We start from the raw sequence: 54,404 nt of genomic DNA, 5'->3' as shown, positions 1-54,404 counted from the left end.
ATGGTGTTGCGCAACCGCCTGGTCGGGCTGTTCGGGTTGAAGAACCTGGGCCGGCTGACCGCCATCGACCCGGCCCGCGCACCGGGCAGTTACCAGCCTGGAGAGCGGGTGGGCATCTTCACTTTGGTCAGCAACAGCGAGCATGAGGTGCTGCTGGCCGATTGCGATCACCACCTGGACGTGCATATTGCCCTGATGCGTCGCCCGACCGCCCCCGGGCGGTGCGAGGTGCTGGTCAGCACCGTGGTGCGAACGCACAACTGGCTGGGCCGCCTGTACATGCTGCCGGTGGCTCCGTTCCATCGGCTGATCGCGCCCATCGCCCTGCGCCGGCTGGCGCGCTGACGATCAGGACGGCGGTGCGAAGCGTTGACGGAACCAATCGCCGAGCATGGCCTTTTCCGCATACAGCCGGTCGTTGCTGCCAAGGCGGCCGGGGCGGCTGAGGTACATCTTGTCGCTCAGGTGTTCCTGGGCCTTGAGCGCGGGTTGCCCGGGCTGCTGGAGGGTGTAGTCGAGGTCGATGCTGGGCCAGGTGACCTCGCGCATGAAGCGCACATCGTAGGCCTGGCTGTGCCAGGGCTCGAAACGTCCGGCCAGGTCGATGTCGCGGATGTCGATGACCAGTTGCTGGCCGGGCCGCAGGTAGCGCTGGCCGAGCTTCTGCAGGTGCTGGGTGAGGGCTTTCATCACCTGCGGGTCGGCGCCTTGGGGGTAGCCGCGGTTGTCGAGGCTGGCATCGCGGAATTTTTCCGGGTGGTCGAAACGCACCTCGACCTGCGCGGTCGGAGCGCCCTGTGCCATGCTGTCGAATGCCAGCACCAGCAACAGGGCGCTGGCCAGGGTGGTACGCATGATGCACCTCCGGGGTTGGGCGGCTTGCCTGCCTATTTTACGCCGGTATGGGGCATAAGCAGAGGACTGATGCAATGAGCGCTTTTCGGCGGATGACCGCCAATACCCACGGGCGTGACCTGGCCGTGGGTGATATTCATGGGCACTTCGAGCGCTTGCGCCAGTGCCTTGAGGCCGTGGCTTTCGACCCGGCGGTCGACCGGTTGTTCAGCGTCGGCGACCTGGTCGACCGTGGGCCTGCAAGCCCGCAAGCACTGGAGTGGCTGGCCAAGCCCTGGTTCCATGCGGTGCAAGGCAACCACGAGTCACTGGCGGTCAATCACCTGCGCGGCGGGCGGGTCGACCTGGAGATGTACCGGGCGGCCGGCGGCGGCTGGTTTCTCGACCTTCCGAAAACAGAGCAGGCGCGTTTCGTCGAGGTGTTCGAGCGGTTGTCGATCGCGCTGCAGGTCGACACACCCGACGGTCCGGTCGGGCTGCTGCACGCCGACAGCCCGTTCGACGATTGGGAGCGGTTGTGCGCGAACCTGCAGGCCGGGGGCGATCTGCAGGTGCGCGAGGTGTGCCAGTGGTCGCGACGGCGCCTGAAGGAGGGCGACAGTCGACCGGTGAAGGGCTTGCGGGCCTTGCTGGTCGGGCACACACCGGTGCTGGAGATGAAGGTGCTGGGCAATGTCTGGCATCTGGACACCGGCGGCTGGAGCCGTGGCCACTTCAGCCTGCTCGAGCTGCGGTGGCTGACGCTGCTCAGCCCAAGGCCAGGTGCGTGAGCACGCCGCTGGCGAGCAGGATCAGCATCGCCCCCGAGGCTCGTTCCAGCCAGGGCAGGGCGCGAGCGAAGCGGCGCAGCACCCGCTGATTGCCGATGGCCACGGCCACCAGCAGGTCCCAGGCCAGGACGATGGCGAACATCCAGGTGCCGTAGGCCAGCTTGGCCAAGGTGCTGCTGCTGGCGATCATGCTGGCCAGGCTGGCGTAGAACAGCGCGTTCTTCGGGTTGAGGATGCCCGAGGCGAAGCCCATGCCCAGGCTATTCAGCCAGCTACTGGCGCGCGATGAAGCGTTGGCGCAAGCCCCCGTCAGGCCGCTCTTTCCAGCATGGCGCAGGAACAGTTGCCCGATGTACAGCAGGTAGCCGCAGCCGGCCAGTTGCAGGGCGACGAACAGCGGGCTGCCGTCGCGCAGGAACGACACTCCAGCAAACGCCGCGCCGATGAACACGCCATTGGCCAGGGCAATGCCTGCGCAGGCGCCACTGGCCACCCGCCAACCGGCACTGGCCGAGGTCCTGGCCACCAGGAAGAAGTCCGGGCCAGGGGAGAGCAGGGCGAGAAAGTGGCCGGTTGCGATGAACAGGAACAGTTGCATGGTTGGGCTTCCAGAAGGAGGAAGCCGTAGTCTGTGACCGGGCAATAGGGCGGGTATTGAAGATTATTGCATGGCTGCGCGATAGGTCCCCGGCGTTACCCCTGCATGCGCCTTGAACACCCGCTGGAAGTGACTTTGGTCGGCAAAGCCCAGGCGGTAAGCGACTTCCGCCAGCGGCCGGCCCTGGCGCAACAGTTGCCGGGCCCTGTTTATTCGGGCGTTGAGCAGGTAGGCATGGGGCGTCATGCCAGTGGCGATGTTGACGGCACGGATCAATTGATAGCGCCCCATGCCCGCCAGCCGTGCCAGTCCGTCGAGGCTCAGTTCAGCCAGCGTCTGCTCCTCGGCATGGGCCAACAAGTCGCGGAGTGTCGACGGCGGCAAGGGCGGCGCGGGTGGCAGGTCCGGATAGATGGAGAAGTCGTTGTCGCCAAGAAAAGCCACTAATGCCGCTTCTTTCTCGAACGCTGTCGCCTTGGAAAACAGCAGGGTGTTCAGCTCGCAGAACTGCCGGTACAGCGCCGCCGAGCGGCTGACCCGGGCCGCTGCGCCGGGCTGGTCGGCGGCACTGCCCGACTCCAGGCGCAGGCAGCGCAGCCAGTCGGCGTCCAGGTGCAGCATCTGGTAGCTCCAGGCCTGCCCGGCCTCAGGGTTGCAGGCATGCACCCGCTGGGCTGGCACGAACACCAAGGTGCCTGGGGTCAGGCGCACCTGTCCGTCACCTGCCCCGGTGAAGCGGCTATGACCGGCATCCACCGCGCCGATGGAAACGCTCGGGTGGCTGTGGGCCTTGTAGCAGGCGCGGCTGTGGCAAGCGCGTCGGCTCTCGACGTAGGGCAGGGCCGGATCGTGCCAGATTTCACTGCTCGAAGGGGTCATGGAGAGGGGGCCTGGAGGTGGGCGCAGGGCGCCAGTCTAGCGTCTACCTACTGTTCCGGCCATTTGCCGCGTCACTGTGCTTGACGCGCCTGCCCGCCGGACGCGACGCTGCGACGGTCCCGCTGGAGAAGAATAATGGACCTGTCGAGCCTGCTGCTGTTCATCCCCGCCTGTTTCGCCCTGAACATGGCGCCGGGGCCCAACAACCTGCTGTCCCTGCACAACGCCAGCCGCTATGGCCTGCGCACCGCCTGCGTGGCCGGCGGCGGGCGCCTGCTCGCCTTCAGCGGCATGATCGCCCTGGCCGCCATGGGCCTGGCCGTGGTGCTGCATACCAGCGAGTACCTGTTCCTGGCGATCAAGTTGCTGGGCGCGGGCTATCTGTTCTATATCGCCTGGCAGCTGTGGCGGGCGCCTGTCGGCGAGGCGGCGGTGGCTGGCGAGCAGCCGCGCGGCACCTGGAAACTGGCGCGACAGGAGTTTTGGGTGGCGGCGGGCAACCCCAAGGCCATTCTGATTTTCACCGCTTTTCTGCCGCAGTTCGTCTCGGTGGGCAGCGCAACGCCGGTGAGCGAGCAGTTCCTGCAACTGGGCGTGCTGTTCCTGCTGCTGGAGTGGGCAGCCATCGCCATCTATGCCGGGCTCGGCGCCTACTTGCAGCGTTGGTTCGAGCGGCCCGGGCCACGGCGGCTGTTCAACCGGATCAGCGCGTCGCTGCTGGGTTGCGCCGGCATCGGCCTGCTGGCCGCCCGGCGCTGAGGACGTCAATCGCGGTAGAAGGTCTGCACCAGGTGGTAACCGAACTTGCTCTTGATCGGCCCATGCACCACGCGCAGGGGCTTCTTGAAGATCACCTGGTCGATGGCACCGACCAGCTGGCCCGGGCGCACTTCGCCCAGGTCACCGCCACGCTTGCCGGACGGGCAGGTGGAGAACTTCTTGGCCAGCACGTCGAAGGCCTCGCCGTTGGCGATGCGCTGCTTGAGCTTTTCGGCTTCGTCAGCGGTCTTGACCAGGATATGGCGGGCTTGGGCTTTCATGGGGGTACCTGTGTTTCTGGGCAAAAGGGCGACATTATGCCTGATGTCGTCATCAGCGTAACTCCGGGCGGCCGCGGAACTGCTCCAGCGCCTCGGGGTTGGCCAGGGCGTCGGTGTTCTTCACCGGCAGGCCATGCACCACGTTGCGGATCGCCAGTTCCACCAGCTTGCCGCTGAGGGTGCGCGGGATGTCGTCGACCTGGGCGATCACCGCCGGCACATGGCGCGGCGTGGTGTACTGACGGATCACCTGGCGGATGCGCTGGCGCAGGGCATCATCCAGTTGCAGATCGTCGCGCAGGCGCACGAACAGCACCACGCGGACGTCGCCGTGCCAGTCCTGGCCGATGGCCACGCTCTCCAGCACCTCCTCGACCTTCTCCACCTGGCGATAGATCTCCGCGGTACCGATGCGCACGCCGCCGGGGTTGAGCACCGCATCGGAACGGCCGTGGATCACCAGGCCCCCCCCCGGGATCTGCTCGGCATAGTCGCCCTGGCACCAGACCCCCTCGAACTGGCTGAAATACGCATCATGGTAGCGCCTGCCGTCGTCGTCGCCCCAGAAGCCCAGTGGCATCGAAGGGAAGGGCTGGACACAGACCAGCTCGCCTTTCTCGCCAGTGATCGACTGCCGCTGTTCGTTCCACACGTCCACCGCCATGCCCAGGCCCTTGCCAGCGATTTCGCCCCGGCGCACCGGCAGCAGCGGATTGCCAAGCACGAAGCAGGCGACGATATCGGTGCCACCAGACATGGACGCCAGGCACACGTCGGCCTTCACCTTGGCGTAGAGATAGTCGTAGCTGTGCGGTGACAACGGCGAGCCGGTGGAGAGGATCAGCCGCAGGCTGTCGAGGCGGTGGGAGCTTGCCGGTTCGACACCCGCCTGTTCCAGGGCAGCAAGGTACTTGGCGCTGGTGCCGAAGGCATGGATCCCTTCGGCGTCGATCAGGTCGAGCAGGCGTTCGGGGCCTGGGTGGAACGGCGAGCCGTCGTACAGCACCAGGGTGGCGCCGACCGCCAGGCCGCTGACCAGCCAGTTCCACATCATCCAGCCGCAGGTGGTGTAGTAGAACAGCACGTCGTCGGCCTTGAGGTCGTTGTGCAGACCGTGTTCCTTCAGGTGTTGCAGCAGCACGCCACCGGCACGGTGGACGATGCACTTGGGCACGCCGGTGGTGCCGCTGGAGTAGAGGATATAGAGCGGATGGTCGAAGGGCAGGGCGGTAAAGTCCGGGGTGCCGCCCGGGGTGAAATAGTCATCCCACAGCATGGTCTGCTAGGTGCTGAACTCATCGGCGCGGGTCTTCGGCCGGGTGTGGGGCACTACCAGCAACCGCTCGACACTGGGGAGTTGGGCCACGACCTGGTTGATTTTCTCCACCTGGTCGATGGTCTTGCCGGCGTACTGGTAACCGGCGCAGGCCACCAGCAGCCTGGGCGCGATCTGGCCGAAACGGTCGATGATGCCATGGGTGCCGAACTCCGGTGAACAACTGGACCAGACCGCGCCGAGGCTGGTGGCGGCGAGCATGGCCACCAGGGTTTCCCAGGTGTTGGGCATCACCGCGGCGATACGGTCGCCGGGCTGGATGTCGGCCTGCCTGAAGGCCTGTTGCAGCCCGGCGACCTGGGCGGCCAGCTGGTTGTGGGTGAGGCTGAGGCGTGCGCCGTCCTCACGCACCGCCACCACGGCCGGGCGGTCGTCGCGGCGTTGCAGCAGGTGCTCGGCGACATTCAGGGTGGCACCGCGGAACCAGCGGGCCTCGGTCATGTGCTCGCCTTCCTCGAGGATGCTTGCCGGTGGCGTGTGCCAGCGCACCTGGAAGTACTCGGCCAGGGCCTGCCAGAACTGCGGGCGCTGTTCGATGCTCCAGCGGTGCAGGGCGGCGTAGCTGTCGAGCTGGAGGTTGAAGCGCCGGTTGACCCGGCGGCGGAAGGCTTCCATCCGGCTCGCTTCGATGCGGGTGGTGGAGGGGCGCCAGAGTACATCGTTCATGCCGGGACCCTCGGTGATTGCTGATCCACTCACCTCTTCAGGGTATCCGCAACCCCTGTAGGAGCGGCCTTGTGCCGCGAAAGGACTGCATCGCAGCCCCAACCATTGCTGTCAAATCATCGATCGCCGGGGCCGCTTTGCGGCCCTTTCGCGGCGCAAGGCCGCTCCTACACACAGAGAATGCGCAACCCCGACCATCATTCTAGCCGCTTACTGAGCAAGCCAGCCGCCATCGACGTTCCAGGCGGCGCCACGCACTTGGCTGCCGGCCTCGCTGCACAGGAACAACACCAGCTCGCCGAGATGCCGGGGTGTGACGAAGGCCAGCGAAGGCTGCTTCTCGGCCAGCAGGTCGTGCTGCGCCTGCTGTGCGTCGCCACCGTTGGCGGCGCGGTCGTCGATCTGCTTCTGCACCAGCGGGGTCAGCACCCAGCCCGGGCAGATGGCGTTGCAGGTGACGTTGCTGGTGGCGGTCTCCAGGCCGATGACCTTGGTCAGGCCGACCACGCCGTGCTTGGCGGCGACGTAGGCGGCCTTGCCGGTGGAGCCCACCAGGCCGTGCACCGAGGCGATGTTGACGATCCGCCCCCAGCCCCGCGCGCGCATGCCCGGCAGGACCAGGCGGCTGCCGTGGAACACCGCTGAAAGGTTCAGCGCGATGATCTTGTCCCAGGCCTCCACCGGAAACTGCTCGACCGGCGCCACGTGCTGGATACCGGCGTTGTTGACCAGGATATCGACCGCGCCGAACTCGCGCTCGGCCAGGGCGAACATCTGCTCGATCTGCGCCACGTCGGACAGGTCGGCGGGGTGGTGGGCCACCTTGACCCCGTGCTGCCTGATTTCTGCGATGGCGGCTGCCGGGTCGCCAAAGCCATTGAGCAGGATGTCAGCGCCGGCCTCGGCCAGCACCTGGGCTATCCCCAAACCGATGCCGCTGGTGGAACCGGTGACCAGTGCGGTCTTGCCTTTGAGCGTCATGCCGTTCTCCTTCATACGATGCCGGTGGCGTAGAACGTGGCGATGACCACGAACACGGCCAGGGTCTTGATCAGGGTAATACCGAAAATGTCCTTATAGGCCTCGCGGTGGGTCAGCCCGGTCACCGCCAGCAGGGTGATCACCGCGCCGTTGTGCGGCAGGGTGTCCATGCCGCCGCTGGCCATGGCGGCGACCCGGTGCAGCACCTCCAGCGGGATGTTCGCCGCGTTGGCGGCGGCGATGAAGCTGTCGCTCATGGCCGCCAGGGCGATGCTCATGCCGCCGGAGGCGGAGCCGGTGATGCCGGCCAGCAGGGTGACGGTGATGGCTTCGTTGACCAGCGGGTTGGGGATGCCGCGCAGGGCATCGGCCAGGACCAGGAAGCCCGGCAGCGAGGCGATCACCGCGCCGAAACCGTATTCCGAGGCGGTGTTCATCGCCGCCAGCAGGGCGCCGCTCACGGCGCTCTTGGTGCCTTCGGCCAGGCGCTGGCGGATGGTGCCAAAGGCGCACACCAGTACCATCAGGATGCCCACCAGCAGGGCCGCCTGCACCGCCCAGATCGCCGTGAGCTTGGCCACGTCGCTCTGCACCGGCGTGGCCATGCCCGGCAACTGCAGGGTGTGACTGGTCCCGTACCACTGCGGGATCCAGTGGGTGAACAGCAGGTTCATCACCCCCACCATCAGCAGCGGCGCCAGAGCCAGCCAAGGGTTGGGCAGATTGATGTCGTCGGCGGTTTCCGGCTCGTTGCGCAGGTTGCTGCCGTAGCCTTCGCCCTTGCGCTGGGCCTTGTTGCGCTGGCGTTGCAGGTAGAGCATGCCGGCGCAGAACACGAACAGCGTGCCGATCAGCCCCAACCAGGGCGCGGCCCAGGCGGTGGTGTTGAAGAAGGTGCTGGGAATGATGTTCTGGATCTGCGGGGTGCCGGGCAGGGCGTCCATGGTGAAGGAGAACGCGCCCAGGGCGATGGTCGCCGGGATCAGCCGCTTGGGGATGTCGCTCTGGCGGAACATCTCGGCGGCGAACGGGTACACCGCGAACACCACCACGAACAGCGACACGCCGCCGTAGGTGAGCAGGGCGCAGACCAGCACGATCACCAGCATGGCCTGACGGGTGCCGAGCAGGCGGATGGCGGCGGCGACGATCGAGCGCGAGAAGCCCGACAGCTCGATCAGCTTGCCGAACACGGCGCCGAGCAGGAACACCGGGAAGTACAGCTTGATGAAACCGACCATTTTCTCCATGAACACCCCGGTAAAGGCCGGGGCCACGGCGGCGGGGTCGGTGAGCAGCACGGCGCCGAGGGCGGCGATGGGGGCGAAGAGGATCACGCTGTAGCCGCGGTAGGCGGCGAGCATGAGAAGGGCCAGGGCAGCGAGGGCGATGAGCACGGTCATCGGGGGGGATCTCCAGGGTGTTGTTTTTATGGTTGCCGGGGAGATAGCGGGAATCGTGCCATGTGTCTAACTAATTGATTTAATTGAATAAATGTTCTTTTGTTGAATTTGTTGTCTCTGTTTGGAGATGCAATTGGCTGAAGGCCATCGCGGGACAAGCCCGCTCCTACAGGGGGCGGTGTATTTGCGAGTATCGCCAATCCCTGTAGGAGCGGGCTTGTCCCGCGATCGAGGGCGCAGCCCTCGCCATAGTCTCTATTTTGAAACGTAAATCTCTTTATTGAGACAAAATACCCAGCGCCACCATTTTCTTGTACAGCGTCGAGCGCCCCAATCCCAATGCCTTTGCCGCCTCCGGCACATTCCCGCCACTGCGTGCCAAGGCCTGCACAATCAGCCCGCGTTCAAACTGCGCACAGGCCTCCCGGTACCCCAACTGCGGTGCCGTCTCGGCCACCGGGCTCAACGGCCCCAGTGCGTTCATCAGATCATGCACGCCCAGCCGTGGCTGGTCCGCCAGCAGGGTCGCCCGTTCCAGCACATTACGCAGCTCCCGGATATTCCCGGGCCAGGCATGCCGCCCCAACAGCGCCTGGGCATCAGCCTCCAGCTCATACTGGCTGCCCAACTCGGCAAGGATCGCCTCGCACAGCGCCGGCAGGTCTTCCCGGCGTTCGCGCAGCGGCGGTACCTGCACCGGCAGCACGTTCAGCCGGTAGTACAGGTCGGCACGAAACGTCCCCCGGACCATGGCCGCCTGCAGGTCGATGGAGGTGGCGGCGATGACCCGCACATCGCTGCGCAGCATCTGGTTGCTGCCCACCGGCTCGTACTCCTTCTCCTGCAACACGCGAAGCAGCTTGCTCTGCAGGGCCAGGGGCATGTCGCCGATCTCGTCGAGGAACAAGGTGCCGCCTTCGGCCAGTTGCAGTTTGCCGCTGCGTCCCTTGCGATCGGCGCCGGTGAAGGCGCCGGGGGCGGTGCCGAAGAACTCGGCCTCCAGCAACGCTTCGGGGATTGCCGCGCTGTTGATGCTGACGAACGCCTTGTGCGCCCGCGCCGAGGCCGCGTGGATGGCATGGGCCAGCAGTTCCTTGCCGGTGCCGGTCTCGCCGAGCAGCAGCACCGGCGAGTCGCTGGTCGCGCCGCGGCGGGCGCGCCGCTTGGCCTCGAGGCAGGCAGGGCTGCTACCGACGAACTGAGCGAAGCTGTAGCGGGCCTGGCGGGCGCGCAACTGGGAGCGGGTCGAGGCCAGTTCCTGCTGCATGCTGGCGTAGCGCTTGAGCAGCGGCGACAGGCTGCGCAGCTCGTCGAACAGGGCAAAGCCGATGGCGCCGATCAGCACGCCCCGGTCGTCGTGGATCGGCAGGCGCATCACCACCAGCGGCTCGTTCGGCGTGTCGAGCATGTCCAGCAGGATCGGTTTGCCGTTGCTCACCACCTCGCGCATCAGACTGCCGGGTATCACCGCCTCGCAAGGCTGGCCGATGGCACTGGCGGCATCCTCCAGGCCGAAACGCCGGGCATAGCGCTCGTTCATCCAGACGATGCGCGCCTGGCGATCGACGATCACCGTGCCTTCGCTGGATTGCTCGATGATCTCGAACAGCGAGCGGATGGCCAGTTGGCGGACCTGGGGGTAGTCCTTGAGGTTGTCGTGCATGGAAGGGATACCCATAGTCGAAATGTATGCCGGACATGTAGGAGCGGCTATGTGCGAGGATCAAACGCCTCGCGCAGCGCATCGCCGATGAATACCAGCAACGACAGGATCAACGCCAAGGCAAAGAATGCGGTAAAGCCTAGCCACGGCGCCTCCAGGTGCTGCTTGCCCTGGGTCACCAGCTCGCCCAGCGAGGCGCTGCCGGCGGGCATGCCGAAGCCGAGAAAGTCCAGCGCGGTGAGGGTGGTGATGGCCCCGGTGAGCATGAACGGTACATAGGTCAGGGTCGCGTTCAGGGCGTTGGGCAGGATATGCCGCAGCATCACCTGGGTGTCCGAAAGCCCCAGGGCCCGGGCCGCCTTGACGTATTCCAGGTTGCGCCCACGGAGGAACTCGGCGCGCACCACATCGACCAGGGTCAGCCAGGAGAACAGCGCCATGATCCCCAGCAGCCACCAGAAGTCCGGCTCGACGAACCCCGACAGGATGATCAAGAGGTACAGCACCGGCAAGCCCGACCACACCTCCAGCAATCGCTGGCCGAGCAAATCCACCCAGCCGCCGTGGTAGCCCTGCAGGGCACCGGCCGTGACGCCGATCAGCACGCTGAGCAGGGTCAGGGCGAAGGCGAACAGCAGCGAGACACGCGTGCCGTACAGCACCCGTGCCAGCACGTCGCGGCCCTGGTCGTCGGTGCCCAGCCAGTTGCTCGCGCTGGGCGGGCTGGGGGTGGGGACCTGCAGGTCGTAGTTGGGGGTATCGGCGCTGAACGGGATCGGCGCGAACAGCATCCAGCCACCCTGGCCTTCGATCAGTTGGCGTACGTACTGGCTGCGGTAGTCAGGCTGGAACGGCAACTGCCCGCCGAACTGCTGCTCGGTGTAGCGCTTGAGCGCCGGGGTGTACAGCTCGCCCTGGTAGCCCAGCAGCAAGGGCTTGTCATTGGCCACCAGTTCCGCGCCCAGGCTCAGCAGCAACAGCCCGGCGAACAGCCACAGCGAGATCCAGCCGCGGCGGTTGTCGCGAAAACGTCGCAGGCGGCGCCGGGCGATGGGCGAGAACATCAGCGCCCCCTCGCGTCGAAGTCGATGCGCGGGTCGAGCACCGTGTAGCACAGGTCGCCCAGCAGGCGGATCAATAGCCCGGCCAGGGTGAAGATGAACAAGGTGCCGAACACCACCGGGTAGTCCCGCGACACCGCCGCCTCGTAGCTCATGCGCCCGAGGCCATCGAGGGAGAAGATCACCTCGATCAGCAGGGAACCGGCGAAGAACACCGTGATCAGCGCCTGGGGCAGGCCGGCCACCACCAACAGCATGGCGTTGCGCAGTACATGGCCGTAGAGCACCCGCCGCTCGCTCAGGCCCTTGGCCCGGGCAGTGACCACGTACTGGCGGGCGATCTCGTCGAGGAAGGCGTTCTTGGTCAGCAGCGTGAGGGTGGCGAAGCCGCCGATCACCAGCGCGCCGACCGGTAGCACCAGGTGCCAGAAGTAATCGGCGACCTTGCCCAGCAGGCTGAGCTGGTCGAAGTCTTCCGAGACCAGGCCGCGCACCGGGAACCAGTTGAGCGAGGTGCCGCCGGCGAAAAGCACGATCAGCAGCAGGGCGAACAGGAACGAGGGCAGGGCGTAGCCGATCACGATCAGCGCGCTGCTCCAGGCGTCGAAACGGCTGCCATGGCGTACCGCCTTGCGGATGCCCAGCGGGATCGACACCAGGTAGGTGATCAGCGTGGCCCAGAAGCCCAGCGACAGGGTCACCGGCAGTTTCTGCACGATCAGCTCGGTGACCGTGGCACCGCGAAAGAAACTCTGGCCGAAGTCCAGCCGCGCATACTGGCCGAGCATCAGCCAAAGGCGTTCGGGCGCGGACTTGTCGAAACCGTACTGGCGCTTGATCTCCTCGATCAGCTTCGGGTCCAGGCCGCGGGTGGCCCGCGACTCGCCTTGCACTGCTTCGACCCGGGCGCCCGGCGCGCCGCCGCCGATGCCCTGCAGGCGCGCCACGGCCTGTTCCACCGGCCCGCCGGGCGCGGCCTGGACGATGGCGAAGTTCACCAGCAGGATGGCCAGCAAGGTGGGGATGATCAGCAGCAGGCGGCGCAGGATATAGCTAGTCATGGCTTGCTCCGCAGGCGCTCGGCCATCTGCGGGTTGGTCAGCGCCCGGGGGCTGACTTCCCACCAGGTATCCAGGCCTTCGTCATAGGCCGGCTGTACCTTGGGCAGGCCGAAGCGGTTCCACCACACCGTCGAGCTGCCCGGCGGGTAGTAGTTGGGAATCCAGTAGTAGTTCCATTGCAGCACCCGGTCCAGGGCGCGGGCGTGGTGCAGCATGTCGGCCTGGCTGGTGGCGCGCACCAGGCCGTCGAGCAGGCGGTCCACCGCCGGATCCTTGAGCACCATCAGGTTGTTCGAGCCCGGGTCGTTGGCCGCGGCGGAGCCGAAGTAGTTGTACTGTTCGCTGCCCGGCGACAGGGTTACCGGGTAGCCGGTGACGATCATGTCGTAGTCGCGGGCCATCACCCGGTTGACGTACTGGGCGGAGTCGACGTTGCGGATGTTCAGCTCGACGCCGATCTGCGCCAGGTTGCGTTTCCACGGCAGCAGCAGGCGTTCCAGACCGGACTGGCCATTGAGGAAGGTTAAACTCAGCGGCTGGCCCTGGGCATTCACCAGCCGATCACCCTGGGGATGCCAGCCGGCGTCCTGCAGCAACGCCAGCGCCTGCAGTTGCTGCTGGCGGATGATGCCGGAGCCGTCGGTGACCGGCGCGCTGAAAACCCGGCTGAACACTTCGTCCGGCACCTGGCCGCGCAGCGGCTCGAGCAGCTTGAGTTCCTCGGCGTCGGGCAGGGCGCGGGCGGCCAGAGGCGTATTGGAGTAGAGGCTCTGCTGGCGGATGTACATGTTGCGCATCATCTGCCGGTTGCTCCACTCGAAGTCCCAGAGCATGCCCAGGGCCTGGCGCACGCGGCGGTCCTTGAACTGCGGCTTGTCCAGGTTGAATACGAAGCCCTGGGCGATCTGCGGTTTCGCCGGGGCGAGGTGGGCGCGCTGCAGGCGCCCGTCATCCAGGGGCGCACCGTTGTAGCCGAGGGTGTAGGCGGTGGCGGAATACTCGCGGTTGTAGTCGTAGCCTCCACCCTTGAGGACCTGCCGGGCCACCTCGGTGTCGCCGAAGAATTCGACGCCGATGCGGGCGAAGTTGTACAGCCCGCGGACGGCCGGCAGGTCTCGGGCCCACCAGCTCGCATCGCGCTCGAAGGTAATGCTGCGGCCGTTGTCGATCCTGCCGATGCGGTAAGGGCCGCTACCGACCGGCTTGTCGAAGCCGGCACCGTTGGCAAAGTCGCGTTGCTGCCAGTCGTGCTCGGGCAGCACCGGCAGGCCAGCCAGTTCCAGGGCCAGGGTGCGGCCATGGGGCTGCTTGAAGTCGAAACGCACCTGGCGCGGGCCTTCGACCGTGACCGCGGCGACATCGGCGAACTGGGTGCGAAACTTGAGGCTGCCCTGGTTCATTAGCAGCTCGTAGCTGAAACGCACGTCCTCGGCCCGTACCGGCTTGCCGTCGGCGAAGGTAGCGCGGGGGTCGAGGTAGAAGCGCAGCCAGGCGTCGTCGGGGCCGCGCTCCATGCGCTGGGCGATAAGGCCGTAGACGGTGTAGGGCTCATCGAGCGAACGCACGGCCAGCGGTGCGTACAGCCAGCCATCGACCTGGCTGACGCCGATGCCTTTGTCGATGTAGGGCAGGATATGGTCGAAGTTGCCGATCTCGATGGCCGAGCGGCGCAGGCTGCCGCCCTTTGGGGCGTCTGGGTTTACATAGTCGAAATGGCGGAAGTTCGCGGGGTAGCGCGGGGCTTCGGCGTAGACGGTGAGGGCGTGGGTGGGGGCGGCGTGGGCTAACGAGAGCGAGCACCACAGGATCATGCAACACAGTAACTGTGGGAGCGGGTTTACCCGCGAATGCGTCAGCTCAGGCAACGATGTTGCATGTACGGGCACATTCGCGGGTAAACCCGCTCCCACAGGGGACATCATCGCCTGCGATGACTTAGTCCTGACGGCTGGTCACTTCCAGCAGGTGATAGCCGAACTGGGTCTTCACCGGACCCTGGACGACATTCAGCGGCGCGCTGAAGACCACGGTGTCGAACTCGCGAACCATCTGGCCCGGGCCGAACGAGCCGAGGTCGCCGCCCTGGCGGCTGGACGGGCAGGTGGAGTTGGCCTTGGCGACTTCGGCGAAGTCGGCGCCAGCTTCGATCTGTGCTTTGAGTTCGTTGCACTTCTCTTCGCTGGAAACCAGGATGTGACGGGCGGTGGCTCGGGCCATGGGTACTGCTCCTTGGAGGTCGAAAAGGCAAGCCTAGCGCACTTGTTCGTGCCGTGTCTCGCAAGGCTTGCCATGCAGGCTTACAGGCGTGCGGCGGCGTCGCGCAGCAGGGCCTCGGTCGTCTCCCAGCCCAGGCAGCCGTCGGTGATCGACACGCCGTACTTCAGCGCACCCTTGCCCAGGGCCTGGCAACCATCGAACAGGTGACCTTCGAGCATCACCCCGACCAGCGAATGGTCGCCGGCCAGTCGTTGAGCCAGCACATCCTCGAACACCGCCGGCTGGCGAGCCGGGTCCTTGCCGCTGTTGGCGTGGCTGCAGTCGACCATGATCCGTGGCGCCAGACCTGCCTTGGCCAGTCCCTGGCGGGCCAGGGCGACGCTCTGGGCGTCGTAGTTCGGGCCCATGTGCCCGCCGCGCAGCACCAGGTGGGTGTCGGGGTTGCCCAGGGTCTCGATGATCGCCGGGTGGCCCTGGGCGTCCATGCCGAAGTGGCGGTGCGGGTGGGCGGCGCTGCGCATGGCGTCGCAGGCGATGCCGATACCGCCGTCGGTGCCGTTCTTGAAGCCGACCGGCAGCTCCAGGCCGCTGACCATCTCGCGGTGGATCTGCGACTCGGTGGTGCGCGCGCCGATGGCGGCCCAGCCCAGCAGGTCGTCGAAGTAGCCGGCGGCCATCGGCTGCAGCAGCTCGGTGGCGATTGGCAGGCCGCGCTCGAGCATGCCCAGCATCAGGCCGCGAGACAGGGCGATGCCGGCGTGCATGTCGTCGCTGCCATCGAGGTGCGGATCGTAGGCCAGGCCTTTCCAGCCCACGGTGGTGCGTGGTTTTTCCACGTAGGCGCGCATCACCAGCAGCAGCTTGTCGTCGACTTCGCGGCTGAGCGCGGCCAGGCGGTCGGCGTATTCGAGGGCCGAGCGCGGGTCATGGATCGAGCAGGGGCCGACCACCACCAGCAGACGTTCGTCGCGGCCTTCGAGGATGGCGCGGATCGCCTGGCGGTGAGCGTGGACTTGCTGGGTGAGTTCGCTGGACAGCGGCATCTGCTGCTTGAGCAGGTGCGGGCTGGGCAGGCGCTGGCTGACGGTGGTATTGGCCGCGTGCGGCTGGGTCAGGGGCAGGGCGAGGTTCGAGGCTTGCATGGCGTTTTTTCCCTGGGCGGACGGCGGGTTCTGGCCCGCGTCGTCGGCCCTATCGAGGTGTTCGACTGATCGTCAAATGGGGTGTCTGTGCGGCATTGCCACCGGAAATCGACCGAACGGAGGCGGCAGGCTGGCCCGAACGGAACTGGCTAAATCGCCATGCGAAGGTGCGGTAATAGGTGGTGTAGTTCATGTCGCTGTCCTCAAGGTAAACGGTATGTTTCGTAGGTCCGGAAAAGCAAAACCCCCGGTCGGGGAGCCGACCGGGGGTTTGAGTATTCTCATGTTCGGCGGCCCCTCGAAGGTGGGCGCCGGATGGGTCATCGGCGCCTAGTGGCTAAACCAATACCCAAAATAAAAGCTGGCAACGGCGTTACGACCGGCAACGGCCAGCACGCGGTGCGCGGAGCGACCGGTGTGGTTGGCGTGGTTGCAGGCTTGTTTCGACATGTTGCTCTCCAGTGATTGAGGCCGAGCTTACTGCACCTTTGCGCGTGTGTTCAATCACTAAATACTATTGATTCGATAGCGTGGGAGGTGCGCCGATGCGACTTGCCCAGCGACGTGGTGGATGGCACCGGCTTCGCCGGTGATCGCGGGGCAAGCCCGCTCCCACGCAGCCCCCCGGAAAGGTCCCCAATAAAGGGTGAACGCGCCCAGCTCATTCTTTCTAAATTTCATAAAATACTGATTTATAAAGATTAAATTAATGGCACAAGCCTTGCTCACCTCCCCGCAGTATCCCTGTGTCCCCGGAGGTGCCCCATGTCGACCCCTCGCAAAGGCCCGGTCCTGTCCACCTTCCTGCTGGCCCTGCTCGGCTGGCAGGTTTCCAGCGAGGCCGCGGTGCAGTGCCAGCGCACGCTGGTAGCCAACGTGGTGGCACTGGATCAGCCACTGATGTTCAACCGTCTCGGCGCGCAGAACGCCAACGGCATGATGTACGCCTTGCGCCAGGACGTGGTGGACGAGCACCAGGTGCCCTTGAGCAAGGGCGGCGCCGCGGTACCGGGCAAGGTCACCCTGCGCCCGGACAAGCGCCCGCGGCCGATCGTGCTGCGGGTGGCCGCCGGTGACTGCCTGACGGTCAACCTGAGCAACCTGCTGGCCTACCAGGCCAACCCCAACAAGCATGGCATCGACCACGACGAAACCGAAGTCGAAGGCGAGGAACAAGAGGGCGCCGAGGTCGAAAACGAAGGCGACGAACACTTCGTTGCCGACGAGCAGGTCACCGACCGTCATGTCGGCTTCCAGGTCAACGGCCTGCAGGCCGTCAACAGCATCGGCGACATCGCCGCCAACACCGGGCGCAACGGCAACTTCCTGGTCGCCCCGGGCGGCACCCGCAGCTATACCCTGTACGCCGAGCGCGAAGGGGCGTTCGCCGTCACCAGCCAGGGCGCCACCTTTGGCGGCCAGGGCGGCGCCGGCAACGTCGCCAACGGCCTGTTCGGCCAGGTGGTGGTGGTGCCCAAGGCCGGGCGCACCTACCGCAACACCCTGACGGAGGAAGAGATGCGCCTGGCCACCACCGGGCGCACGGCCACCGGCCAGCCGGTGATCGACTATCAGGCCCGCTACCCCAACGCCGAGCCGTGGATCACCGAGGGCAAGGCCGGCAAGCCGATCATCGCCATGCTCGACGGCAACGAGATCCTCAGCAGCGAGACCGACGCCATCGTCATGGGCCCCAACCCTGACGGCAGTTTCCCGGCCAGCACCTACCCGCTGGAAAGCGTCGGCAAGCGCAATCCGGCGCTGCCCAACCGGTTGGAAGCCTTCCGCGACTTCGCCTCGCAGTTCGCCGACGAGGTGGCCGCCACCCAGGCCTTCCCAGCCTATTGGGCCGACCCGGTCATGGGCCATGTACTCGAGCCGACCCGCGACTCGTTCATGATCAACTACGGCTCCGGCGGCATGGGCGCCGAGGTGGTGGCCAACCGCCTCGGCGTGGGGCCGATGCATGACTGCCTGTCGTGCGCCTACGAGGAGTTCTTCCTCAGCGCCCACACTGTGGGCGATATCGGCACCCTGGTGGATATCCCGGCCAACGTCGGGCTGGAGAACATCCGCCCTGGCCAGACGCCGCCGGCCAGCGCTACCGGGGTCAAGGCGACCATGGCCCTGTACCCGGCCGAGCCTGCCAACGTGCACCACAGCTACATCGGCGACTTCACCAAGTTCCGCAACACCCACAACGGCCACGAGCAGCACATTTTCCACCTGCACGGGCACCAGTGGCTGTTCAACCCCAACGACGACAACTCCGACTATATCGACGCCCAGGGCATCGGCCCGGGGGTGGGCTACACCTACGAGATCGCCAACGGTGGCTCGGGCAACCGTAACCGGGTGGCGGGCGATGCCATCTACCATTGCCACTTCTATCCGCACTTCGCCCAGGGCATGTGGGCCATGTGGCGGGTGCACGACGTGTTCGAGCCAGGCACCCGATTGGAGGTCAGCGGCGAGGGCGCGAACGGCTTCCACAGTACGCCGTTCGCCCTGCGCAATGGCAAGCCGGCCCAGGGCGCCCGGGCGCTGCCGGACGGCGAGATCATCGCCGGCACGCCGATTCCGGCCATCGTGCCGCTGCCGGGCAAGGCCATGGCGCCGATGCCGGGCAAGGTCACCGTGGTGCCCAAACTGTCCGAGACCCTGGTCGCCGGGCATGAAGAAGATGATGACGAAGAGGAGGAGGGCGACGACCATCCGGACGCGCCAGCCACCCCGCGTGCTGTCGGTTCTCTGGCCCTGGTCGACCGCAGCGAGGCCAACCGCAACGCCGACGGCAGCCTGAAGAACCCCGGCTACCCGTTCTGGATCGGCGGCATGGAAAGCAGCGTCGGCCAGCGTCCGCCGACCCCGCCGCTGGACATGCTCGACCCGGCCCTGGCCCGCCAGCTCAAGGACAGCGGCAAGGCGCTGTGGGCCAACCTCGACCCCAACCAGGTCGACGGTTGGGACGGCGGCCTCGGTCGCCATGCGCTGGACGGCGTATCGGCCGGCGGCGAGGCGGTGACCACCACCACCAAGCTGGACTTTTCCAAGGTAGTGCACAAGGCCAAGCCGATCTACCTGCCCGAGGAGGGCACCGAAGTCGAACAGGCCGCGATGCAGTTCCACGCCAAGGTCGAGCACCCGAGCTTCGCCCTGATCCCCGGCAGCGCGCCGGTTGCCAAGGCCTTCCGCACCAACGGCGCCCTGCCCACGGCAGGGGCGCCGTTCTACGAGCCGTGCATGGATGACCGGGGCAAGCGCCTGACCCAGTCCTCGGGTGTCGGCGAGTTCTTCAGCGGTGAGAACCTCAGCGGCATGAGTTTCCGCGGTTCGTCCACCTTCACCGCCGACCGCCCGCGCATCTACAAGGCGGCCAACATCCAGTTCGACGCGGTGTACAACAAGGTTGGCTACCACTTCCCGCAGGCGCGCATCCTCGCCCTGTGGGAGGATGCCTGGCCGGTGATCACCAAGCAGCGCCCGCCGGAGCCGCTGGTGATGCGCATGAACACCTTCGACTGCACCCAGTACGTGCACACCAACCTGATTCCGTCGTTCTACGAGATGGATGACTACCAGGTGCGCACACCGACTGACGTGATCGGCCAGCACATCCACCTACCCAAGTGGGACCTGACCGCCGCCGACGGCTCGGCCAACGGCTGGAACTACGAGGACGGCATCCTCTCGCCCGGCAGCGTGGTCGAGCGCGTGCATGCCATCCGCAGCTTCAATAACTGCACCGAGGGCGACGCCCGCGACGGCACCGCCGCGTGCCCGAAAGCCAAACAGCACCCGTACTTCGGGCGCTTCGGCCGGGCCGACTGGCTCGGTGCGCGCAGCGCCATGCAACGCTGGTTCGCCGACCCGCTGGTGAACGTGCACAACGTCGACCGTGGCCTGGGCACCATCTTCACCCATGACCACCTTGGCCCATCGACCCACCAGCAACTGGGGCTGTACGCGACCGTGCTGGCCGAGCCCGCCGGTTCCACCTGGTACCACGCCGAGACCGGCGAGCAGTTGTACAACCCGGCCACCCGCCAGGACGGCGGCCCGACCTCGTGGCAGGCGGTGATCCAGACCGGCGACCACGACGGCGACGGCAAGAACGACAGCTACCGCGAGTTCTTCCTCGAGTACAGCGACTTCCAGCATGCCTACGAGGCCGGTGTGTATGTGGGCGCCGGCCCCAACGGCATACCGGATGGCCAGGCTTACCCGGCCACCGCCGACAGCTTCCGCTACGCGATCAACCCGCCCGTGCGGCAGAAAGCCTCGACACTGCTCGAGTCGGTAGTCGAGTCGCGTGGCGGGCTGAGCCCAGGCTGTCCGACCCGGCCGTGCCCGCAGGCGATCTCGGTGGATGACCCAGGCATGTTCGTCGTCAACTACCGCAACGAGCCGCTGGCCCTGCGCGTGTTCGACCCGAACAAGGTCGGCCCGGACGGCAAGCGCGGCATGCAAGCCGACGGCCTGGGCGGCGACCTGGCCTATGCCATGCAGAGCCGCACCGACCGCGCCATCCCGGCGATGAACCTGGCGCCTTCGGCGATCACCCAGGCCACCGGCCCCACCGGAGGCACCACGCTGTTCCCGCCCCACGTCAACAAGGGCAGCGAGCCGGGCGACCCGTTCACCCCGTTGCTGCGCACCTATTCCGGTGACAACGTGCGCCTGCGCATGCACGCTGGTGGCCACGAAGAGGAGCACAACGTCACCCTGCACGGTGTGAAGTGGCTGCAGAACGGCTCGGGCTTCGGCAACAGCTCCAACTCAGGATGGAAGTCGTCGCAGATGGTGGGCATTTCCGAGCAGCTCGGGTTCATGGCGCCGGTGTCGATGATCTCCAGCTCCGCCGCCACCAATGGCGACTACCTGTACTCGCTGGACGCCGCGCTGGAAGGCTACTGGAACGGCATCTGGGGCATCATGCGCAACTACACCGCCCAGCGCGCCGACCTGTTCGCCCTGCCGAACAACCCGCAGCCGGTGGCCATGCGCAACACCGTCAACTTCGACGGCATCTGCCCGAAAACCACGGCCAACGCCAATGGCATCGGCACCCGGCCGACGGTCAAGCGCAGTTACGAGATCGTCGCGGCCCTGGCCAACGACATCCTCGAGAACCGTCATGGGGTCAGCATCAGCGACCCGGCCGGTATTGGCCAGCACGTCGGCGGTGCGCTCAAGGCCAATGGCGGCACCCTGGTGTTCAACAGCCGCAAGGTCGATATCCCGATGGCCACGGTCACCGACGAGGAGGACGGCGCGACCTTCACCGTCGGTGGCCACAGCTCGCCATTGCACGACCCGACTGCGGTGCTCTACGTGCGCAAGGCCGATCTCGACACCAGCACCGGCAAGCTCAAGGCCGGCGTGCCGGTCGAGCCCCTGGTGCTGCGCGCCAATGCCGGCGACTGCATCAGCATCACCCTGGAGAACCGCTTGCCGCTGATGATGCCGGACCTGCCCAGCAGCGCGGTGATGCAGAACGTGGTCAAGCGCGACCGGGCCGGCGGCGAGGGCTCCACGGCGTTCAACAACAACCTGATGCGCCCGTCCAGCCATGTCGGCCTGCATGCGCAGCTGCTGGCCTACGACATCACCAAGTCGGACGGCGTCAACGTCGGCCTCAACCCGGTGCAGACCGTGCCGCCGCGCAATGGCAGCAGCGGCGCCTACCCGAGCCGGGTGTACCAGTACTACGCCGGGCACCTGGAGCGCGAAGGCAAGCCGGTACTGCAGCTGGGCCGCACGGTGGACAATATCAACACCACGGCCATCGAGTTCGGCGGCCTCAACCTGACCCCGGCGGATGTCATCAAGCAGCCGCAAAAGGGCCTGGTGGGCGCCATGAGTGTATTGGCGCAGAGCGCGACCTGGACCGAGGACAACGCCAGCCGCGCCCAGGCCACGGTGAAGGTCAGCGGCCAGCCCGACTACCGCGACTTCGTCACCGTGTGGCAGCGCTCGCTGAACATGCGCTGGGCCGATGGCCGTCCGGTGGAGGGCATTGCCACCGAAGGCAACGGCGTGCCCGGTGATCCGAAGGACAACGGCAACATGGCCATGAACTACAAGACCGAGCCACTGTGGCTGCGCTTCGGCCTGGCGCCGGACGCGCCGTTCGGCCATGCCGACGGCTTCGGCTTCGCCGATGTGCCGAACGCCCACATGGCCTACAGCAACGCCCTGGTTGGCGGCGACCCGCAGACCCCGGTGCTCTGGGCCAGGCCGGGCCAGCCTGCGCGCAGCCATGTGCTGATGCCCAGCGGCGGCAGCCGCGGCATCACCTACCAGCTCGACGGGCACCTGTGGCCGCTGCACAACTACCAGGCCGAGAAGAGCGATGTGCACGGCTACCCCATGGGCCTGCCGGGCATCGGCTCGGTGCGCTACGGCTACAACCCGATGGCGATGTACGTGGGTGCGCAGGAGAGCGTGCTGCCGGCGGCGCACTTCAGCTTCATGCTGCCCAGCGCCGGGGGCGCCAATGCGGTGCCGGGGGATTATCTGTTCCGCGACTATGCCGCCTATGGCAATGCCTCGGGGTTGTGGGGGATCCTGCGGGTGACCAACGAACCGCCGCCGGCCACGGCGCCGGCGCAGTGAATGAACCGGGTGGCCTCTTGGGAGCAGGGAGGCCACCCGGTACTTGCCGGTAGGGTTGCAGCGCCAGTCAGATCAGGTGCCACTGACGTGACGCAACGCGGTTCAAAGGGGCGCGGGTGGCCCTAACTCAGAACACTCGCCGGTCGGCCTGGTCCAGCTGCTGGTCAACCAGCGCCCGGCCATGGGCCAGGGACACATGCTGGGCATTGTCCAGGTCGGCAAAGAACTTCATCGGTATCGAGATTCGCCGACTGCTGTGGCCTGCGGGATCGGTGATCACGCAACCGGCCGCATAGGGCAGGGGCGAGTCGGGGTGGGGCATCACACTGGCGGTGATGGTGTGCTCGCGGTATTCACAGTGAAGGGTTTGCATCGTCCTTACCTCGCTGTGGCTGGGAACAGGCGTTCCTTCTAGATACCACAGCGAGGGGCCGGGAGTTCCCGGCCCGACGAGCGCGACCGGTGAAGGTCAGTCCTTGAGCGGGGTCGGCTGGATGATCTCGACCCAGTAGCCGTCCGGATCCTTGACGAAGGCCAGGTGATTCATGCGGCCATCCTGCAGGCGTTTCTGGAACGGCACATCCAGCGACTCGAAGCGGGCGCAGGCAACACGTACGTCTGGTACCGAAATGCAGATGTGACCGAAACCACGCGGGTCGGTGTTGCCATTGTGGTAGGCGAATTCAGGGTCGTTCTCGGTGCCGTGGTTGTGCGTCAGCTCGAGCACGCCGGGGATCGACTTCATCCACTGGTGGCGCTCGGCGTCGTCGGCCGGGATCTGCGCCGGGTCGACCAGGGCCAGGAAGTACAGGCTGAAGGCCGCCTCGGGGAAGTCGCGCTTGTCCACCAGGCGGAAGCCAAGGACGCGGGTGTAGAAGTCCAGGGACTTCTCGATGTCCTTTACCCGCAGCATGGTGTGGTTGAACACGAATTGGGCGGTGGCGGTGTCTGGCTGGGCGGTGACGCCGGGCAGGGTTTGCAGATCGTGCAGGCTCATGGGTACTCCTGAATCAGGGCCTAAAACAGGCGGACCATGATACGGAAGTACGTCGTCAGCGCAAATGAAAGCGCCCCGCACGAGTGCGGGGCGCCGGAATTAGAGGCCCGCATGTGCGGGCGCGTGATGGGGTCGCTAGTCCTTTAGCTGGTTCGATACTGGGCCTGCGCATGTGAAAAAAGTGTGAAGCGGGTGTCGAGGTTTCATCAGCGCACCCAACTTTCCACCGTCTGCGCACCGTACTGTTCCTTCCAGGCTTTCAGCCCACGGTGGTTGCCACCCTTGGTTTCGATCCGCTCGCCGGTATGCGGGTTCTGGTACACCTTCACCACCCGTGGTCGACGCTGCTGCTTGACCTGCGCAGGGGCGCGGCTCACGGCCTTAGGATCGAGGATGGCGATGATGTCGCGCAGGTTCTTGTCATAGCTTTTCATCAGGCCGACTAGTTTCTGCTCGAATTCGATTTCGCGTTTAAGGCCGGCATCCTTTTTCAGCGCTTCCAGTTGTGCCATCTGTTCCTTGAGCGCTTTTTCGGCAGCACGAAACTCTGCAAGTCTGGACACTGTCATCACTCCTGTAAGTCTGTCGTGGCGGGACGTGACGAACATGAAACCAGACTGAACGCCGGCCACGTGGATGGGTAAAGCTGTTCGCTAAGCGAGAGTGTAGTAGTCGCTTGCGAGTGGGTAAACAGCAAACTTTCAATCAATTAGTCGGGAACTTTGCAGGTTTTTCACGCGTTATTCGAATCGACCCGGCCAGAGGCTTTAGACCATGGTCCCATGGCGCAGGCTAGAGCCCTTGGCGCAAAATTATGGATGATGGTCGAAATGTATTCGCTCATCGCGTAGTGCCGGTGCAGATGACTGCCCGGATGGTTTTTCGCCTTTCTTTTGGATGTTCCCTCGCATGTTTGCCCCTTTCCCCCTCGCCCCCGGGCGCCGAGTTGCCGGCCTGTTCTTCCTGTGTGCCGGTGTCAACGCCCAGGCTGCCGGTTTTCTTGAAGACAGCAGTGCCAAGGTCGAAGCACGCAATGTCTATTTCAACCGGGACTTTCGTGACGGCCACAGCAGTTCCAAACAGGGCGCGTCGAAACGCGAAGAGTGGGCGCAGGGCTTTATCCTCAATGTCCAGTCCGGTTATACCCAGGGGCCGGTCGGCTTTGGTGTGGATGCCTTGGGCATGGTCGGTTTCAAACTTGACTCCAGCCCCGCCGACAGCAACAGCGGCCTGTTGCCGTCTTCCGGCCACGACCCGCGCCACTCCGCCGACCAGTACGCCAAGATGGGCGTCGCCGGCAAGGTGAAAGTGTCCAACACCGTGCTCAAGTACGGGTCGATGATGCCGGATGTGCCGCTGCTCAAGTACAACGACGGCCGCCTGCTGCCGACCATGTTCCACGGTGCCTGGCTGACCTCCGAGGAAGTGCGCGACCTCAAGTTCACCCTGGCGCGCCTGAACCAGTACACCGCGCGGGATTCCACCGACCGCCAGGACATCCGCGTGCATTGCAAGAACAAGCGCTACGCCTGCGACATCGAGGCCGACCACTTCGACCTGGCCGGTGTCGACTACCGCGTCAACGAGCGGGTCAGCGTCCAGTACCAGGTCTCCAAGCTCGAAAACATCTACCGCCAGCACTTCCTCGGCCTGGTCGCCAGCCAGCCCCTGGAGGTCGGCACGCTGTCGGCCGACCTGCGGCTGATCAAGAGCGACGATATCGGCAACGCCCGCGCCGGGCAAATCGACCACCGGGCCTTCAGCGGCATGCTCGGTTACAGCCTCGGTGGCCACAAACTCAGCGCTGGCTGGCAGCGCATGTACGGCGACAGCGCCATGCCGTACCTCGACGGTACCAACCCGTACCTGGTCAACTACGCCCAGGTCAACGACTTCGCCGCCGCCCAGGAACGTTCCTGGCAGGTGCGCTACGACTACGACTTCAAGGCCCTGGGCGTGCCCGGCCTGACCTTCTTCACCCGCTACATCAACGGCGACAACGTCAAGGTCCCGGGCAGCAATGCCGAGGGTAAGGAATGGGAACGCGACAGCGAGCTGAAGTACCAGGTGCAGTCCGGCACCTTCAAGGATGTCAGCGTGCGCCTGCGCAACTCCACCTACCGCAGCAACTACGAGAAGTGGGCGCGTGACATGGACGAGACCCGGGTCATCGTCAGCTACAACTTCTCGATCTTCTGAGCCGCTTTGCCAAAGGGCCGGTGGTCGGTCGACAATGACCACTGGCAACCAGGCAGGGCAGGCGATGAAACAGCTTCTTCTGATCGGCATCGGACCGGGCGATCCGCGCCAGGTCACCTATGAGGCGGTGGAGGCACTGTGCCGCGCCACGGTGTTCTTCGTCCTCGACAAGGGCAGCGACAAGGATGAACTGGTGCGCCTGCGCCGGGCCATCCTCGAGCGCTACCGGCCCGAGGGCGGCTACCGCCTGGTGCAGGTCGAGGACCCGCGCCGGGACGGCCAGGCGCCGGACTATGTCGGCGCGGTGCAGGACTGGCACGTCCAGCGCGCCGCGTTGTACGCCCGCCTGATCGAGGACGAACTGGGGGCCGACGACGTCGGCGCCTTCCTGCTCTGGGGCGAGCCCGGGCTGTACGACAGCACCCTGCGCATTCTCGACCTGGTGCGCCAACGAGGCTTAGCGTTGGCCTTGCAGGTGATCCCCGGAATCAGCAGCATCCAGGCCCTGGCCGCCCGCCACCAGATCCCCCTCAACCGCATCGGCGAGCCGCTGACCGTGCTGCCGGGCCGACGCCTGGGCGAACAGGCGCGGATCGACAATGTGCTGGTGATGCTCGACGGCCAGTGCGCCTTTGCTGCCTTGGACGACCCGCAACTGGTGATCTATTGGGGCGCCTACCTGGGCACGTCGGACGAGTTGCTGGTCAGCGGGCCGTTGCTGGCGGTGAAGGCGCGGATCGTGCAACTGCGCGAGGAGGCGCGGCGGCGCAAGGGGTGGATCATGGATACCTATCTGTTGCGCAGGGAGGGGTAGTAGCGCACTGGGGTACTGTTCATGGCCGCTGCGGCACCACCGAACTGCCAAAGCTGTTACCCATGCGCGTCGAGGTCGCTGCCGGCGTCGCCAGCCCCATCTGGTTTGGCGCCCTGCGCTGCATCTGCCGCGCCGGATCCAGCTGTTCGCGCAGCCCCTTGGCCGCACGCGGATCACTGCCTTGCAACTGCTGGGTCAGGCAGTCATAAGCCAGCGCCCGTGCCTGGCCAACCTGCACGTCGATACAGCCCTGGCCGTCCTTGGACGGTTCGGCGAGCGCCGGCAGGCCGCAGGCCAGCAGCAGGGGCAGGGCGGTCAGGGTCAGGCGGGCCATGGCGGTTCTCCGGGCAGTCGTTCCTCGGCGCAGTCTAGCTCCCGCAGGTCGCAATCGGGGTGAAGCTTTGGTTGCCGCAGCCTGTCACCACAGCGTCATACACAGGCCCCAGGATGACGTTTCCCCGGCGACGGCGGCCAGCAAGGAGGCCCGGACAGCTGTGCGTGCATTGCTCGTGGTCGGCGCGCTGATGCTGGCCTGGTTGGTGACGGCCCCCGGGCTGCGTGGCCAGCCATTGCTGACCCTGGATATCCCGGCCCAGGCGCTGGACCGGGCGCTGGACAGCTTCGGTCGGCAGAGCGGCCTGGCGGTGCTGGTCGACCAGGCGTTGCTCACCGGCCAGCGCTCCAGCCAGGTCCTGGGCCGTTACCCGGCACGTGAAGGCCTGCAGCGACTGTTGCAGGGCACCGGCTTGCAGGCGCACTACAGTGGCGGCGGCTTCACCCTGCAACCGCTGCGGCTGCGCGCAGCGGCCGAGCGTGGGCGCAACGGCGGCCCGTCATCGGGCAGTTATGCGCTGGCGTTGCAGCACGCGGTCGAGCACGCCCTGTGCGCCTTGCCGCTGACTCGGCCGGGCGCTTACCGGGCGGCCTTGCAGGTGTGGATCGACGGCAGTGGCCAGCTGGTGCAGAGCCGTCTGCTGGCCAGCACCGGCGATTTCGCCCGCGACGCCGCGCTGGTCGAGCGCCTGCGTACGGTGCGTCTGGAACAGGCGCCGCCGACATCCCTGGCGCAGCCGCTGACCCTGCTGCTGCGCCCGGAACCTATGGATTGCCCACTTTCGCAAGGAGCTGCGGCGGCATGAACAAACCTCGGGACAGTGCGCTGGTCAAGCTGTTTCTGACCTCCTACGACGCCTTCAGGGTACGCCTGAGGCGTCGGCTCGGTTCTGACGACCTGGCCAACGACGTGCTGCAGGAAACCTACCTGCGGGTGGACCGCATGGATGCGACGCACGACCTGCAGCGCCCAGGTGCCTACCTGTACCGCATGGCCCTGAACGTCGCCGCCGACCGCCGCGAGGCCGACGCCCGGCTGCTCACCGGCGCCGAGATCGAAGCGCTGCTGCAGGTGGCCGAGGACCAGGACCCGGCGCGCATCGTCGGCGGCCAGCGCGAGATCCAGAACCTGTTGGGCGCCCTTTACGAGCTGCCGGCCCGGCGTCGGCGGATCTTCATCGCCGCCCGCCTGGAGGAGGCCTCGCACCTGGAAATCTCCCAGCGCTTCGGCATCTCCACGCGCACGGTGGAGAAGGAACTCAAGGCGGCGCTGGGGCATTGCGCGATGCGCCTGGACAGAAAAGTGTTTCAGCGGTTCGGTCCCGGCGCGGGAAAACCGTCTTGAACGATAGTCGACCTCTTCATGTGAGCCCCATGTCCCAGATTCCGCCCGATTCCGACTTGCAGCGCCAGGCCCAGGACTGGCTGCTGCGGCTGACGTCCGGTCAGGCCACCCAGGCCGATGCCCGGGCCCTGCGCCAGTGGTGCGCGCGCAGCCCGGCGCATGCCGAGGCGTTTGCCCAGGCACGCCAGCTTTGGCACCTGCTCGGCCCTGCGGCGCGGCAGGCCAGGCTGGGCGCGCCGTTGCTCGGTCGCCGGGCGTTGCTGGGCGGCGCTTTGGCAGCGTCGGTGGCGCTAATGGTCTGGCGTGGCGGCCTGCTCGAGCAGGCCCTGGCGCCATCACCAGCGTTTGCCACCGAGGTAGGCGAGCAGCAACGGGTGGAACTGGCGCCCGGGATCGAGCTTGAGCTGAACGTGCGCACCCGGGTCAGCCGCGAGCCCGAGGGGATCGCCCTGCTCGCCGGCGAGATCGAGGTGCTGGCCGGCCAGCCCTTGCAGGTGCGAGCGCAGGATGGGGTGATCAGCACCGAGCAGGCCCGGTTCAACGTGCGCGAGGACGATAAGGGGGTCTGCGTCACCTGTCTGGGCGGTGAGTTGCGCGTAGCCGTCCAGGGCCGGGTCGAGGTGCTCCCGGCGGGGCGCCAACTGCGCTATGGCGCGCAAGGTATCGGGATGCCGGAGTCGTTCGACCCGGGCCAGGTGATGGCCTGGCGTGAGCGCATGCTGGTGTTCCGCGACGCGCCGTTGGCCCGGGTGATCGACGAGATCAACCGCTACCGCCCGGGACGCCTGGTGCTGCTCAACCCCACGCTGGGCCGCCGGCGGGTGCAGGCACGGTTCAGTTTCGACCAGCTGCGCCAAGCCGCCGAACTGATCCGCGTCGCCTATGGCGCACGCTGCCTGGAGCTGCCGGGCGGCGTGGTGCTGGTCAGTTGAACGGGCCCAGCACCTGGCGGTAACGCTCCTCGCCCTGGGGGCCGCGCCGGGTCAGGCGTACCTCGAGGCCGGTGGGGTTGTCGTCGGCCTCGCTGGCTGGTGAGCGCCAGCCGCCTTTGGCCTGCCAGCTGCGCAGGTCGAAGGCGCTGACGTTGTCCAGCACCGCCACCGCGGCCTTGGGCGCGGGTAGCGGAAAGCGCTCGCGCAGCGGCGCGGCGGCGCGGTACAGGGTGCCTCCACGCACGTACCAACGCACCCGTTGCAGGCCGCTGCCGGAGACGGCGCCGGTGCGCACCAGCTCGAGACGATCGGCACGGGCGCGTACGGCGGGCAGCAACGGCTTGCCCGACGGTTCGCGGCCGGGCAGGGGTGGTTCGACCAGTTCGACGGTGGCGCGCAGGGCCACGTCGCGCTCCAGCTGCTGGAACACCCGCAGGATCGCCTGTTGGTCTTCGCTGGCCTCACGCACATGCCGGTCGGCGCGGCTGACGCTGTCCAGCCCACGCCAGGCGATCAGGCTGACCACCGCCATCAGCAGGATGGCGATCATCACTTCGATCAGGGTGAAACCCGCCTGCCGGTTCATGGCTGGCTTACCCGGACCAGGCCGGCGGCGTTGCGCGCCAGTTCCATCCGCAGCGCGCCGCTACTCAGGCGCAGGGTCAGCGGCGTGCCGATCCATTCGCCATCGAGCCACACCGCGCCACGGGGCTCGCTTTGTACCTTGACCGCCTCGGCCTGCCAGCGGCGCGGCTTGAGTGGGCCCTCGGCGAGTACCTGGCCATCGGCGCGGACGAAGCGGTAGCCGTCGCGGTCGCGTTGCCAGCGCAGCGGCTGGCCATCGGCCTGGGCCTCGCTCTGCGCCAGTTCCAGCAGGCGCGCCAGGCGCTCGGCGTCGGCGCGCAAGTGCTTGCCCGGGTCGGGGCGGATGTTCAGGCTGATGGCGGCGCTGGCGATACCGACGATCACCAGCACCACCATCAGTTCGATCAGGGTGAAACCACGTTGTCCGTTCACGGGGCGCTCCTTGTCCTGCCAGGCAGCTTGCCCGAGCAAGATGATCGCCGTGTGAAACAAAACCGTGAGAATCTGCCGGTATGCTGGGCACAGGCACACAAGGAGCGCGTGACCATGCGTATTGCCCGTCCCAACCTGTCCCGCGGCCTGCTGTTGCAGGGGCTGGGGGTGTTGGCCCTCATCGCCGGCCTGGCGACATGGGCCAGCCTCTTGTTGCAACCCTCGCTGGACGTAACCCCGCTGCAACCCGCCGAGGCCCTGGCGTCGAGCGAAACGCCAGCCGGGCGTTGGTTTGCCGACCTGCCGTTGCAGGTGCAGATCCAGGTCAGCGGGGTGATGGCCGGTAGCCAGGGCGCGGTGGCCATCGTCAGCATCGACGGTGGCCCGGCGCGTGCCGTGCGCAGCGGCGAGGAACTGGCCCGCGGCGTGCGCCTGGTGGCCATCGAAGGCCGCGGCCTGGTGATCGAGCGCGGCGGTCAGCGCAGCCGCGTCGAGGTGCCGGTTTTGGCGCAGGCGTCGTTCTGGGGCGAGGCGCCTCAGCCTTCGGCGAACTGACGCAGGCGCTCGCCGTCGAGGCGGTAGCGGATCCACTCGTCCTGCGGTTCGGCGCCCAGCGAACGGTAGAAACCGATGGCTGGCTCGTTCCAGTCCAGCACGCTCCATTCCAGGCGACCGCAGCCATTCTCCACCGCCTCGTGGGCGATGTGCCGCAGCAGCGTACGCCCGGCACCGTCGCCACGCTGCTGTGGCGTGACGTAGAGGTCCTCGAGGTAGATGCCGTTGCGCCCCAGCCAGGTGGAGTAGCTGTAGAAGTAGACGGCGAAACCGATGGCCTGGCCGTCGCGCTCGCAGACCAGGCTGCGCACCGTGCTGCTCGCGTCGAACAGGCTGTGCTCGATGTCGGCGAGGGTCGCCACCACTTCGTGGCGGGCGCGCTCGTAGTCGGCCAGTTCGGTGATGAAGGCCAGGATCTGGGCGGCGTCGCTGCGAACTGCGGGGCGGATGGTCACTGGCATGGTGGGGCTTCCTTGTAATTGATAAGGTGCGTAGGCGGCCTGTAGTGTCAGGGAAGAGGAGGGAAGATCGCCAGGTGTCTGGCGCAAGATCTACCGCGCTGGTATATCCATGGCGGCCAGCAGGCATGCATGCGGATGAAACAGAAAGGTGTATCTGCTCAATTTCACCTAACTGTACCGGTCATTCCATCCAACCCTCCGCTACTGTGGCCTTTCGATAATCAGAAAAGCCGGAAACCGCCGCCATGCTTGCCTCGCTCGATCTGCTCAGTACGTTCGTCCTGTTCGCCTTCGTTTCTTCCATCACCCCCGGTCCGAACAACACCATGCTGCTGGCCTCGGGGGTCAACTTCGGCGTGCGCCGCACCATTCCCCACGCCCTGGGCATCAGTGTCGGCTTCATGGTGATGGTACTGGCGGTGGGCCTCGGGCTGGGCGAGGTGTTCAAGGCCTGGCCGCCGCTGTACAGCATCCTGCGCTACGCGGGCGCGGCGTACCTGCTGTACCTGGCCTGGAAGATCGCCACCTCCGGACCGATGTCCGGCGATGCCGCCGGCAGCCGCAAGCCGCTCGGGTTCTGGGGCGCCGCGGCGTTCCAGTGGGTCAACCCGAAGGCCTGGGTGATGGCGATCGGGGCGATCACCACCTATACGCCGGCCCAGGGCTACGTGTTCAACGTGATCGTCATCGCCACCGTGTTCGCCTTGGTGAACCTGCCCAGCGTCGGCATCTGGGTGATGTTCGGCAGCGCCTTGCGCAACCTGCTGCGCAATCCGCGCGCGGTGGTGCTGTTCAATGTCCTGATGGCCGTGCTGCTGGTGATTTCACTGTATCCGCTGCTGTTTGTAGAATCGGCGTTTTCCTAGAGCCGATGAGTGCCGTCGATGGAGTTGATCCCCTGGTCCCATGAATGCGCAGAAGGCTTTACCCTGCGCGGATGGCGAACCCCCGCCAGCGGCAAGCCGCTGCTGCATTTCCTGCATGGCAACGGCTTCTGCAGCCTGGTCTACCAACCGATGCTCATGCGCCTGGGCGAACACTTCGACCTGTGGCTGAGCGATGTGCAAGGCCATGGCGACAGTGACCACGGCGGCGCCTTTTGCGGTTGGAACCGCAGCGCGGCGCTGGCGGTGGAGGCATTCGAGGCCGGGCGCGGCGAATATGGCGATGTTCCGCGTTACGCCCTTGGCCACAGTTTCGGCGGTGTGCTCACCGGCCTGATCCTGGCCAGCGAGCCGCAATTGTTCCAGCGCGCCGTGCTGCTGGATCCGGTGCTGTTCAGCCGGCGCATGATCGGGGTAATGGGCGCCGCCGCCATGGTCGGCCTGCACCGTCGTCACGCCTTGGCGCGCAAGGCCGCCACCCGCCGCAGCCACTGGCCCGACCGCGAGGCGGCGCAGGCCTCGCTGCAAGGGCGGGGGATCTTCAAGGGCTGGACCGACGCCGCCTTGCAGGCCTATGTGGAGCACGCCATCGGCGATTGCGGCGAAGGCGTGGTGCTCAAGTGCCGGCCCAGCCGCGAGGTGGAGATCTTCAGTTCGTTCCCCGAGCGCATGTGGCAGCAGCTGGGCAGTATCCAGACACCGACGCGGATTCTGTACGGCGAGCAGACCTATCCGTTCGTGCCACATTCGGTACAGCGCCTGGCGGGGCTCAATGCCCAGGTGAGTGCGCAGCAGGTGGCGGGTGGGCACTGCTTCATGCAGGAAGATCCGCAGATGGCCGCGGAGCAGGTGCTGGCGTTCCTGCAGGACTGAAGGCAGCGGACGCCCCCCTGTAGGAGCGGCCTTGTGCCGCGAAAGGGCCGTGCAACGGCCCCAGGATGTCAGCATTTACGCAAAGATCGCCGGGGCCGCTTTGCGGCCCTTTCGCGACACAAGGCCGCTCCTACAGGTCCTCTACTCGTTGATCTGCTGTCCATTTCGCGACGATTGCTTGCCGATTCGCGAGCGAACGACAATCTCAGATTCCGTACCCTGGCGCTCCCCCCCACCGGATGGAGCCCAGCATGAACCAGGCGGTCAGCCCAGATCCCCAGCACACCCTCGAGCAAACCCGCGCCCGGCGTCGCCAGCGTCTGCTGCGTTTCGGCCTGGCCGGGGGGCTCGGGCTGCTGGTGGCGGCCTATGGCGGCTACTGGTGGCTCGACGGCCGTTTCCTGGAGCAGACCGACGACGCCTACGTGCGCGCCGACTGGGCACCGATCAGTGCCCGGGTCAGTGGCTACGTGGCCGAGGTGGCGGTGGCGGACAACGCCACGGTCAAGGCCGGCGACCTGCTGGTGCGCCTCGACGAACGGGACTTTCGCGACCGCCTGCGCAAGGCCGAGGCGCAACTGGCGGTGAGCGAGGCGGCGCTGCAGGTGCAGCGCATGCGCCTGCGCGCCTTCGCCGCCGAACAGGACGAGCAGGCCCACGCCATCGCCCGCGCCGACGCCGAGCGCGGCGGCAGCCGCGGCGAGGCGCAGCGGGCCGAGGCCGACTGGCAGCGCTACCAGCACCTGGCGCAGTGGCAGGCGGCCAGCGTGCAGCGCATGGAGCAGGCCCGCGCCACCCGCATCCAGGCCCAGGCCATGCAGCGCGCCGCCGACGCCGAACTGGCCCGCCAGCATGCGCGCAAGGCGATGCTGGAGCAGCAGGGCAAGCAACTGGAAGCCGAGCTGCTGCAGCGCCAGGCTGACCTCGACCAGGCCCGCGCCGAGGCCGACCTGGCCCGCAGCGCCCTGGCCGACACCGAGATCCGCGCGCCGTTCGATGGCGTGGTCGGCCAGCGCAAGGTGCGCCAGCAGCAGTACGTCACCCCCGGCCTGCCGCTGCTGGCGGTGGTGCCAGTGGCGCAAGCGTACGTGGTGGCCAACTTCAAGGAAACCCAGCTGGCGCAGATGCGCCCCGGCCAGCCGGTGACCCTTGAGGTCGACACCTTCGGCCAGCACTGGCGCGGCACGGTGGACAGCGTCTCCCCAGGCTCCGGCGCGGTGTTCGCGCTGCTGCCGCCGGACAACGCCACCGGCAACTTCACCAAGATCGTCCAGCGTTTCCCGGTACGCATCCACCTCGACCCGGAGGGCGACGACAGCCCACGGCTGCTGCCCGGCATGTCGGTGATCGCCACCGTCGACACCCGGCAGGCCCGCCATGAGCGCTGAGGACAAAGTCTCGCTGCGCGCCTGGGTGGCGGTGATCGGCGGCCTGTTCGGCTGCTTCATGGCCGGCATGAACGTGCATGTCACCAGCGCCGCCCTGCCCGAGATCGAGGGCGCGCTGGGGGCCAGCTTCGAGGAGGGCTCGTGGATCTCCACCGCCTACCTGGTGGCCGAGATCAGCATGATCCCGCTGACCGCCTGGCTGGTGCAGGTGTTCTCCCTGCGTCGGGTGATGCTGGTGGGCTCGGCGGTGTTCCTGGTCAGCTCGGTGAGCTGCGCGATGGCCGGCAGCCTGGAGGCGATGATCAGCCTGCGGGTGATCCAGGGCGCCTCCGGCGCGGTGCTGATCCCGTTGTCGATGCAGTTGATCATCACTGAACTGCCGGCCAGCCGCCTGGCGCTGGGCATGGCATTGTTCAGCCTGTCCAACAGTGTGGCCCAGGCCGCCGGACCGTCGATCGGCGGCTGGCTCACCGACATGTACTCCTGGCGCTGGATCTTCCTGCTGCAGTTGCCGCCGGGCGTGGCCCTGCTGGCGGCGGTGGCCTGGTCGATCAAGGGGCAGGCTGGTGACCGCAGTGCCCTGCGTCAGGCTGACTGGCTGGGTATCGTCGCCATGGCGCTGGGGCTGGGAGCGTTGCAGGTGGTGCTCGAGGAGGGCGGGCGCAAGGATTGGTTCGAATCGCGTTTCATCGTCGGCTTCAGCCTCGTCGCGGTGATCGCCCTGGCGCTGTTCATCCAGCGCCAGCTGTGGGGCACGCGGCCGTTCATCAACCTGCGCCTGCTGGGCAGCTACAACTTCGGCGTGTCGAGCCTGGCCATGGCGGTGTTCGGCGCGGCGACCTTCGGCCTGGTGTTCCTGGTGCCCAACTACCTGTCGCTGGTGCAGGGCTACAGCGCCAGCGAGATCGGCAAGAGCCTGATCGCCTACGGCATGGTCCAGTTGTTGCTGGCGCCATTGCTGCCACGGCTGATGCGCTGGCTCAACGCCAAGCTGCTGGTGGCCAGCGGCTTCGCCATCATGGCCCTGGGTTGCTGGCTTGGGTCGACGCTGACGGTGGACTCGGGCAGCAACGTGATCATCCCCTCGACCGTGGTGCGCGGCATCGGCCAGCCGTTGATCATGGTGGCGCTGTCGGTGCTGGCAGTGAAGGGCCTGGACAAGGCCCAGGCCGGCTCGGCCTCGGCGCTGATCTCGATGCTGCGCAACCTCGGCGGGGCGCTGGGCACGGCGTTGCTGACGCAACTGGTGTCGCAGCGCGAGCGCTTTCATTCAGTGCGGGTAGGTGAAGGGCTGACGCTGTTCGACGGCGCGCTGCAGCAGCGCTTGCCCGGCGGCATGGTCGATCCGCAGTCACCGCAGGTGATGCAGACCCTGGCGCTGATCGACCGGAGCGTGCGCGAGCAGGCCTACCTGATGGCCTATTCGGATGCGTTCTACCTGTCGTGTGTGGCGTTGCTCGGTTGCGCGCTGGCGTCCCTGCTGCTGCGCAGTCGCTAGCAATTACGGTTGACGCTCGGCCACCGCCCGCAAGGTCTTCAGGGTAACCATCGGCGCATCGACGACGAAGCGGTTGGCCAGCCAGCCCGGCACATCGCCGGCCGGGTCGGCGCGTAGCTGGTAGGTCACCTCGGTCTCGCGCTCGCCTAGCGGGCGCATGATCCACTCGCCGCTGAGCCGGCGCACGCGGATCAGCCCGGGTGTTGCCGGCACCCGCCCGGGCTCGGCGCTCAGGTGGCGGACCAGGGTGTCGTCGTCGAGGCGTTCGGTGCGTACCTTGAGCACCATGTCGCGGGGCTTGGCTGGCCAGGGCAGGGCGGTGCTGAGGTAGACCCAGGTGGTGTCGCCGTCCACCTCCAGCAGGCGCATGTCGGCGCAGGCGTACAGCCATTTACAGGCGACCCGCAGGTTCTCCTGCAGGTCGGTGAGGGTGCGCAGGCTGGCCTTGATCCGGGTAATACCGCGGAACTGCTGGTAGGGCGAACCGTCGACGCTGCTCAGGTAGACATCGATGCCGTCTTCCTGGTGGGCGAGTTGCCAATCGTCCGCCCACGGCAAGGTGCCCGGCAGCAGGAGCAGCAGGACGAACAGAGGGCGCAGGAGGGTCATGGCGGGGATGCCGAAGGGGGAAGGTCCGATCAGTATGGATCAAGACCTGCAGGAGCGGGCGTGCCCGCTCCTGCATGCTCATCAACGCTGCGGATTGAGCGTCAGGTGCACGTGGCGGTTGACGTCCTTGTACAGCAGGTAGCTGAACGGGCCCGGGCCGCCGGAGTAGCAGGCCTGTGGGCAGAAGGCGCGCAGCCACATGAAGTCGCCGGCCTCGACCTCGACCCAGTCCTGGTTCAGGCGGTACACCGCCTTGCCTTCCAGCACGTACAGGCCGTGTTCCATGACGTGGGTCTCGGCGAACGGAATCACGCCGCCCGGCTGGAAGGTCACGATGTTCACGTGCATGTCGTGGCGCATGTCGGCCATGTCGACGAAGCGGGTGGTGACCCAACGGCCTTCGGTGCCCGGCATCTCGATGACGGTGGCATTGTCGCGGTGGGTGACGAACGACTCCGGAACCGGTAGGCCTTCGACCTTCTGGTAGTGCTTGCGCAGCCAGTGGAAGGTGACGTTGGCCTTGCTGTTGTTGCGCAGGCTCCAATCAGCGCCCGGGGCCAGGAACGCGTAGCCGCCGGGAACCAGGGTGTGGTGCTTGCCTTCGACGGTGATGTCGATCTCGCCCTCGACCACGAACAGCACCGCTTCGGCGTTCGGGTCCAGCTCAGGACGCTCGCTGCCGCCTTCGGGGGCGACTTCGACGATGTACTGGGAGAAGGTCTCGGCGAAACCGGTCAGCGGACGGGCGATGACCCACATGCGCATCTTGTCCCAGAACGGCAGGTGGCTGGTGACGATGTCACGCATCACGCCCTTGGGGATGACGGCATAGGCTTCGGTGAACATGGCACGGTCAGTCAGCAGCTCGGTCTGAGCCGGGTGCCCACCGTGGGGGGCGAAGTAGGAAGGTTTCGACATGAACGGTCTCGACTTGTTGTTCTCTCCCCATGCCTTGGACCACACCGGCCGGTGCGTGCAGGGGATGCACCGCCAGCATAGGGGCGTGGCTGCGCTATCTACAAATTAAATGTTGGAATACCCGGTATCCAGTTGCTGAATGTGATGACAGTATTCTCATGGCGTGGGTGTAGGAAGTTTCCCAGGCTTTATGGCAATGACATTTTTTTCACATCACCTTGCTAGCATCGCCAGCACTTCCACGGAGCTGAATCGATGATGCCTGTCCTGCGCAAACGTGCTGTCCGCCTCGCTCTGGCCGGTACCGGGGGCCTGCTGGCCTGTACCCTGGGTTTCTTCGCCTGGCAGTCCTTCTACCCGGTGCAGGCTGCCGAAGGCTGGGGCGTGCAAGTGCTGCACAACTCGGTGACACGGGCTGCCTCGCTGCTGCCCCAGGCTGACGGCAGCCTGCTGGTCAGCCGCGAACTCAACGGCGGCAAGGGCAGCATCATGCGCATCACCGCCGAAGGCGACCGGATGGTGGTGCTCGAGGGCCTGTCCAAGCCCGACGGCATGGTCGCCGTCGACGGTGGCTGGGCGTTCAGTCAGGAGGTGGGCGGGGCGCCGGTCAGCGTGTCGCGCAACGGCCAGGTCAGCCAGCTGTTCGAAGGCAACAACGTGCAGGGCCTGTACAACGATGGCAAGCATCTTTACGCCATCGAGGACCGCAAGGGCGATGGCCGGTTGATGCGCTACGACTGGCGCAGCGGCGAGCTCGATGTGCTGCGTGCGGGCCTGACCGAAACCGAAGGCCTGACCCGCTGCACCGACGGGCGCCTGCTGTACACCGAGAAGGCCACCGGCAAGATCCGCGCGTTCAACGCCGAGGGTGCCGACCCGGTGGTGGTCGAGGGCCTGCGCAATCCGACGTTCCTGCTTTGCGACCAGCGTGGCTTGTGGATCAGTGAGGACTCGACCCACCGTGCGCGCCTGCTGCGCATCGACGGCGATGGTACTCGTCACACGGTGCTCAACTACCTGAAGGCGCCCCAGGCCATCGTCCCGGACGGCAAGGGCGGCTATCTGCTCGCCGAGGGTGGTCGCGACCGGGTTCTGCGCCTGACCCCGCCGGCTGCGCAGAGCACCGCCCAGGCCGAATCCCTGGCACGGGTGCCCGAAGCCTGACAAACCCCTCCGTTGCAAAGGCCACGGCGCTATCCTTGATACAGGCCCCAGAGGAGTCTTTGTCATGCGCCGGCTGATGCTGTTGTTGCTGATCATCGCCATCCCGGGTTGCCAGGCCCCAATGCCAGCCGCCAACCCACAGATGGCCTGGGTCGACCTCTCGCTGCCATTCCCCAACGACCGCGTCCTGCTGGCCGAACGCCTCGACAAGCAGCGCCTGGAAGAAGGTCGCTTCTTCCAGGTCACTCCCGGCAGCCATGAGCTGGTGGTCAGGTTCGACTACGAAACGAGCGGCGGAGGCGGGCTGAGCATGATGGGTGGCACCACCGTCCGCCAATGCTACCTGACCCTCGACTACGCCCATTTCCAGGCCGGCCAGCGCTATTTGCTCGAAGCCCGCTCCATGGCTCTCACACCTGAGGCAAGGCTGTACAATGCCGCCCGGGAGATCGTCGCAGAGGTCAGCGAGTTCTACTGCCTGATGTAAGCCAATGCCTGTCGATGAAGGAAACCCAAACGTTGTGTGACGCATGAATCATTCGCTGTTCATTTCCCTCGACGGGCCCAAGGGCACCGGCAAGACCACGCTGCTGGAATCCGTCACCCAAGCGCTGAGGGCGGACAACAGGAAGGTGATCCGCATCAGCGAGAAGAAGAGCGATCCCTACCGGGGCGAAACCATGGCCCTGGTCAACCAGTTTGTCAGAAATCCCTGCCGGGATCTGGAGATGAAGGTCTGTGAGCGCCTTGCGCATAGCCGGGCCTGGATTTCCCGGCATGTGCTGGCCAGGCAGCCCAAGGACAGCATCATCCTGATCGACCGCTGGTATCCGTCCGATGCCGCGTTTCGCCGGCTGGTACCGTTTGCCGAGATTCTACGGTTGAACATCGAATGCGACGTGCGGGTGCCGGACCTGCATGTGGGCGTGGTCACCGAGCCTGAAATTTCCTGGGCGAGGGCAGCGGCGCGCTCGCGTGGGTTGAGCAGTACCGTGATGCATGAACTGGATGAACACGTGGCCTGCACGCAAGCATTCGAGCAAGCCGTTGCCGATCAAGGCTGGTTCTTGTGCCGCAATGAAGACACCCTGGAAGCGGCGACACGGCAGGTGGTATCGGCGATCCAGCGCGTGCTGCCGGCAGCCTGATCAGTAGCGTTCGAGCGCGGCGAAGCGGCTCGACAGCCAGGCTTGCAGCTGTTTCACCGCAGGCGACAATTGCTTGCGGTGCGGGCACACCAGGCTCAGCGGCATGCTCGGCCCTGGGTGATCCTGCAACAGCACGACGAGCCGTCCCGCCAATACGTCGTCACTTACATCCAGCCAGGACTTGTAGGTGATCCCTTCGCCCGCCACGGCCCAGCGCCGGGCGATATCGGCATCGTCGCAGAACAGGGCGCCACGCACCTGCACGGTCTGTGTCCCCAGTTGCCACTTGTCGTAGACCCGGCCCTGCTGCATGTACAGCAGGCACTGGTGCTCGCGCAGCGCCTCGGGAGTGCGCAGCGTGCCTTGCCGCGCCAGGTACTCGGGCGAGGCCACCAGCACCTTGCGGTTCCACGGTGCCAGTGGCAGGGCGATGTAGTTGGCGTCGGCATTCAGGCCGTAGCGGATGGCGATATCCACCGGGTCGCGGAACAGGTCGGCGATCTGGTCGGAGAGAAACAGGCGCAGGTTCAACTGCGGGTGCTCGCGGCGAAACGCCGTGAGCCAGGGCAACAGCACGTTGCGCCCCAGGTCGGACGGCGCGGCCACCTGCAGGATCCCGCTCAAGCGGGCGCTTTCCTGCTGCAGGTTGTCCCGTCCTTGCCTGAGGGCTTCCAGGGCGGCCAGGGCCGAGGGCAGGTACTGCTCACCCTCGGCCGTCAGGCGCAGGCTGCGCGTGGTACGGGCAAACAGCCGCACGTCCAGCTCACGCTCCAGGCGCTTGACCGCCTCGGCTGCCTGGCCGGGCAGCAGGTCGGCTTCGTGGGCGGCTGCGGTAAAGCTGCCCAACGCGGCGCTGCGAACGAAGATGCCGAGGTCGTCGAGGCGGATCATTTTCACTCCTGTAATGAAAGTGTTCACGGGCTCAGCCCGTTTTTCCCAACGACCGGGCGCGCCAGACTGGGTTCACGAATCAAACCATATCCAGCAGCGAGTGCCTATGAAAGCGATCGGTTACACCCAGAACGGCCTGCCCATCGAAGACCCTACGTCCCTTCAGGACATCTTTATGCCCAGGCCGAATCCAGGGCCAAGGGACATCCTGGTGGAGGTCAAGGCCGTGTCGGTCAACCCCGTCGACACCAAGGTGCGCGCCGGCACTTTCACGCGTGAGCCGAAAATACTCGGCTGGGACGCGGCCGGTATCGTCCGTGAAGTCGGCCCCCAGGTGACCCTGTTCAAGCCAGGCGACCAGGTGTACTACGCCGGCTCCATCGCCAGGCCCGGCAGCTACAGCGAATATCACCTGGTCGACGAACGTATCGTCGGGCACCAACCGCGCAGCCTGGGTGCGGCGCAGGCGGCAGCGCTGCCGCTGACGGCCATCACCGCCTGGGAACTGCTGTTCGACCGCTTAGGCTTGGTCGAAGGCGGCGGGGAGGGCGATGCCTTGCTGATCGTCGGCGCCGCCGGCGGTGTCGGCTCGATGCTGGTGCAACTGGCCCGGCAACTGACCCGCCTGACGGTCATCGGCACCGCCTCTCGCGGCGAGACTGCCGACTGGGTGCGCGAACTGGGCGCCCATCATGTCATCGACCACAGCGCGCCGCTGCACGGGCAACTCCAGGCCCTGGGGATCGAGTCGGTCAGCCATGTCGCCAGCCTCACCCATACCGAGCAGCACTTCGCGCAACTGGTCGAGGTGCTGCGGCCACAAGGTCGCCTGGGGGTGATCGACGACCCGCAGACCCTGGATGTCATGCCGCTCAAGCGCAAGTCGCTGTCGCTGCACTGGGAGCTGATGTTCACCCGCTCGCTGTACCAGACCGACGACATGGTCCGCCAGCACGAACTGCTCGAGCGGGTGGCCGGGTTGATCGACCAGGGCATCCTGCGCACCACCCTGGGCGAGCATTTCGGTGCCATCAATGCCACCAACATGCGCCGTGCCCATGCGCTGGTCGAGAGTGGCAAGTCGCGCGGCAAGATCGTTCTGGAAGGCTTCTGAGCCCATCCGAGAGACAACGGCGGGCCGGTCGATCCGGCCCCTTGCAACTGACCAGGAGATTGATGTGAACCAACAAGAGCATCCCCTCGTTTCCCTTGCCATCCTCAAGGCCAAGCCAGGCCTGGCAGCGTCGTTGAAAGCCGCCTTGCTGGCCTTGATCGAGCCGACCCGGGCGGAACCCGGCAACCGCGACTACATGCTGTTCGAGCGTAGCGATGAGCCTGGGACGTTCTACATGCGCGAGGCGTTCGACCACCAGCAGGCCCTGGACACGCACCTGGCCACCGCTCACTTCCAGCGCTTTGCCGAGCAGGCCGACCAACTGTTGGCCGAGCCGCTGCAACTGATCTTCCTTGACCCGGTATCCACTACCGTTGCGCCTCACCCGTGAGGCACAACGGGCCGCCGGCATCGCGCAGTGATGCACCTGCTGACCGATGCATGATTTGATTTTATCTATACAAGATCCTAGTCTTGTATAGATTTTCTCTCCATGCAGATTCGTGATGGCATTCCTTGCGCGCTTGGCCTGTCTCTGCCTGCTGCTGACGTTGATGCCAGTAGCCATTGCGGACTGGCGTGCAGCGCTGCCGGCGGCCCAGCAACTGGGCGGTGGCGACTTCACCTGGTTCGGCCTGCGGCTGTACAGCGCACGCTTGTGGACCGAGGGTCCGCGCCATGACTGGAACCAGCCTTTTGCCCTGGAACTGACCTACCACCGCTCATTGTCCCGGGACACGCTGGTGCAAGCCAGCCTTGAAGAGATGCGCCGCCTCGGCGCCGGCCGCATGACGACGCAACAGCTCGAAACCTGGGCCAAGGTACTGCAGGAAGCATTCGTGGATGTCCGCCCTGGCATGCGCATCACGGGGGTTGTATCTGCCGAAGCAGGGGTGCCGCTTCTATGTCGATGAGCGACTCACCCGTGACATTGCCGACCCGGTCTTTGCCCGCGCGTTCTTTGCCATCTGGTTGGACCCAAGGGCTCGAGATACCCGGTTGCGGCAGCAACTGCTCGGCCCGACCGGCAGCCTCCGAGGAGGACCATGAACATGTACAGGGCTGCCGAACGGAGCAAGATCAAGATCTGCGCGGCATGCGGCCGGCCGTTCAGCTGGCGCAAGCGTTGGGCGCGGTGCTGGGAGGAGGTGAAGTATTGTTCGCAGCGCTGTCGCCGCTCGGCGCCACCGCGCAGGACACAGCAGCAAGGGTAGGGCGGTCGCAAGACCCGATGCCGCGCCGCCCGGACGCGTCAGTCTTTGCTGGCGTTGAGCTTGCGCAGCTCATCGTAGGTGGCGGACTGGACGAACCAGAAGCCGGAAACGATGCACCAGCCGAGGCTGCCGACCACGAATACACCCAGGGCTGGCAGGAATCCGCCGGTGAACAGGGTGATGAGCGCGAAGAGCCAGATAACGGCCAGGGAGATGTAGAGGACGATGTTGTTGACGCTGATGACGAAGTCTTTCACGAAGCATGTTCCTTGCGGGATTTCAAAAGATTGCCCCTCCAGGGGCACGCAGATGCTATCACATTGCTTTCATTGAGGGCTTGACTTGCTGACGGCACCTGCTGTTGAATGCGCGCCCTCGAATCCCCGCAACCTTTTGCCAAGTGGTGAAGCCAGTGCCCTGCGCCATCAAACACGCCTGATACCGACGACGGTCCATCGTGCCTGATGGCTGCCCGTGCTTGCGCGCGGCGGCGCTTCATCCTCGTACCTGCCTGATCCTGTCGTCGGTTTTTCCCTATTTCCAAGGAGAAACCCATGAACATGGATTTTCGTGCCGACGCACATTCCCTCGAACTGCTCAAATACCCCCGCACACCCCATCTGCAAGGCTCGCGCCTGCAGGACGGCGACAGCGATGCCGGCCAGGTGGCCTATGGCTCGTTGGCCGGCCAATGGCTGGTGGTGGAAGAGAAACTCGACGGCGCCAACGCCGGCATCAGCTTTACCAACGGTGGCGAGCTCCGCCTGCAATCGCGTGGCCACTACCTCACCGGCGGTGGCCGCGAGCGCCAGTTCAACCTGTTCAAGCAATGGGCCGTGGCCCACGAGCACTGGTTGCTGGAGCGTCTTGAAGACCGCTTCGTGCTGTATGGCGAGTGGCTGCACAAGAAGCACTCGGTGTTCTACGACCACCTGCCGCATTTTTTCTGCGAGTTCGACGTGTGGGACCGCGCCACGGGGCTGTTCCTGTCCACCGCGGCGCGCCGCCGCCTGCTTGCCGACGGACCGGTGCTGTCGGTACCGGTGCTGTACGAAGGCCCGGCACCACGCCGCTACGCCGAGCTGATGGCGTTGCTCGGCGACTCGCTGGCCAAGACCGCGCAATGGCGCGAAGTGTTCGAGCAGGTGGTGCGCCGCGAAGGCCTCGACCTGGCCCGCGCCTGGCGCCAGTGTGATCGCTCGAGCCGCATGGAGGGGCTGTACCTGAAGCTCGAAGACGAGCGCCAGACCTTGGGCCGGCTCAAGTGGGTGCGCCAGGACTTCGTCCAGGCCATCCTCGACGCCGACCAGCACCATGCCAACCAACCGTACATACCCAATCAACTGGCCGCCGGCGTCGATCTCTACGCACCGCGCCTGTCCCTGGACTGGCACGGCGCACGCCGCGGTGACTGAAGGAGCTTCCTGAAATGGATATTCGACAACTGCAACAACTGGTGCCCGCCCCCGGGCACGACATGGACAGCGCCGCTTGCCTCGCGGCCATCCCGGCCCTGACACGCCTGGCCGACACCCCGCAGGATCCGACCTATCACGCCGAAGGCGATGTGTGGGTCCATACCCGCCTGGTGGTCGAGGCGCTGCTGGCGCAGCGCGCCTACCGCGACGCCAGCGCCGAGCAGCGCTTCGTGCTGTTCTTCGCTGCCTTGCTGCATGACATCGCCAAGCCCGACACCACGGTGATCGACCCGCAGACCGGGCGCATCGGCCAACCCGGCCACTCGCGCCGAGGCGCGGTGGATGCGCGTCTGTTGTTATGGCGCGCCGGCGTGCCGTTCGCGCTGCGCGAACAGATCTGCCGGATCATCACCGTGCATCAACTGCCGTTCTTTGCCCTGCAGGGCGACCGCAGCGGACGCAGCGCGGAGTTCCTGCTGCACAAGCTGTCGTGGGAACTGCCGGTGTGGATGCTCTGCGCGGTGGCCGAGGCCGACATGCAGGGCCGCCACTATGCCGGCAAGGCCGATGTGCTGACCGCCATCGAACTGTGGCGCGAGCTGGCGGCAGAGGAGGGGTGTTTGTACGGCCCACGGGCGTTTGCCGACGAGTACACACGCATTCAGTACCTGCGTGGCGCCCGCGTGCATCCGGACTATGCGTTGCATGAACCCGAGGGTTCCCAGGTGCTGATGCTCTCGGGTCTTCCGGCCAGCGGCAAGGACACCTGGACCGCCCGACACCACCCGGACCTGCCGGTGGTGTCGTTCGATGACGCGCGCCAGGCCCTGGGCCTGCGCCACGGCCAAAACGAAGGCGCCGCCGCCCACTACGCCATCGACCGGGCCAAGGCACTGTTGCGCGAGCGCAGGCCCTTCGTGTGGAACTCGACGCACCTGTCGGCACAGATGCGCAGCCGTACCTTGGACTTGCTGTATGGCTATGGTGCGCAGGTGGAGATCGTCTACCTGGAGCGGCCGGAGGAGGAGATCATGCGGCGTAACCAGCGACGCGACACGTCGCTGCGCAATGACGATATACGGCGGATGCTGTTCAAGTGGGAGGTGCCGCTACCAACTGAGGCGCATCGAGTGAGGTATGAGGTGGTGACGAGTAAGGCTTGATTGAAGGTACAGACAAAGGGACGCTGCGCAGTTGTCGAGATGGCACCGTAGGCTCGGTCGGCAGCTATGCATGAAAGGTCTCAAGTCTGTCGAATTATGACTTGGACGGTCTTGATAGGGGCGGCATAGGATTGCCGCCACTGGAGTTCACACAGCAACTCCCCTTATCAGGAAGTACACCCATGAGCCTCAAATCCCTTATCGCCAATCCGCTCGGCTTCGGCACCGCGCCACTGGGCAACATGTTCCGCAACGTACCGGAGGCCGAGGTCCAGGCCACCGTCGATGCCGCCTGGGACAACGGTGTGCGCTACTTCGATACCGCGCCGTTCTACGGTGCCGGACTGTCCGAATCGCGCCTGGGCAACGCCCTGGCCGGTCGGCCTCGTGACGAATACGTGCTCAGCAGCAAGGTCGGCCGGATCATCCTCGACGAACTGGAAGACCCCACCAGCCGCGAGCTGGGCGAGAAGAGCGGCCTTTTCGAACACGGCAACCGCAACCGCATCGTCAACGACTACAGCGCCGATGCGACCCTGCGCTCCATCGAAGACAGCCTGCGCCGGCTGAAGACTGACCGTCTGGACATCGTCTGGATCCATGACATCGCCCAGGACTTTTACGGTGACGAGTGGCTGGAGCGCTTCGAGACCGCGCGCAAGGGCGCCTTCCGCGTGCTCACCCGCCTGCGTGAAGAGGGCGTGATCAAGGCCTGGGGCCTGGGGGTGAACCGGGTCGAGCCGATCGAGCTGACCCTCGACCTGGACGAGCCGCAACCTGATGGCTTCCTGCTCGCCGGGCGCTACTCGCTGCTCGATCACGACCGCGCACTGCAGCGTGTCATGCCGCAGGCGGCGGAGCAGGGTGTTGGTATCGTCGTGGGTGGCCCCTACAGCTCTGGGGTGACCGCCGGTGGCGAGCACTTCGAGTACCAGAAGGCGACCCCTTCGGTGTTGGCCAAGCTTGAACGCATCCGCGCAGTGGCCCGTGCCCACGGTGTCGACGTCAAGGCGGCCGCCCTGCAGTTCGCCTTGGCCCACCCGGCGGTGGTCGCGGCGATCCCGGGTTCCACCCGTGTGGCGCACGCCAACGAAGACCATGCAGCCCTGGGCGCGGTCATTCCGGCAGCGTTCTGGAACGAATTGCGTCAACAAGGCCTGATCAACGCACTGGCGCCTGTTCCGGCAGCCTGAGCTTGAACAGGACAGGGCTGCAGTGCAGCCCTGCTTGAATCAACGCCGCGCTTAGCGCGGCGTTTTCATTTGTGCAACCGGATCACGCCAAGCGCGTCACCCACTTGCCCGACGCGCTGCCGTCCTTGAGTTGGCGCAATGCCTGCGGCAGCGCCTCGAAGCGAAAGTCCAGGCGCTGCGGCGCCAGCAGCCGGCCATCGGCGACCATCCGCAGCAAACGCTCCCCTTCGACCTTCAACGCTTGCCGATCGAGCAGTCGGCCATGGGCATGGACACTGTTGAGCGCTACCTCGTGCAGCGAGATCGCCGTGCTGAAGGCCGGCAGCGGGGCGTTTTCCAGGCGATCCTGAATGCACACCAGGTGGCCGTTGTAGCCCAGCAGATGGGCCAGGCTCGCGGCATGGCTGCCGCTGACCGTGTCGAACAGCGCATGCAGCGGACGCTCGCCGAGGGCCGCTTGCACATCGGCCTGCCAGTCGCCAGCACGGTAGTCGAACACCCCGACCACGCCCAGTTGCCTGAGGCGCTCATGGTGCTGCCGGCCCGCCGTGGCCCACACGCGCAGGCCACGCTGCAGCGCCAGCTGGACAAGGTAGAAGCCCACCGCGCCGCCCGCGCCGACCACCAGCACATCGCGCGACGCGCCGTCGGCGACCTTGGCCAGGGCCTGCCAGGCCGTCAGCGCGGGGCAGGGGATGGCGGCCGCCGCCGCGATATCGAGGTTGGCTGGAATGTGCATGACCAGGTTCGCATCGAGCAGGCAGTGCTCGGCGAAGCTGCCATCGCGGGACAGCGACTGGTGATAGGCGACGCGTGAACCCAGCGCCAGCTCGACCCCGGCACCGACCGCGACCACGGTACCCGCGCCATCGACGCCGGGCACGGTGCCCGGGTGCCAGTCGGCATGGCCCCATTCGCAGATCTTCCAGTCCACCGGGTTCAGGGCGATGGCGCGGTTGGCCACCAGCACTTGGCCGGGGCCGACTTCAGGCAGGGATTTGTCGATGAGTTGCAGGCCGTCCAGGCCTGCGCCCGGGGTCCAACCCCAGGCGCGATGAGTGATGGACATGAGCGGTTCTCGTAGGGGCAGAAATGGGGCAGGATAGCGAGGCGCGGGGCAGGGATACAGCAGGGATCGGGCAAAGGTGTATTGAGCTGGAATCAGCAATGCAAAAGGGCCGCTCGAAGGCGGCCCTGCTGTGCATCTTGGGGGTTACATCAACCCAGGCTCTTGGCCAGGGCCTGCAGGCCACCTTCATAGATGCCGGTGAACAAGGCAGTGGCTTCTTCGTCGCTGACGCCTACCGGGGTGAACTCGCCGAACCACTCCACCCGGCTGCCCTGGCCGTCGGCCTTGACCCGCAGGGTCGACAGGTAGCCGGTCACCGGGAACGGGCTGGTCAGGATCGAGTAGCTGTAGCTGCGTTGCTGCTCATCGAAAGCCATCAGGCGTTCGACGATGCTGTTGCCGTCCGGGTCTTTCAGCGAGCGCACGCGGCCGCCTTCGCTGGACAGGCTTTCAGGGATGAACGGCAGCCAGTCGGGCAGGCTGTCGAAGCCGCCGATCAGGGCCCAGACGTGCTCGGGGCTGTGTGGGGTGTTCAGGGTTGCTTGGGCATTGGCCATGGGAAAATCTCCAGAATTGAATTCAGATTGCGAGGCTGTCGACCACACCGCCGTCGACCCGCAGGGCCGCGCCGGTGGTGGCGGAGGAATAAGGGGAGGCGAGGTACACCACCAGGTGGGCGACTTCGTCGACGTCGGCGGCGCGCTGGATGATCGAGCTCGGGCGGGCGCTGCGCACGAAGTGGTCGGCCTCTTCGCGAATGCTGCGCCCGGAGGCCTTGGCCGCATCGGCCACCAGGTTGGCGACGCCATCGGTCAGGGTCGGGCCGGGCAGTACCGCGTTGACGGTGACGCCGGTGCCGGCCAGGCGCTTGGCCAGGCCATGGGAAACGGCGAGGTTGGCCGCCTTGGTCACGCCGTAGTTGATCATGTCCGCTGGGATGGCGATGCCGGATTCCGAGGAAATGAACAGGATCCGCCCCCAGCCTTTCTCGACCATGCCCGGTGCATAGTGGCGCGCCAGGCGCACGCCGGACAGCACGTTGGTGTCGTAGAAGCGGTTCCACTCGCTGTCGTCGACGTCGAAGAAATCAACGTCATCGTAGATGCCCAGGTTGTTGACCAGGATGTCGACGCGGGGGTGAGCGGCGATCAGCGCCTGGGCGCCTTCGGCCGTGCCCAGGTCGGCGATCACCCCGTGCACCTGGCCACGGCCACCCTGGGCGCGCAGTTCGGCCAGGGCGGCGTCGAGCGACTTCTGGCTGCGGCCGGCGATGACCACGTCGGCATGGGCGCGGGCCAGGCCGCGAGCGATGGCCAGACCGATACCGCCGGTCGAGCCGCTGATGATGGCGGTACGCCCGCCGAGGTCGATGTTCATGGAATGGCTCCTGTGGATGAGTTGCATCGATGGGAGCCATGCTAGTGACGCGCGATCAGACTGTAAAAGACTAGATTCGACTGAATTAAGACCTATGAAGTCTGATCGGCCAGGGCCAGCACGCGCTCGCGGAATACCCCCACGATTGGCCGCAGGTCGACCTGGTGCCAGGCCGCCCACAATTGCACGCAGGGGCTGAACCACTCTAGCTTGCGCAGCACCACCGTGGGGCCGGCGCTGGCGCTCAGGCTGCCCTGCACCATGGCCAGGCCGAGCCCGGCGGACACCAGGCCGAGCACGCTCAGCGGGTCGGTGGCCTCCAGCGACAGGCGCGGGGTGAAGCCCGCATCGGCGCAGCGGGCGATGAAATCGTCGCGCTTGTTGAGTTGGTCGGGCTGCCCGCCGGTGATGATCCATTCCTGCTCATGCAGGTCGGCAGGACAGAGGTCGGTCTTGCCTGCCAGCGGGTGTTCGGCGGGGATGGCCAGTAGCATTGGGTCGTCCAGCACCGGATGCGCCCGCAGGTCGGGGTCATTGTCGGGCGGCGGCTCGCAGACCAGGGCGATATCCAGGCTGCGCTGGCGCAGCCCTTCGAACTGCTCGCTCGGGGTCATGTTGTACAGGGCGATGTGAATGTTCGGCCGTTCGCTGCGTATGGCCCGCACCGCGCCGGGCAGCACGCCGGCATGGATGGCATGGTTGACGTAGCCGATGCACAGCCCGCCTTCCTCGCCACGGCCCAGGCGCTTGCCCAGCGACTCCAGGCGCTCGGCATGCTTGAGCAGGCCACGGGCCTCGGACAGGAAGGTGCGGCCGTCGGCAGTCAGGAACAGGCGCTGGTTGCGCCGCTCGAACAAGGCCAGGCCGAGGTGGTCCTCGAGCTGGGCGATCTGCCGGCTCAAAGGGGATTGAGAGATATGAAGCTGCTCCGCCGCGCGGCCGACGTTTTCGCATTCGGCGACGGCGACGAAGTAGCGCAACTGACGTAGATCCTGCATGAGACCTCCAGGGGACAGCCCTGAGTTTTACTAGCGCAGCCCTGCGTTGGCTAGCCTCCATCAACGCAAATGCCCGCTGCAAGCAGCGGGCAGGGTACTCAAGGCCTGATGATCAGTGGATCGCCACCGGGTTGATGTTGACCTGGGTCGAGCCCTTGTACAGCGGCTGGCCCAGCACGAACAGGAACTCGAAGGCCTTGTCGCGTACTAGGGCGCGGGTGTCGATCAGCTCCAGGTTGTAGATGCCACGCTTGGCCAGCATGAACTGGTTGACCGGGAACTCCTCGCCGGTAGGGTTCGGGTAGACCTCCGAGGCCCAGGTGTCACCGCCGAAGGCAACGATGCCCTGGTCGGCCAGCCACTCGGCCGCCGGCAGGTCGATGCCTGGCTCGGTGGCGAGGAACTGCGCATTGTCCTTGCCGATCAGCTCCAGCCAGCCGGTATTGAACAGCACCACGTCACCCTTGCGCAGGGTGATGCCTTGTCGCTTGAGCACCGCCTTGATGTCGTTGACGGTGAACGACGTACCGCCCGGCACGATGGCCTTGCCATAGTAGGCGGTCATGTCCAGCACCACGCCACGGGTGACCATCGGCGGCACTTTCTCCACGCCGAGCTTGGTCACGCCTTCGACGGTGACGAAGTCGGCGGCCTTGTTGCCGTTGTAGTAGACGTTGTCGATGCCAATATGGCCGATGCCGTTGAGCTGGGTGCCGACGCCGGTCCAGCCGTTGACCAGTTCATCGTTGAAGCTGAACTTGTTCTTGCCCAGGGTCTGGCCGGCCTGTTCGCCGGGCTGGATGTTGTAGAGGTGGAAGCTGCGGTGGCGGAAGGCGGGCAGGTCCTTGCTCACGGGGACGGCGAGGGGGTAGGTCTTGCCGGTTTTGACCAGGGTGATGGCTTGCTTGACCACCTCTGGGGTGAGGAGGTTGGCGGCACCGATTTCGTCGTTTGGGCCGTAGGGGGAGGATTGCCAGGTGGCGGCCAGGGTGGATTGGGCGGTGGTGGCCAGGGCTAGGGTGATTAGCAGGGGTTTGAAGTAGTGCAATTCTTGGGCTCCTGAACGGGGGTTGATGTCAGGGGCGGATTTTGGGTGGAGGCGGGGATGGGAAAAAGTGGTGGGTGGGACAAGGAGTTTTGCGTGCGGGGCAAGGAAGTGGACATCTCTGATGTTCATGCAGGGGAAGCTGTTGGGACTTCAACCAGTGGGCGTTTCCCTGATTTGAGTCAGGCAGGGGGCTGCGGTGTGCCTGATGCATCTTGTCATTTGCAATAGCTTAGGGCAGGGTCGATGCCATGGACCTCTCTGCCAAAGGAACCGCACCATGTCGAAGATCTATCCCGGTATCGATCCCGAAGGGCTGGTCGAGTATTCGGTAGTCTACACGGACCGCTCGCTCAACCACATGTCCCAGTCGTTCCAAGGGGTGATGAAGAACATTTCAACCACCCTGAAACAGGTCTACAACGCCCAGGCGGTTGCGGTGGTTCCGGGCAGTGGCACATTCGGCATGGAAGCGGTGGCACGGCAGTTTGCCACCGGCCAGCAATGCCTGGTGATACGCAACGGCTGGTTCAGTTATCGCTGGAGCCAGATCCTTGAGATGGGCAACATTCCGGCGGCCACAACGGTGCTGAAAGCCCGGCCGGTTGAAGCGGGGCGCCAGGCTGCCTATGCCCCGGCCCCTCTGGACGAAGTGTTGACGGCCATTGCATCGCAGAAGCCGCAGATTGTCTTCGCCCCCCACGTTGAAACGTCATCAGGGATCATCCTGCCCGATGAATACCTGCGGGCCGTGGGCGACGCCGTGCATGCGGTGGGTGGCCTGTTTGTGCTGGACTGCATCGCCTCCGGCGCGATCTGGGTTGATATGCACAAATGCGCGGTCGACCTGCTGATCAGCGCGCCGCAGAAAGGCTGGAGCGCCTCACCTTGCTGCGCCCTGGTGATGCTCAGCGCGTTGGCCCTCGAGCGTATCGAATCGACGCAAAGCACCAGCTTCGCCTGCGACTTGAAGAAGTGGCTTCAGATCATGCAGGCCTATGAGCAGGGCGGCTACGCCTACCATGCGACCATGCCCAGCGATGCCCTCGCGCGGTTCAACGAAGTGATGAAAGAGACGCAAGCCTACGGTTTCGACAAGGTCTGCGACGAACAACAGGCCCTGGGTGATCGGGTGCGCGCAATGATGACCCGCAAAGGGATCAAGAGCGTGGCTGCGGCAGGCTTTCAGGCCCCTGGTGTGGTGGTGAGCTACACCGATGATGCCGATATCAAGAGTGGTAAGAAGTTTGCCAGCCACGGCCTGCAGATTGCCGCCGGCGTGCCGTTGCAATGCGACGAGCCGGCCGACTTCCAGACCTTCCGCATCGGCCTGTTCGGGCTGGAAAAGCTGCACAATATCGAGCGTACGGTCAGCACCCTTGAGCAGGCACTGGACGAGGTGATGGTTAACTAGGCGCTCGGTGGGAGAACTTGCAATGACAACAGACGATGCGAGGTCCCGATTCGAAGCCAAGCTTCTTCGTCCGCTAAAGCCCGGTGATGACAGGTCGTGGGCGTTTGCAGTTCTTCCAAGGGATGCGAGTGAACGGCTTCCGAGGCGGGGAAGGACGTCCGTTGACGGCACGATCAATGGGCATCCTTTTCGGGCAATCCTGGAGCCCGATGGCCAGTTGAGCCATTGGCTGAGAGTCAGTAGCGATCTACTCGATGCGGCGGGTGTGGCCGTTGGCGATATCGTTACCCTCGAACTAGTCCCGGTGAAGAAGGAGCCCGAGCCTGATATCCCAGCAGATTTTGAGAAAGCCCTGGCAGCCACACCTGAGGCTCAAAAGGTTTGGAACAACACGACGACCCTCGCACGGGTGGACTGGATCCACTGGATTACTTCAGCGAAGCAACTCAAGACGCGTGAAAAGCGAATAGGTGATGCCTGCGAGATGCTTGCGACCGGCAAAAAGGCGGTTTGCTGTTTCGACTCGTCCGGCTACTACAGCAAAGCCTTTCGGGCGCCCGAGGCAGAAGATTGATCAGTGGTGCAGCCCGGGAGCATCCAGGGGCGCAACCAGCCCTAAGTTGACGATAAGAGAACACTTTTTATGTGCTCTGAATCGGATTTTCCCTCTTCTCTGTAGTCCATTTCCGAAACATACTCCTAGCCCCTTACAGCCTGTTGCCACCCGTCTACCCGCCATCTAGTCTCGGCAAGTCGCTTCAAACCCAGCGACCGGCTTTGACAGGCCGCAGGTAGAACGAAGTCTCGTAGCAAGCCGTTATGGCGGCTGTACGTGGGGCACCTCGTGTGCGCCGGGTTTCCTTCGTCTCCTCGGTCTGTCAACCCACGTACAGCTGCCACCCTCTGTTTGACAGCAGGGTGTGGTGGCTCCACCGAGACGGAGAAACAACATGCTAAAGATCGTCCCCGATCCACCCCAGCACGACAAATACACCACCCAAACCCTCGAAGACCTCCTGGTCCAGATCTCCGAATACCTTGTCTGCGCCCTGACCGTCAGCCAGCAGACCGTCCTGCTCCACGCCAAACCCCCAGGCCAGGTGCTGACCCTCGCCGCCATGCACGAAATCGACAGCGCCCGCACCCTGGTGGAAGTGGCGCTGAGCCGTGTGCAATCCCGGCACTGACCTGGCGAGCCTGAGCTCGCACTTGATGTTCACCGATCAGGCCCCGCGCTGTTCGCGGGGCCGCAGGAGGAATGGTATGGATATGGAATTGCAAATCCCGCGCATCAAGACACTCGCCACCACCGGCGTCGGGCATTTCGGCGAAGGCGCGGAGGTGGGGGCGCAAGACCCGCTGTTCCGCGTGGTGGCGGGGCATCCGCTGGACCATGCGGTTGAGCAGGCAACTGTGCTGATGTGTGCGGTACATAAGATCAGCGATCTGGCGATGACTGAGACGGATCATCTGCCGACGTTGCTGACTGCCGTGCATTACCTCGGTGGCATGGCGAAGGTGCTGGCCCAGGATGTGATTCATGGGTTGATGGTTGGTCGGAGGGTTGAGTAGGAATGCGGTGGCCGCTGCGGGGCGCTCGATACCCGTGTCGCCTTCGAATCCTGATTCCTAGGAGCCACTGAGCCCCAGGTCAGGGTTTCATATCTTCCACCGTGCATCGGCGCTGGCCGTGGTTCAGATACCGAGTGGCGCGAGATCCCAAGCACTACCTGAAGCCTTCTTATGGACATCGAGTCTCGACGCTCAGCAGAGGTTGAGCGCGACAGGTGTCAGCCATGCTTCGTACTTTATACTGCCGCAGTCCCCGGCGTTTTCTATGCCGCCCTTTGGGCGAGCGGGGCAAAAATGATTTGTGGAATTGAGGCTTACTGAGTAAGGTTGGCCACGTGACATCACACGGGAGTCCCTATGGACGATCACTCATCATCAGTGCGACTTGTACGCCTAAGGCGACATGGCCAACGTAGGCTTGACAGCGTCACGGCGCAGTTGAAAGCTGAATTCGCCTGGCGTGCGCGTGAACGGTTGCGGGCTTACATGTCTCGATTTACTGAGTCCGCTT

Annotated in this window: 55 protein-coding genes and 2 pseudogenes (1 of these 57 cut by a window edge); 28 read left to right on the top strand and 29 right to left on the bottom strand. The window is 65.7% G+C overall.

Annotated features, from left to right (window positions below; all coding sequences use genetic code 11):
- Nucleotides 1-345, top strand: the 3' portion of a protein-coding gene (locus HU735_RS10305; RefSeq protein ID WP_238349785.1) for a DUF2867 domain-containing protein. Its footprint begins 177 nt before the window's first position; the window shows 345 of its 522 coding nt (coding positions 178-522); the start codon falls outside the window, past its left edge; the stop codon is at nt 343-345.
- Between the two features lie 3 nt (nt 346-348).
- On the opposite strand, the gene HU735_RS10300 is transcribed toward HU735_RS10305, so the two are convergent.
- Nucleotides 349-855 (bottom strand): DUF3016 domain-containing protein, encoded by a 507-nt coding sequence (locus tag HU735_RS10300; protein WP_186713397.1) that lies wholly within the window; start codon nt 853-855, stop codon nt 349-351.
- A 74-nt stretch (nt 856-929) separates the two neighbouring features.
- On the opposite strand from HU735_RS10300, the gene HU735_RS10295 reads away from it, so the two are divergent.
- Nucleotides 930-1,625, top strand: a complete 696-nt coding sequence (locus HU735_RS10295; protein WP_186713396.1) for a metallophosphoesterase — start codon at nt 930-932, stop codon at nt 1,623-1,625.
- On the opposite strand, the gene HU735_RS10290 is transcribed toward HU735_RS10295, so the two are convergent.
- Nucleotides 1,603-2,223, bottom strand: coding sequence for a LysE family translocator (locus HU735_RS10290; protein ID WP_186713395.1), 621 nt, complete (start codon nt 2,221-2,223; stop codon nt 1,603-1,605). The two genes, HU735_RS10295 and HU735_RS10290, sit on opposite strands and share 23 nt — an antisense overlap.
- A 63-nt stretch (nt 2,224-2,286) precedes the next feature.
- Entirely contained in the window at nt 2,287-3,102 is an 816-nt protein-coding gene (locus HU735_RS10285) for an AraC family transcriptional regulator (RefSeq protein WP_186713394.1), read from the bottom strand.
- 135 nt (nt 3,103-3,237) lie between these two features.
- Here HU735_RS10285 and HU735_RS10280 point away from each other — a divergent pair, with 135 nt between their 5' ends.
- Complete coding sequence (locus HU735_RS10280; protein ID WP_186713393.1) at nt 3,238-3,861, top strand: LysE family translocator; 624 nt, start codon at nt 3,238-3,240, stop codon at nt 3,859-3,861.
- Between the two features lie 5 nt (nt 3,862-3,866).
- Here HU735_RS10280 and HU735_RS10275 read toward each other — a convergent pair whose 3' ends face one another.
- The 10 genes and pseudogenes from HU735_RS10275 to HU735_RS10230 all read right to left on the bottom strand — a co-directional run bounded on the left by HU735_RS10275 (nt 3,867) and on the right by HU735_RS10230 (nt 15,672).
- Nucleotides 3,867-4,142, bottom strand: a complete 276-nt coding sequence (locus HU735_RS10275) for a peptidylprolyl isomerase (RefSeq protein ID WP_008095636.1) — start codon at nt 4,140-4,142, stop codon at nt 3,867-3,869.
- Between the two features lie 52 nt (nt 4,143-4,194).
- Nucleotides 4,195-6,144, bottom strand: a pseudogene (locus tag HU735_RS10270) (acetoacetate--CoA ligase).
- Between the two features lie 210 nt (nt 6,145-6,354).
- Nucleotides 6,355-7,125: a 3-hydroxybutyrate dehydrogenase gene (gene hbdH, locus HU735_RS10265; RefSeq protein WP_186713392.1), complete on the bottom strand. Its 771-nt coding sequence runs from the start codon at nt 7,123-7,125 to the stop codon at nt 6,355-6,357.
- Between the two features lie 11 nt (nt 7,126-7,136).
- A complete protein-coding gene (locus tag HU735_RS10260; protein WP_186713391.1) occupies nt 7,137-8,528 on the bottom strand; it encodes a GntP family permease in 1,392 nt (463 codons plus the stop codon).
- Between the two features lie 277 nt (nt 8,529-8,805).
- Nucleotides 8,806-10,191 (bottom strand): sigma 54-interacting transcriptional regulator, encoded by a 1,386-nt coding sequence (locus HU735_RS10255; protein ID WP_186713390.1) that lies wholly within the window; start codon nt 10,189-10,191, stop codon nt 8,806-8,808.
- 47 nt (nt 10,192-10,238) lie between these two features.
- Complete coding sequence (locus HU735_RS10250; RefSeq protein WP_186713389.1) at nt 10,239-11,255, bottom strand: ABC transporter permease; 1,017 nt, start codon at nt 11,253-11,255, stop codon at nt 10,239-10,241.
- Nucleotides 11,255-12,313: a microcin C ABC transporter permease YejB gene (locus HU735_RS10245; protein WP_186713388.1), complete on the bottom strand. Its 1,059-nt coding sequence runs from the start codon at nt 12,311-12,313 to the stop codon at nt 11,255-11,257. The genes HU735_RS10250 and HU735_RS10245 overlap by 1 nt, the downstream gene beginning before the upstream one ends.
- Nucleotides 12,310-14,235, bottom strand: a complete 1,926-nt coding sequence (locus tag HU735_RS10240; protein ID WP_186713387.1) for an extracellular solute-binding protein — start codon at nt 14,233-14,235, stop codon at nt 12,310-12,312. The genes HU735_RS10245 and HU735_RS10240 overlap by 4 nt, the downstream gene beginning before the upstream one ends.
- A 13-nt stretch (nt 14,236-14,248) precedes the next feature.
- A complete protein-coding gene (locus HU735_RS10235) occupies nt 14,249-14,530 on the bottom strand; it encodes a peptidylprolyl isomerase (protein WP_023380733.1) in 282 nt (93 codons plus the stop codon).
- 80 nt (nt 14,531-14,610) lie between these two features.
- Nucleotides 14,611-15,672, bottom strand: coding sequence for a 3-deoxy-7-phosphoheptulonate synthase (locus tag HU735_RS10230; protein ID WP_186713386.1), 1,062 nt, complete (start codon nt 15,670-15,672; stop codon nt 14,611-14,613).
- Nucleotides 15,673-16,437: 765 nt separating this feature from the next.
- On the opposite strand from HU735_RS10230, the gene mnxG reads away from it, so the two are divergent.
- On the top strand, nt 16,438-22,290 hold the full coding sequence (gene mnxG, locus HU735_RS10225; RefSeq protein ID WP_186713385.1) for a manganese-oxidizing multicopper oxidase MnxG: 5,853 nt from the start codon (nt 16,438-16,440) through the stop codon (nt 22,288-22,290).
- Between the two features lie 127 nt (nt 22,291-22,417).
- On the opposite strand, the gene HU735_RS10220 is transcribed toward mnxG, so the two are convergent.
- From HU735_RS10220 to HU735_RS10210, 3 genes are all read right to left on the bottom strand, one after another.
- Nucleotides 22,418-22,663 carry a hypothetical protein gene (locus tag HU735_RS10220; protein WP_186713384.1) on the bottom strand — a complete coding sequence of 82 codons (246 nt, stop codon included), beginning with the start codon at nt 22,661-22,663 and terminating at the stop codon, nt 22,418-22,420.
- A gap of 96 nt (nt 22,664-22,759) precedes the next feature.
- A complete protein-coding gene (gloA, locus tag HU735_RS10215) occupies nt 22,760-23,287 on the bottom strand; it encodes a lactoylglutathione lyase (RefSeq protein ID WP_186713383.1) in 528 nt (175 codons plus the stop codon).
- Between the two features lie 206 nt (nt 23,288-23,493).
- Nucleotides 23,494-23,850, bottom strand: coding sequence for a histone-like nucleoid-structuring protein, MvaT/MvaU family (locus tag HU735_RS10210; protein ID WP_186713382.1), 357 nt, complete (start codon nt 23,848-23,850; stop codon nt 23,494-23,496).
- Between the two features lie 346 nt (nt 23,851-24,196).
- On the opposite strand from HU735_RS10210, the gene HU735_RS10205 reads away from it, so the two are divergent.
- Entirely contained in the window at nt 24,197-25,486 is a 1,290-nt protein-coding gene (locus HU735_RS10205) for an OprD family porin (protein WP_186713381.1), read from the top strand.
- A gap of 64 nt (nt 25,487-25,550) precedes the next feature.
- On the top strand, nt 25,551-26,300 hold the full coding sequence (cobF, locus tag HU735_RS10200) for a precorrin-6A synthase (deacetylating) (protein ID WP_186713380.1): 750 nt from the start codon (nt 25,551-25,553) through the stop codon (nt 26,298-26,300).
- Nucleotides 26,301-26,319: 19 nt separating this feature from the next.
- Here cobF and HU735_RS10195 read toward each other — a convergent pair whose 3' ends face one another.
- Nucleotides 26,320-26,634, bottom strand: a complete 315-nt coding sequence (locus HU735_RS10195) for a hypothetical protein (RefSeq protein WP_186713379.1) — start codon at nt 26,632-26,634, stop codon at nt 26,320-26,322.
- A 160-nt stretch (nt 26,635-26,794) separates the two neighbouring features.
- On the opposite strand from HU735_RS10195, the gene HU735_RS10190 reads away from it, so the two are divergent.
- Genes HU735_RS10190 through HU735_RS10180 form a run of 3 tightly spaced genes read left to right on the top strand, consistent with a single transcriptional unit; the run spans nt 26,795 to nt 28,910 of the window.
- Nucleotides 26,795-27,439 (top strand): STN domain-containing protein, encoded by a 645-nt coding sequence (locus tag HU735_RS10190; protein ID WP_346655357.1) that lies wholly within the window; start codon nt 26,795-26,797, stop codon nt 27,437-27,439.
- Entirely contained in the window at nt 27,436-27,978 is a 543-nt protein-coding gene (locus tag HU735_RS10185) for an RNA polymerase sigma factor (RefSeq protein ID WP_028692228.1), read from the top strand. Before HU735_RS10190 ends, HU735_RS10185 begins: the two co-directional genes overlap by 4 nt.
- Nucleotides 27,979-28,007: 29 nt before the next feature.
- On the top strand, nt 28,008-28,910 hold the full coding sequence (locus tag HU735_RS10180; RefSeq protein WP_186713378.1) for a DUF4880 domain-containing protein: 903 nt from the start codon (nt 28,008-28,010) through the stop codon (nt 28,908-28,910).
- Here the strand turns inward: HU735_RS10180 and HU735_RS10175 are convergent.
- Together HU735_RS10175 and gspH are read right to left on the bottom strand one after the other, a co-directional pair.
- Entirely contained in the window at nt 28,903-29,496 is a 594-nt protein-coding gene (locus tag HU735_RS10175) for a type II secretion system protein GspJ (protein WP_186713377.1), read from the bottom strand. The two genes, HU735_RS10180 and HU735_RS10175, sit on opposite strands and share 8 nt — an antisense overlap.
- Entirely contained in the window at nt 29,493-29,927 is a 435-nt protein-coding gene (gspH, locus tag HU735_RS10170) for a type II secretion system minor pseudopilin GspH (RefSeq protein ID WP_186713376.1), read from the bottom strand. The genes HU735_RS10175 and gspH overlap by 4 nt, the downstream gene beginning before the upstream one ends.
- A 114-nt stretch (nt 29,928-30,041) precedes the next feature.
- On the opposite strand from gspH, the gene HU735_RS10165 reads away from it, so the two are divergent.
- Nucleotides 30,042-30,482, top strand: coding sequence for a general secretion pathway protein GspC (locus HU735_RS10165; RefSeq protein ID WP_186713375.1), 441 nt, complete (start codon nt 30,042-30,044; stop codon nt 30,480-30,482).
- Here HU735_RS10165 and HU735_RS10160 read toward each other — a convergent pair.
- Entirely contained in the window at nt 30,464-30,943 is a 480-nt protein-coding gene (locus tag HU735_RS10160) for a GNAT family N-acetyltransferase (RefSeq protein WP_186713374.1), read from the bottom strand. The two genes, HU735_RS10165 and HU735_RS10160, sit on opposite strands and share 19 nt — an antisense overlap.
- Before the next feature lie 245 nt (nt 30,944-31,188).
- On the opposite strand from HU735_RS10160, the gene HU735_RS10155 reads away from it, so the two are divergent.
- The 4 genes from HU735_RS10155 (at nt 31,189) to HU735_RS10140 (ending at nt 35,586) form a co-directional block, all read left to right on the top strand.
- Complete coding sequence (locus HU735_RS10155) at nt 31,189-31,809, top strand: LysE family translocator (protein ID WP_186713373.1); 621 nt, start codon at nt 31,189-31,191, stop codon at nt 31,807-31,809.
- An 18-nt stretch (nt 31,810-31,827) separates the two neighbouring features.
- Nucleotides 31,828-32,700 carry an alpha/beta hydrolase gene (locus HU735_RS10150; protein ID WP_186713372.1) on the top strand — a complete coding sequence of 291 codons (873 nt, stop codon included), beginning with the start codon at nt 31,828-31,830 and terminating at the stop codon, nt 32,698-32,700.
- A gap of 251 nt (nt 32,701-32,951) precedes the next feature.
- Nucleotides 32,952-34,088 (top strand): HlyD family secretion protein, encoded by a 1,137-nt coding sequence (locus HU735_RS10145; protein ID WP_186713371.1) that lies wholly within the window; start codon nt 32,952-32,954, stop codon nt 34,086-34,088.
- Nucleotides 34,078-35,586: an MDR family MFS transporter gene (locus tag HU735_RS10140; protein WP_186713370.1), complete on the top strand. Its 1,509-nt coding sequence runs from the start codon at nt 34,078-34,080 to the stop codon at nt 35,584-35,586. Before HU735_RS10145 ends, HU735_RS10140 begins: the two co-directional genes overlap by 11 nt.
- Nucleotides 35,587-35,589: 3 nt before the next feature.
- Here the strand turns inward: HU735_RS10140 and HU735_RS10135 are convergent, their stop codons facing one another.
- Both HU735_RS10135 and HU735_RS10130 read right to left on the bottom strand, forming a co-directional pair.
- Nucleotides 35,590-36,195: an START domain-containing protein gene (locus tag HU735_RS10135; protein ID WP_186713369.1), complete on the bottom strand. Its 606-nt coding sequence runs from the start codon at nt 36,193-36,195 to the stop codon at nt 35,590-35,592.
- A gap of 81 nt (nt 36,196-36,276) precedes the next feature.
- A complete protein-coding gene (locus HU735_RS10130) occupies nt 36,277-37,113 on the bottom strand; it encodes a bifunctional allantoicase/(S)-ureidoglycine aminohydrolase (RefSeq protein ID WP_028692239.1) in 837 nt (278 codons plus the stop codon).
- A gap of 255 nt (nt 37,114-37,368) precedes the next feature.
- On the opposite strand from HU735_RS10130, the gene HU735_RS10125 reads away from it, so the two are divergent.
- From HU735_RS10125 to HU735_RS10115, 3 genes are all read left to right on the top strand, one after another.
- The gene (locus tag HU735_RS10125; RefSeq protein ID WP_186713368.1) at nt 37,369-38,277 is read left to right on the top strand and encodes a hypothetical protein; all 909 of its coding nucleotides are present in this window, start codon (nt 37,369-37,371) and stop codon (nt 38,275-38,277) included.
- A 64-nt stretch (nt 38,278-38,341) separates the two neighbouring features.
- The gene (locus HU735_RS10120) at nt 38,342-38,764 is read left to right on the top strand and encodes a hypothetical protein (protein ID WP_186713367.1); all 423 of its coding nucleotides are present in this window, start codon (nt 38,342-38,344) and stop codon (nt 38,762-38,764) included.
- A 43-nt stretch (nt 38,765-38,807) separates the two neighbouring features.
- A complete protein-coding gene (locus HU735_RS10115; protein ID WP_186713366.1) occupies nt 38,808-39,425 on the top strand; it encodes a dTMP kinase in 618 nt (205 codons plus the stop codon).
- Here HU735_RS10115 and HU735_RS10110 read toward each other — a convergent pair whose 3' ends face one another.
- Nucleotides 39,426-40,316 carry a LysR family transcriptional regulator gene (locus HU735_RS10110; protein WP_186713365.1) on the bottom strand — a complete coding sequence of 297 codons (891 nt, stop codon included), beginning with the start codon at nt 40,314-40,316 and terminating at the stop codon, nt 39,426-39,428. It abuts the gene before it with no gap.
- A gap of 106 nt (nt 40,317-40,422) precedes the next feature.
- Between HU735_RS10110 and HU735_RS10105 the strand changes: the two genes are divergently transcribed.
- The 4 genes and pseudogenes from HU735_RS10105 to HU735_RS10090 all read left to right on the top strand — a co-directional run bounded on the left by HU735_RS10105 (nt 40,423) and on the right by HU735_RS10090 (nt 42,644).
- Nucleotides 40,423-41,430 carry a zinc-binding alcohol dehydrogenase family protein gene (locus HU735_RS10105; RefSeq protein ID WP_186713364.1) on the top strand — a complete coding sequence of 336 codons (1,008 nt, stop codon included), beginning with the start codon at nt 40,423-40,425 and terminating at the stop codon, nt 41,428-41,430.
- Between the two features lie 64 nt (nt 41,431-41,494).
- On the top strand, nt 41,495-41,821 hold the full coding sequence (locus HU735_RS27060) for a putative quinol monooxygenase (RefSeq protein ID WP_346655356.1): 327 nt from the start codon (nt 41,495-41,497) through the stop codon (nt 41,819-41,821).
- A 115-nt stretch (nt 41,822-41,936) separates the two neighbouring features.
- A pseudogene (locus HU735_RS10095) lies at nt 41,937-42,480 on the top strand (chalcone isomerase family protein).
- A 2-nt stretch (nt 42,481-42,482) separates the two neighbouring features.
- On the top strand, nt 42,483-42,644 hold the full coding sequence (locus tag HU735_RS10090) for a DUF2256 domain-containing protein (RefSeq protein WP_202888863.1): 162 nt from the start codon (nt 42,483-42,485) through the stop codon (nt 42,642-42,644).
- Between the two features lie 38 nt (nt 42,645-42,682).
- Here HU735_RS10090 and HU735_RS10085 read toward each other — a convergent pair whose 3' ends face one another.
- Nucleotides 42,683-42,901 carry a hypothetical protein gene (locus HU735_RS10085; RefSeq protein WP_186713361.1) on the bottom strand — a complete coding sequence of 73 codons (219 nt, stop codon included), beginning with the start codon at nt 42,899-42,901 and terminating at the stop codon, nt 42,683-42,685.
- A gap of 297 nt (nt 42,902-43,198) precedes the next feature.
- On the opposite strand from HU735_RS10085, the gene HU735_RS10080 reads away from it, so the two are divergent.
- From HU735_RS10080 to HU735_RS10070, 3 genes are all read left to right on the top strand, one after another.
- A complete protein-coding gene (locus HU735_RS10080) occupies nt 43,199-44,059 on the top strand; it encodes an RNA ligase family protein (protein WP_186713360.1) in 861 nt (286 codons plus the stop codon).
- Nucleotides 44,060-44,073: 14 nt separating this feature from the next.
- The gene (locus tag HU735_RS10075) at nt 44,074-45,225 is read left to right on the top strand and encodes an AAA family ATPase (RefSeq protein WP_186713359.1); all 1,152 of its coding nucleotides are present in this window, start codon (nt 44,074-44,076) and stop codon (nt 45,223-45,225) included.
- A 182-nt stretch (nt 45,226-45,407) separates the two neighbouring features.
- Complete coding sequence (locus HU735_RS10070) at nt 45,408-46,418, top strand: aldo/keto reductase (RefSeq protein ID WP_186713358.1); 1,011 nt, start codon at nt 45,408-45,410, stop codon at nt 46,416-46,418.
- Nucleotides 46,419-46,500: 82 nt separating this feature from the next.
- Here HU735_RS10070 and HU735_RS10065 read toward each other — a convergent pair whose 3' ends face one another.
- The 5 genes from HU735_RS10065 to HU735_RS10045 form a co-directional block, all read right to left on the bottom strand.
- Nucleotides 46,501-47,487, bottom strand: coding sequence for a zinc-binding dehydrogenase (locus tag HU735_RS10065; protein ID WP_186713357.1), 987 nt, complete (start codon nt 47,485-47,487; stop codon nt 46,501-46,503).
- Between the two features lie 149 nt (nt 47,488-47,636).
- A complete protein-coding gene (locus HU735_RS10060; protein ID WP_186713356.1) occupies nt 47,637-48,044 on the bottom strand; it encodes an SRPBCC family protein in 408 nt (135 codons plus the stop codon).
- A gap of 22 nt (nt 48,045-48,066) precedes the next feature.
- Nucleotides 48,067-48,864, bottom strand: coding sequence for an SDR family oxidoreductase (locus tag HU735_RS10055; protein ID WP_186713355.1), 798 nt, complete (start codon nt 48,862-48,864; stop codon nt 48,067-48,069).
- Between the two features lie 92 nt (nt 48,865-48,956).
- On the bottom strand, nt 48,957-49,862 hold the full coding sequence (locus tag HU735_RS10050) for a LysR substrate-binding domain-containing protein (protein ID WP_050705564.1): 906 nt from the start codon (nt 49,860-49,862) through the stop codon (nt 48,957-48,959).
- Nucleotides 49,863-49,974: 112 nt separating this feature from the next.
- Nucleotides 49,975-50,910, bottom strand: coding sequence for a cyclase family protein (locus HU735_RS10045; RefSeq protein ID WP_186713354.1), 936 nt, complete (start codon nt 50,908-50,910; stop codon nt 49,975-49,977).
- 277 nt (nt 50,911-51,187) lie between these two features.
- Here HU735_RS10045 and HU735_RS10040 point away from each other — a divergent pair, with 277 nt between their 5' ends.
- From HU735_RS10040 to HU735_RS10025, 4 genes are all read left to right on the top strand, one after another.
- Entirely contained in the window at nt 51,188-52,321 is a 1,134-nt protein-coding gene (locus HU735_RS10040; RefSeq protein WP_186713430.1) for an aminotransferase class V-fold PLP-dependent enzyme, read from the top strand.
- 22 nt (nt 52,322-52,343) lie between these two features.
- Nucleotides 52,344-52,895, top strand: a complete 552-nt coding sequence (locus HU735_RS10035) for a YdeI/OmpD-associated family protein (protein WP_186713353.1) — start codon at nt 52,344-52,346, stop codon at nt 52,893-52,895.
- Between the two features lie 376 nt (nt 52,896-53,271).
- Nucleotides 53,272-53,508 (top strand): hypothetical protein, encoded by a 237-nt coding sequence (locus HU735_RS10030; RefSeq protein ID WP_186713352.1) that lies wholly within the window; start codon nt 53,272-53,274, stop codon nt 53,506-53,508.
- A 76-nt stretch (nt 53,509-53,584) separates the two neighbouring features.
- Nucleotides 53,585-53,893 carry a DUF3077 domain-containing protein gene (locus tag HU735_RS10025; protein ID WP_186713351.1) on the top strand — a complete coding sequence of 103 codons (309 nt, stop codon included), beginning with the start codon at nt 53,585-53,587 and terminating at the stop codon, nt 53,891-53,893.
- The last annotated feature ends 511 nt before the right edge of the window (nt 53,894-54,404 follow it).

The organism is Pseudomonas sp. BW16M2, assembly GCF_014268865.1.
Classification (GTDB): domain Bacteria; phylum Pseudomonadota; class Gammaproteobacteria; order Pseudomonadales; family Pseudomonadaceae; genus Aquipseudomonas; species Aquipseudomonas peradeniyensis.
Note: the sequence above shows the minus strand (reverse complement) of the source record. Positions and strands in the feature narration are given on the sequence as shown.

Coding starts and splice junctions, on each gene's coding strand:
- cobF (WP_186713380.1), top strand. CDS start 25,551: ATGAAACAGCTTCTTCTGATCGGCATCGGACCGGGCGATCCGCGCCAG.
- HU735_RS10220 (WP_186713384.1), bottom strand. CDS start 22,663: ATGCAAACCCTTCACTGTGAATACCGCGAGCACACCATCACCGCCAGT.
- HU735_RS10295 (WP_186713396.1), top strand. CDS start 930: ATGAGCGCTTTTCGGCGGATGACCGCCAATACCCACGGGCGTGACCTG.
- HU735_RS10060 (WP_186713356.1), bottom strand. CDS start 48,044: ATGGCCAATGCCCAAGCAACCCTGAACACCCCACACAGCCCCGAGCAC.
- HU735_RS10105 (WP_186713364.1), top strand. CDS start 40,423: ATGAAAGCGATCGGTTACACCCAGAACGGCCTGCCCATCGAAGACCCT.
- HU735_RS10160 (WP_186713374.1), bottom strand. CDS start 30,943: ATGCCAGTGACCATCCGCCCCGCAGTTCGCAGCGACGCCGCCCAGATC.
- HU735_RS10135 (WP_186713369.1), bottom strand. CDS start 36,195: ATGACCCTCCTGCGCCCTCTGTTCGTCCTGCTGCTCCTGCTGCCGGGC.
- HU735_RS10050 (WP_050705564.1), bottom strand. CDS start 49,862: ATGCAGGATCTACGTCAGTTGCGCTACTTCGTCGCCGTCGCCGAATGC.
- HU735_RS10165 (WP_186713375.1), top strand. CDS start 30,042: ATGCGTATTGCCCGTCCCAACCTGTCCCGCGGCCTGCTGTTGCAGGGG.
- HU735_RS10125 (WP_186713368.1), top strand. CDS start 37,369: ATGATGCCTGTCCTGCGCAAACGTGCTGTCCGCCTCGCTCTGGCCGGT.
- HU735_RS10120 (WP_186713367.1), top strand. CDS start 38,342: ATGCGCCGGCTGATGCTGTTGTTGCTGATCATCGCCATCCCGGGTTGC.
- HU735_RS10065 (WP_186713357.1), bottom strand. CDS start 47,487: ATGTCCATCACTCATCGCGCCTGGGGTTGGACCCCGGGCGCAGGCCTG.
- HU735_RS10035 (WP_186713353.1), top strand. CDS start 52,344: ATGACAACAGACGATGCGAGGTCCCGATTCGAAGCCAAGCTTCTTCGT.
- HU735_RS10275 (WP_008095636.1), bottom strand. CDS start 4,142: ATGAAAGCCCAAGCCCGCCATATCCTGGTCAAGACCGCTGACGAAGCC.
- HU735_RS10230 (WP_186713386.1), bottom strand. CDS start 15,672: ATGCAAGCCTCGAACCTCGCCCTGCCCCTGACCCAGCCGCACGCGGCC.
- HU735_RS10260 (WP_186713391.1), bottom strand. CDS start 8,528: ATGACCGTGCTCATCGCCCTCGCTGCCCTGGCCCTTCTCATGCTCGCC.
- HU735_RS10245 (WP_186713388.1), bottom strand. CDS start 12,313: ATGACTAGCTATATCCTGCGCCGCCTGCTGCTGATCATCCCCACCTTG.
- HU735_RS10055 (WP_186713355.1), bottom strand. CDS start 48,864: ATGAACATCGACCTCGGCGGGCGTACCGCCATCATCAGCGGCTCGACC.
- HU735_RS10130 (WP_028692239.1), bottom strand. CDS start 37,113: ATGTCGAAACCTTCCTACTTCGCCCCCCACGGTGGGCACCCGGCTCAG.
- HU735_RS10285 (WP_186713394.1), bottom strand. CDS start 3,102: ATGACCCCTTCGAGCAGTGAAATCTGGCACGATCCGGCCCTGCCCTAC.
- HU735_RS10290 (WP_186713395.1), bottom strand. CDS start 2,223: ATGCAACTGTTCCTGTTCATCGCAACCGGCCACTTTCTCGCCCTGCTC.
- HU735_RS10205 (WP_186713381.1), top strand. CDS start 24,197: ATGTTTGCCCCTTTCCCCCTCGCCCCCGGGCGCCGAGTTGCCGGCCTG.
- HU735_RS10040 (WP_186713430.1), top strand. CDS start 51,188: ATGTCGAAGATCTATCCCGGTATCGATCCCGAAGGGCTGGTCGAGTAT.
- HU735_RS10140 (WP_186713370.1), top strand. CDS start 34,078: ATGAGCGCTGAGGACAAAGTCTCGCTGCGCGCCTGGGTGGCGGTGATC.
- HU735_RS10300 (WP_186713397.1), bottom strand. CDS start 855: ATGCGTACCACCCTGGCCAGCGCCCTGTTGCTGGTGCTGGCATTCGAC.
- gloA (WP_186713383.1), bottom strand. CDS start 23,287: ATGAGCCTGCACGATCTGCAAACCCTGCCCGGCGTCACCGCCCAGCCA.
- HU735_RS10180 (WP_186713378.1), top strand. CDS start 28,008: ATGTCCCAGATTCCGCCCGATTCCGACTTGCAGCGCCAGGCCCAGGAC.
- HU735_RS10185 (WP_028692228.1), top strand. CDS start 27,436: ATGAACAAACCTCGGGACAGTGCGCTGGTCAAGCTGTTTCTGACCTCC.
- HU735_RS10195 (WP_186713379.1), bottom strand. CDS start 26,634: ATGGCCCGCCTGACCCTGACCGCCCTGCCCCTGCTGCTGGCCTGCGGC.
- HU735_RS10175 (WP_186713377.1), bottom strand. CDS start 29,496: ATGAACCGGCAGGCGGGTTTCACCCTGATCGAAGTGATGATCGCCATC.
- HU735_RS10250 (WP_186713389.1), bottom strand. CDS start 11,255: ATGTTCTCGCCCATCGCCCGGCGCCGCCTGCGACGTTTTCGCGACAAC.
- HU735_RS10075 (WP_186713359.1), top strand. CDS start 44,074: ATGGATATTCGACAACTGCAACAACTGGTGCCCGCCCCCGGGCACGAC.
- HU735_RS10235 (WP_023380733.1), bottom strand. CDS start 14,530: ATGGCCCGAGCCACCGCCCGTCACATCCTGGTTTCCAGCGAAGAGAAG.
- HU735_RS10255 (WP_186713390.1), bottom strand. CDS start 10,191: ATGCACGACAACCTCAAGGACTACCCCCAGGTCCGCCAACTGGCCATC.
- HU735_RS10025 (WP_186713351.1), top strand. CDS start 53,585: ATGGATATGGAATTGCAAATCCCGCGCATCAAGACACTCGCCACCACC.
- HU735_RS10280 (WP_186713393.1), top strand. CDS start 3,238: ATGGACCTGTCGAGCCTGCTGCTGTTCATCCCCGCCTGTTTCGCCCTG.
- HU735_RS10110 (WP_186713365.1), bottom strand. CDS start 40,316: ATGATCCGCCTCGACGACCTCGGCATCTTCGTTCGCAGCGCCGCGTTG.
- HU735_RS10090 (WP_202888863.1), top strand. CDS start 42,483: ATGTACAGGGCTGCCGAACGGAGCAAGATCAAGATCTGCGCGGCATGC.
- HU735_RS10030 (WP_186713352.1), top strand. CDS start 53,272: ATGCTAAAGATCGTCCCCGATCCACCCCAGCACGACAAATACACCACC.
- HU735_RS10150 (WP_186713372.1), top strand. CDS start 31,828: ATGGAGTTGATCCCCTGGTCCCATGAATGCGCAGAAGGCTTTACCCTG.
- HU735_RS10080 (WP_186713360.1), top strand. CDS start 43,199: ATGAACATGGATTTTCGTGCCGACGCACATTCCCTCGAACTGCTCAAA.
- mnxG (WP_186713385.1), top strand. CDS start 16,438: ATGTCGACCCCTCGCAAAGGCCCGGTCCTGTCCACCTTCCTGCTGGCC.
- HU735_RS10145 (WP_186713371.1), top strand. CDS start 32,952: ATGAACCAGGCGGTCAGCCCAGATCCCCAGCACACCCTCGAGCAAACC.
- hbdH (WP_186713392.1), bottom strand. CDS start 7,125: ATGACGCTCAAAGGCAAGACCGCACTGGTCACCGGTTCCACCAGCGGC.
- HU735_RS10115 (WP_186713366.1), top strand. CDS start 38,808: ATGAATCATTCGCTGTTCATTTCCCTCGACGGGCCCAAGGGCACCGGC.
- HU735_RS10155 (WP_186713373.1), top strand. CDS start 31,189: ATGCTTGCCTCGCTCGATCTGCTCAGTACGTTCGTCCTGTTCGCCTTC.
- HU735_RS10240 (WP_186713387.1), bottom strand. CDS start 14,235: ATGATGTCCCCTGTGGGAGCGGGTTTACCCGCGAATGTGCCCGTACAT.
- HU735_RS10070 (WP_186713358.1), top strand. CDS start 45,408: ATGAGCCTCAAATCCCTTATCGCCAATCCGCTCGGCTTCGGCACCGCG.